Here is a 46,300-nt window from a genome sequence, read left to right as displayed (position 1 = left end):
CTCAGGGAGTATGACAAAGATATTTATAAAGAACGCAACCTTATCGAACGCATGTTTAATAAACTCAAACATTTTAGAAGAGTGGCAACACGATATGATAAACTTGCTCAATCTTTTTTATCGTTCATTTATATTGCTGCAACCGCCCTTTGGTTAAGATAAATGTCGACAGAACCTAGATCACACGACCATTTATCGTTGGGTTCAGCACTATGCCCCCTAGCTTAAAAAACGCTTGGAGTGGCATAAAAAACGGCATTCTAGACGTTGGCATCTGGATGAAACCTATTCAGGCATGTTGTTTCTCATTTAATCATCTTGTGCGTAAATTATAGCCAATTTTGATATGGCGTTGATTCCAATAAACGCAACTCGCCTCAAAGAATGTCATCAAACATGTTTTCAGATGTAAAGGTTCCTGCAATGCGCAACAAGAGTTTAGGGACTTACTGCTTTTTCCTTGTTTGCCAACTTTTTTCAAATCATGCATAAATTGTGTCGCTAACTCGGATTTAAGCATGGAGAGCCTGAGGGGCTGCCATAAGCAAGAAAAAATTGAATCTTTGTGGATGGATTGCCTCTCGCGCCCTGATTAGCCATGCGCTAATCAGGTCATGAATGAATTTTAATTGGAAAATATCAAACACAAATCCATTAAATAATGGCAGGGCTTAAGGTTTGAATTAAGGATTTAAACACTTTAGGCGTGCCAGCTACGATGTCTCCGTATTTTAAAAAATCTTCGCGGCCCCGCAAGTCGCCTATTAACCCACCGGCTTCTTGCACCAGTAAAGCACCGGCGGCAATGTCCCAGGGACGTAAATCAAATTCCCAAAAACCATCCAGGCGGCCACTGGCTACATAAGCCAAATCCAAAGCTGCCGCACCAGTGCGCCGGACCCCGGCACATTTACCAAACAAGGCTTCAAGAGTGGGAAGATAGCGTTTGGCGCGTGCTTCATTACGAAAAGAAAGCCCGGTGCCTAATAAAGATGAATTTAATTGGGTTTGTTTGGATACGCGAATACGGTGATCGTTTAAGCGTGCCCCGCGGCCGCGGCTTGCGGCAAAGCACTCATGCCGTAATGGATCATAAACTACGCCATGTTCAATGCGGTTTTTTATTTTAACCGCAATGGATACAGCGAAAAAGGGAAAGCCGTGCAAGTAATTGCTTGTACCATCCAATGGATCAATGATCCAGACTGTTTCGGCATCTTCTTTATAAACGCCGCTTTCTTCAGCGATTATCCCATGGTCAGGATAAGCTTTATGGATTGCATTGATGATCGCTTGCTCCGCTTTGATATCCACTTCTGAAAAGTATTCCTCGGCGCTTTTTGCAGTAATTTTGATGCGGTCAAGTTGCTCCATGTGGCGAACAATAATATCGCCTGCCTGACGGGCGGCGCTGATTGCAATATTTAAAAGTGGCTGCATAATTGGCTCATGTGTACAAAACTTTGAATTCTAGCATAGTTCGCGGTTTGATATAAAACGGCATTGCGATAAAATTTGCAGTAAAGCAAGCTTAATGCGTTTGATTGATGTGCTATAGTGCTTTTCTTATTTACAAATTGGTTTTCTCATGAATTTGGATTCAATTCGCATCGTCCTGATTGGCACGACTCATCCTGGTAACATTGGTGCTGCTGCACGCGCCATGAAAACCATGGGGCTTAGCAAGCTTTATTTGGTATCGCCAAAAATATTCCCTGACTTTCGGGCTCATGAAATGGCAGCCGGAGCCGATGACGTATTGCAGCAAGCCATTGTGACGGATTCTCTGGCGGATGCAATAAAAGATTGTCATTTGATATTGGGAACAAGCGCCAGACCGCGCGGTATTTCCTTACCTGGCTTAACGCCATCAACGCAAGCCGATTTGGTTTGCAGGCATGCTGCAGATGCAGAAGTTGCCATTCTTTTCGGCCGCGAACATGCCGGGTTAACCAATGAAGAACTTTTACACTGCCACTACCATATTAATATACCCAGCAATCCTGAATACAGTTCATTAAACCTTGCACAGGCAGTGCAGATTATCGCCTATGAGTTACGGATGAAATGGCTGCAAACGACACCGCTTGCAGAGAAAGAAACTGACAAACCGGCCACACATGATGAGATGGAACGCTTTTATAATCATTTGCAAGACGTTTTGGTGCAAATTGATTTTTTAAAATTATCCAATCCAAAACGTTTATTGCAGCGGCTGCGAAGATTGTTTAACCGTATTAAACTTGAACATACGGAAGTGAATATTTTGCGTGGCATCCTCACTCATGTGCAATATGCACTCAGTAAAGCGCGTCTCCCTGCGAATGCCGAGGCAAGGGATGCTCCTGAGATTTGATAACTGGAGTAAGTTTAGGTGGATAGCAAGCCCATTTATTTAGATTACATGGCAACAACGCCGATTGACCCGCGCGTTGTGGAAGAAATGCTGAAGTATATGGGGCCGGATGGGCATTTCGGTAACCCTGCGTCTAAGACTCATGTTTATGGACAAACCGCAGCCCGCGCTGTGGAGCACGCCAGGGGTATGCTCGCTGAAACGATTCAGGCTGCCCCGGAAGAAATCGTGTTTACCTCGGGTGCTACTGAGGCAAACAATTTGGGGATTATTGGAGCCGCGCGCTTCTATCAGCGCAAGGGCCGTCATCTGATCACTATGATGACCGAGCACAAAGCGGTTTTAGACAGTTTTAAACAGCTTGAGCGCGAGGGATTTGCAGTCACTTACCTGCAGCCCGAGCCCGATGGATTATTAAATCTTGTCAATCTTGAGCAAGCATTGCGCAATGATACGATTTTAGTATCCATCATGCAGGTTAATAATGAAATCGGTGTGATTCAAGACATCGCCAGTATGGGGCAATTATTGCGTGATAAAGGCATTATTTTCCACGTCGATGCAGCGCAAAGCGCAGGTAAGCTTCCCATCAATGTACGCGATTTGCATGTCAGTTTAATGTCGTTTTCAGCCCATAAAAATTATGGTCCGAAGGGTGTTGGGGCTTTGTATGTTTCTCATAAACCCCGAATTCGCCTGCACCCACTGAGCTTTGGCGGGGGGCATGAAGGGGGAATGCGTTCGGGGACATTGGCAACCCACCAAATCGTTGGCATGGGTGAGGCATTTTATTTAAGTGAAATGGCGCGTGCCACAGAGCAAGCACGAATTCTTGAGCTTCGCACCCAGTTATGGGCAGGCATCAAGCATTTACCTGGGATTCGGTTGAATGGACATCAGGAACAGCGTATTGCTGGAAATTTGAATATGACATTCAACGGTATTGACGGTGAGCAATTGCTGACCGCTCTTCATCAATTGGCAGTATCTACTGCATCGGCTTGTACTTCGGCCAGTTCGCAACCTTCTTACGTCTTGCGTGCCATCGGGCTAAGTGATAATTTAGCACGCAGTTCCATCCGGTTATCCATCGGGCGATTTACCACAACAAAAGAGGTTCAGCGCACCATTCGTATCATTTGTGAAACCATTCCAAAGCTTTTAGGGCCTCGTTGGTCTTCAACTTAATAGAAGCTTGTTGAACTTAAGTCCTGGCTTTAAGTTCTTTCATCAATCCCCAGGGATTTACGGTATAATTATCCTAGTAACAATTTTATCAGTATGAGGTTTATTGAATGAGCGTGATGCAAGTGAGTAAGAGTGAAACCCAAGTTAAACTAACCGATGCAGCTTGCAAGCATGTGCTGGCTTATTTGCAAAAGCAGGGGAGCCATGGCATACGTTTGTCAGTAAAAAAAACAGGTTGTTCAGGATTATCTTATGTCGTGGATTATGTAGAGAAAGCGGCTGCGGGTGATGTGATTATGCCTTTAAACGAGCATTACATTCTCTGCATTGAGAAAACCAGTTATCCTTATCTGAAAGGGATGGAAATAGACTATGTAAAACAAGGATTAAATTATAAATTCGTTTTTAATAATCCAAATCAAACCGGGCAATGTGGTTGTGGGGAAAGTTTTACAGTAGATTGATGTTACGGTTGCTGGCTTACCTTGCTGCAGGGAATGCTGGTATTCAACATGGCATTTACTGCATCTCATAGTGGTTGCTGAAGCAATTCGCTGTCTATCAATGCCAATGTTGTGGCGTGTGGTATGGTGAACAGGATCCTATCTTTTTATATCTATTGCACCTTTGCAAACCCGTCTTAAGCTTCAGAAATTAGTTTTGTAATGGCATGCAGGTAATCCTTCCCAGTGATTTGCTCGTGAAAAGCAAAGCTCCTGCCGCAAGCATTAGCCGCAGAAATATTTGCTCATGGTGGAAGCATGAATGCAATAAAAATTTATTTTTATGTATTGTTTTGCCTCACAATGTCTTTACATTAAACTATGATTCATAATTCTAAGATTAATTTTTTTTTATTTAATTTTATTAAATGGGTCTTCGCAGCAAGCCTCGTTACCGCCCTATTTTGCTTTAATATAAAACAAACGAATCTAATTAAGGCATTCTAATATAAAAAATAATCAAAAAATGCTGGATTTTAACTCAAAAAAGTCTTAAGCTTCCGTTAATAAATGAATATCATTAAAACAATATTTACAGTCTTTGAGGCATTTGTTATTATATAGGTCATAAATACGTGATCTAAATGCATAATTTATAAATTTAGACCAGTTTTTTATAGTTTTGGAGAGAGAACAATGAGTGCAGTAATGCAGGAAATGCAACACAGTGAAGCATTATCACAACAAGTAATTAATGCAGTTAAAGGTTATCTAAATGCAGTAAACAGCAAAGATGCCAATTTGAATTTATATCAGCTTATTGTAGAAGAAGTAGAAGCTCCTCTTTTCCGCACGGTAATGGAGTTGACCCGCTACAATCAATCTAAAGCTGCTCGCGTTTTGGGTGTAAGCCGAGGCACTTTGCGTACAAAACTTAAGCGTTATTTTGACGACGAATTTATTGGTACGCGCGATATTTAATTTTCTGGTTTTTTGCTAGACACTCTGCTACTATTACTCGCAAAGTTGGTCAGACAATCGCTCTTTGCCGCGCAAAGGGAGGAAAGTCCGGGCTCCATAGGGCAGAGTGCCAGGTAACGCCTGGGGGGCGCGAGCCTACGGAAAGTGCCACAGAAAATATACCGCCTTTGGCAGCAAAGGTAAGGGTGAAATGGTGCGGTAAGAGCGCACCGCGCAACTGGCAACAGTTGTGGCAGGGAAAACCCCACTTGGAGCAAGACCAAATAGGAATCCATATGATTTTTAAATCATAACGCATGGCCCATGCGGGATTCGGGTAGGTCGCTTGAGGCAAACGGTGACGTTTGTCCCAGATGAATGGTTGTCCTCGACAGAACCCGGCTTATCGACCGACTTTTATTAAATTTTCTTGATTCTCGTCTTTACACCTCTTACGATTACGCCATTTTGTAATAATGGATAAATTTCCTCATGATGCTTTGTATTGATGTGGGTAATTCTCATGTATATGGGGGGGTATTCGCCGGTGAAGAAATACGTTTACGATTTCGAAAAACGTCTAAAGGCAGTACCTCAGATGAATTGGGTATTTTTTTAAAAAGTGTGCTGCGCGAAAATGAATGTTCCCCTGATTCGATTAAGGAAATAGGCGTTTGTTCAGTTGTGCCACAACTGGATTATTCCTTGCGCTCTGCATGCCTCAAATATTTCTCGGTAGAACCATTTTTTCTGCAGGCAGGTGTTAAAACAGGTTTGAATATAAAATACCGCAATCCACAAGATGTGGGCGCTGATAGAATTGCCAATGCAATTGCAGCAACGCAGCGTTTTAGTGGTAAAAATATTATCATCATCGATTTTGGCACGGCCACCACATTCTGTGTGATCAATACGCAAAAAATGTATTTGGGCGGTGCTATTCTGCCTGGGGTGCGTTTGGCTGCCGATGCATTATCGATCAACACTGCAAAATTACCTTCCGTTGAAATTGTTAAAGTAGAGCAAGCTGTGGGTCGCTCCACCATAGAAAGCATTCAATCGGGCGTATTTCATGGCGCTGTTGGAGCATGTCGAGAATTGATCCAGCGTATCAAAGCAGAAGTTTTTCCGAGTGATGAAGTTCTTGTATTAGCTACTGGTGGATTTGCTTCCTTGTTTGATAAACAAGCAATCTATGATTTGTTAATACCGGATCTTGTGTTACATGGAATTCGCATCGCCGCCGAAATGAATGGCAAAGATTGATATATAAATTTTCCGCTTTTTTGTTGCCTGTTTTATTTTTTATCATATGGAATGAAATACATGCATTTTCACTCATGAGAGGAATGCATGCGTCTTTTTTTTAATAAAAAAACCATTTTTTACCTTGACGCTTGGGAAAAGGTGTTTCTATAGTGTAGTAAAGTGGTTTAAAATAGTGAAAAAGTGGAGAATTGTGGGTATTTGCCCACAAAAAGAAAATCATGTTTCGCGGGATTAATGTCATCAACATTGACGGAAAAGGCCGTCTTGCAGTACCAACCCGCTATCGCGAGGCGCTGGGGCAAGATCACGCGGCATTGGTGGTGACAATTGATCCTGAAGAAACATGTTTGCTGCTGTACCCAGCTAGAGAGTGGCAAGTGATAGAAGGAAATTTGCAGCGGTTGCCGAGTTTTAATGCAGCCGCTCGCCGTATTCAACGCTTGCTTATTGGTCATGCGACAGATGTGGAATTGGACGGCAATGGACGGGTGTTATTACCTCCTTTATTACGTGAATATGCGCGGCTTAGCAAACGCGTGGTTTTGATCGGGCAAGGTAATAAATTTGAAGTTTGGGATGACGAATTGTGGCAAACCAAACGCGAACAGTGGTTGGCAGAAGAATCATCAGGGAAGGCTGCTCTTCCCGATGAAATGAAAACTTTTTCTCTGTAATGGAAAGAAAATGGCCAAACATCAACCGGTCTTACTGCAAGAATCAATAGAAGGCTTAGCCATAAAAGCTGAAGGCATTTATGTAGATTGTACCTTCGGACGGGGCGGTCATAGCCGCGCCATTCTCGATCGCTTAAATGAAGCTGGGCGCCTGATTGCTATCGATAAAGACGCTGAAGCTATCCAGCATGCACAACAACAGTTTGCTCAAGATTCCCGCTTTCAAATTTTTCAAGGATCGTTCGCCAATCTTAAAGACATCGCACTTGCATGCGGTGTATATGGCAATATCGATGGAATTTTATTGGATTTAGGTGTTTCTTCTCCGCAATTGGATGATCCTCTGCGCGGCTTTAGTTTTATGCAGGCTGGTCCTTTGGATATGCGCATGGATCAGCAACAAGCTTTAAGCGCGGCTGAGTTTGTTAATCAAGCCAAAGCCAGTGAAATGGCTGAAATTTTTCGGGAATATGGTGAAGAGCGTTTTGCTGGACGCATTGCACGTGCTATTGTGCAATCGCGCGAAGAAGCTCCGATTCTAACAACGGAAGCTTTAGCTGAAATAGTAAAACAAGCTAACCCAAAATGGGAAAAACACAAGCATCCCGCGACGCGGGTATTCCAAGCTATTCGAATTTATATTAATCAAGAATTGACGGATTTAAAAAAATGTTTACAGCAGTGCATAGGTGCTTTGGCAATAGGGGGCAAGTTGGTTGTTATTAGTTTTCATTCTTTAGAAGATCGTATTGTGAAGCAATTTATGAAGGCAGAAGAGCAAGGGGCTACACCGCCGCCTGGCATCCCGTTAAAAGCTGTCGATATGAAAACCTGTTTTAAACGCATAGGTAAAGCCATTAAACCGCATCACGATGAAATTAAGCAAAATGTTCGTGCGCGAAGCGCTGTACTTAGGATAGGAGAAAAAATAGCATGAATGCCGCAGCCAAACTAATTCATCAAAGTAATTTTTTCAGTGGGCAAATTGCTGATATTCGTTTATCCAAGCAGCTTTATTTGCCTATATTTTTGCTGTTATCCGTATTATGCAGCGCTTTGGCAGTGGTTTATACCACAAATCTATACCGCATGACATTTAGTCAGGTGGAAGCTGCTGAACAGAAAACGCATCAATTGCAATTGCAATGGGGGCAACTTTTATTGGAACAGGCAAGCCTGGCTACTCCGGCGCGTGTAGAACAATTGGCCATTGACAAACTGGATATGACTTTGCCTGCCAATAAACAAGTTTTTATTTTGCGTGCTAAATGAAGATTTGGCGTCATCAAGCCCGGTTGTGGGTAGTTTCTTCGTTTTTCGTATTGCTGTTATTGACGCTGGTTTGGCGGATGTATGATCTTACCATCATGAACCGCCAATTCCTGCAGGGGCAGGGTCACGCCCGCAGTATCCGTTTGATTGATATCCCTGCTTACCGGGGGATGATTACAGACAGGCAGGGAATCCCCTTGGCAGTCAGCACCCCATTAAAGTCAGTTTGGGTCAACCCAAAAGAATTCGCTCCCAGCAAAGAACAATTAAATGGATTATCTAATTTATTGAGCATTTCCACAAAGCAAATACAAAAACGCGTGAAAGATGGACAAGGACGTGGTTTTATTTATTTGAAGCGGCAATTGACGCCTATGCTGGCAAAGAAAATCGAATCATTAAATATATCCGGCATTAATTTCCAGGAAGAATTCAAACGTTATTATCCACAAGCAGACAGCACAGCGCAGCTCGTTGGTTTTACCAATGTGGATGACAATGGCATTGAAGGTTTAGAGTTGGCTTATCAGCACTGGTTAATGGGGGTGGTAGGCAAAAAACGCGTTGTCAAGGATCGAATGGGACGTATTATCGAAGAGCTTGACATGGTTAAAGAACCACGCGCAGGAAATGAATTACGGCTCAGTATAGACAGCCGCATCCAATATTTTGCTTACCACGAATTGCAAGATACCTTGCTTAAGTTTGGGGCTAAATCTGGCTCTGTGGTGGTACTTGACACACAAACTGGAGAAGTGCTGGCCGTGGCAAATGCACCTTCTTTTAATCCCAATGCGCGCAAAAATTATACCCCGGATTTTTATCGTAACAAAGCGATTACAGATGTATTCGAACCTGGGTCTGTCATGAAGCCTTTTGCTATAGCGAGTGCTTTGGAAAGCGGAAATTTTACTCCTGAAACCATCATTGACACCCGTCCAAGCCGCATGATGGTGCATGGGCGTGTTATTCGAGATATTCATAACTATGGTGTTTTGGACGTCACGGGGGTTTTGCAGCGCTCAAGTAACGTAGGCGTCACCAAAATGGTTTTGACCAGCCCGCCGGAACAATTAATTGGTTTGCTGATGCGCTCTGGCATTGGCCAGCGGACAGAAAGTGGTTATCCCGGCGAGAGTGAGGGTACTTTGGTTAGGGTTGCCGATGCAAATCCATTTGTTTTAGCCACGCTGGGATTTGGATATGGAATGTCTCTATCGGCTTTGCAACTGGCAAAGAGTTATTTAATTTTTGCCAATCAGGGGCGCACCATGCCGGTTACTTTATTGCACTACGATCGGCCAGTTGATACCACGCAAGTCATTTCCGTGCAAACAGCTAATCAGGTACTGAAAATGATGGAAGCGGTTCTTGGTGTGGGTGGAACAGGCAAACAAGCTGCAGTCCCTGGGTATCGCGTAGCTGGGAAAACAGGTACTGCCCGCATTGCAGGCAAGCAAGGGTATGAAGCGCACCGGCATATTGCAAGTTTCGTCGGCATTGCCCCTGTATCCAATCCAAGGTTGATTGTAGCCGTGGTTATTCATGAACCTACTTTAATTAACTATTACGGCGGCGTTGTTGCTGCGCCATTATTCTCAAAAGTTATGGGTACTGCGCTTCGTATTCTGGATATTCAGCCTGATGAGTCGACCTTGTCGCCTATGGGTTAAGGCTAGTGCAGCGAAGTTTTTTAATCTTAGAATTTATTGCATGATCTACAGGGGTTTTATGGATAGATTTTTTGTATTGTTCATAACAATACTATTTCAAGCGCTAATTGCAGGGTTAATATTTATAGGCTTTTTGCTGGACCCGAAGTTGGGTCTATGGATAGTGGCAATTTATTTTTTTGTTATTACAACATTCCTCACTTATTTCTTTTTTTCCCGCGTTTCAATTGGCAAGTTTTCTAGTTGCTTGAGCCTGAAATAATATTTACAAGCCCTTGCTATCTAGCCGTGAGACAATCTATTGGCTAACTTTTTGTCCGTCGTGGATTTTTCTTTTTTGGTAAGGGCAACTCGGATGCAGTGATTTTAATCAGTTCAGTCAGCCATTCACTGTCCTCCCACATTTCTCCAGAAATTAATAAATAAGCTTTTGCACCTGGATAGGGAAATCCTTCAGTACAATTTTGCACAAATGCTTTGCCAGCGGCGGTTGGTTTTACAAATAATTGCTCGTCACACACTAAAGCCACCACTTTTCCGTCACAATAAACCGCATATTCTCCAAACATTTTTTTTGCGTAAACAGTTCCTGCTTTTGCAATTTGTTCCATGATAAAATCAATGGTGCTTTGCTTTGATGACATGGTAAATCCTTAAGTTTAAACTTTGGCAATTCGCAGGAATAAAATGGTTTATAGATTTTTAAGAGCTTTTTTATACCTGCTATACCAACTTTACAGCCCCCGTTACCATCGTCTTTCATTATTAAAAGAAGCGCCCAATTCTTCTCAATATATAAGAGTCACTTTATATAAGAGTTACTTTTTGAATTAAAAAAGAAAACAGCTAATATTAACAATAGTTTTAAGAAAAAAACTATGTAAATAGCTGTGGCATTGATAAATTTCTGCAGAAAATATTGTCGCGGCTAATGCATTTTTAGCCAATTGCCGCATAATGAATGATTCCGATCTCTTGTAAAACTATTATGAAAAAATTAAATGAATTATTAGCTCCCTGGGTTCCTCATATTACCGCGGATTGTGTAATTTCAGGCTTACAAAATGACAGCCGTAAGGTAAAAGCGGGCGATTTATTTTTGGCTTACCCTGGTGCTGTTACCGATGGCCGCTTGTTTATTCCTCAAGCCGTGCAAGCTGGTGCTGCTGCAGTGATTTATGATCCTGAGCTGCTGCCTGCTTCGGCTTTACCTCTTGCTGATGCCATCCCATGCCTAGCCATGGCAAAGCTAAGTTGCAAATTGCCTGACATTGCAGGGCGTTTTTATGATTATCCGGCTAATGCATTGGCAGTGACCGGTGTGACCGGTACCAATGGTAAAACCACGGTGGCTTATCTCTTGACACAAGCTTATGAGTTGTTTGGAAAGTCGGCGGCTTATATCGGCACATTGGGAGAAGGCCCGACCACAAACATCAAAGCCTTGGGTAATACCACCCCGGATGCCTTGCGTCTACAATCTTTATTTTTTGATTATAAGCAAGCTGGGATAAGACAAATTTGCATGGAAGTATCATCACATGCTTTGTGCCAGGGAAGGGTGGACGGAGTTAATTTCTCTCAAGCAATTTATACCAATTTAAGTCATGAACATCTGGATTATCACCAAACCATGGAAGCTTATGCTGCTGCCAAGGCGCAATTATTTGCCAAAAGCACGTTGCAATATGCCATTGTCAATGCCGATGATCGCTATGCAGCTCTTATGACTGCAAGACTTGCAACGAATTGTAGGAAAATTACTTATGGAATAAATACGCCCTGTGATGTGCGAGCAGTAAACTGGCAGATAAACAGATCAGGCAGTGTGATGGAAGTCCACTCCCCCTGGGGTATTCATCATCTGCAAATCAATACGCTGGGCTTATTTAATATTTATAATAACCTTGCCGTGTTTGCCAGTTTACTGAGTGCTGGTTTTCCTGCAGCAGAAACAGCGGAAATGATGAGTAAGCTGCAAGCTGCACCAGGGCGCATGGAAGTGATTGCAAAAGAGCCCTGTGTGATAGTGGATTACGCCCATACGCCGGATGCGTTGGAAAATGTATTGGCTGCACTTTCGAAATTGAAACAAGGACGTTTAATTACTGTGTTTGGCTGTGGCGGGGATCGGGATAAAGCAAAACGACCGATGATGGGAAAAATTGCCAGCCAATATGCTGATTCGTTAATTATTACCAGCGATAATCCGCGCACTGAAGATCCTATACAAATTATTGAGGAAATTAATCAGGGGGTATTACCTACCGTTAAAGTGCATAAAATTGTCGAGAGAAAGCAGGCTATTGCAGAAGCTTTAAACAACGCAAGTCATGATGACATCGTTTTGATTGCCGGGAAAGGGCATGAAGATTATCAACAAATTGGCACGAAACGTGTTAATTTCTCCGATCAAAAGGTGGTGCGTGAACTTTTGCAGAGGTAGGACATTGGAAAATTCTTCCATTCTCTTCTAACTTGTTTTAAGGAGAGTTTAATGAGAAGTTCGCCTGCCTATCCTGACATTAATGGATAGGGAAGCTCGATTGCAAAGGAGAGCTTGTATGAGCAAAAATCTTATCCTGGAATACGTAAGCATTGACGAATGTCCGAAAGCGGAAGTGCTTGCATCGATGACCGAATTGACGCTCGGTGATTTACATGCCAATGCGGTTAAGCTGCTCTATTGTTTAGTGCGTGCAGGTTTTTTTGAAATTTCTTCTGCCCATTATGAAAGGATAGTGGAAATTTATGAAACATTCATGGACACTGTGGATGCCTGCCTTGTTGAAGATAAAAAACTCAAAGCTCAGCAATTTCTCCCACCAAACATCGCAGAAATTAAGCCCCAAAATGACATTTTTAAACCGGCACAGGCGCTACTCGCTGAGTTTGATGAACTTTTAGCAAACATTAAAGTCACTAACCAAGGTGTTTTGCTGCGCTTGCTAGGAGATGAAGTAGGGGATCGGGGCGCTAATGACTATTTTATTTTAAAAATTCTGGAAAAATTACGTAAAGCTTCTGTTCCCTATGAAATTTTAATTTCAAATCATGCCTTAGGCTTTATAGAAGCTTATGAACTGGCACAACGTTTTGAATACCCTAGTTTAGGGATGGATCAGGCACGTTCTTTATATAATTTACAAAAGTTGATCGATTATAATTTAATTACCCGAAACCAGGTTGTAAATTTAATCAATTATGCCTATAAGCCGGCTCTCAAGGCTTTATCGTATTCGCTTGATCATGCAAATAATACCATTACCCTATACAGCCATGCCCCTGTTGATTTAACTATCATTAAGTTTTTAACTGAAAAATTTAATGAAAAATATCAAAAAGATTTGCGTCTTGGCATTACCTATCAGGATGAAAGCATTGAAGAACTTGCTGGAACAATAGAATGCATCAATAAAGAATATACGATGCATGCTGAGCTTAATTTCATCCATATACTATATGATCGCGAGTCAATAGGGTGTGACCCTTACGCAAAGCCAAATGCACAAAATCCTTTTGAAATGCTTACCTGGAATCGCGATTATGAACAAATTCAACGGGCTACAAAACATAAGGGTTACAATATTCATTATGTACATGGACATGATGCAACCGGCGTGACGGATGAATGTTCTTACTGGAATTTGGATAATACATTGGGTAAGACTTCAATTTCTTATGGTTACAATGCAGCGACACGAAAAATTTATAATTCTAATTTTTATGGCGAGTATACTATCCTTGTGTCTGATGAGAGAAAGTTAGAGGATGCAGCAAGTTTTTATCAGGACATTGATTCAGAAGAAGAGGTAGAAATTCTTTACGATGAATCGCAAGATAAAAAAAAATTTAATGGTGCTACAGTTGAAGAAATTTCTGCGGGAACCATTCACAATGCAGTGCAACAATTTTCCTTATTTACATTAAAAGAGTCGCCCAGCAAAGATCCATCATCTGCAGTAGCATCTGCATTAAATCTAACTTCTCTTTGATTTAAGATACGGTAACATGGAACCCCGCATGGTGGGAGTTCCATGAGCGAATGAATGAGCCGAAAGTTTACTCAGCAATAGCGATCCGATCGTCAAATACGAAGCAGGTGCCTTCCCACAAGGATTGTTCAGCAGGAATGGCATCTAAATAATTTAGAATGCCCCCATCTAACTGGTAAACTTCTGAAAAGCCTAAAGACTTAAGGTAAGCGGTCGATTTTTCACAGCGGATGCCGCCTGTGCAACACATGGCAATTTTTTTATCTTTTTTATCGAGCAAGTGTTTTTCTACAAATTGAGGGAAATCCCGGAAATTATCCGTGTGCGGATTAATTGAATTTTTAAATGTACCTAAATTTACCTCGTAATCATTACGGGTATCAATCACGAGTACTTCCGGATCAGAAATTAACTGATTCCATTCCATAGGGGAAACGTGGGTGCCTGTATCTTTACGCGGATCGATGCCTTCCACTCCCAGTGTGACAATTTCCTTGCGAAATTTTACTTTTGCTTTGGCAAACGGGATGAATTCATTATAAGTTTCTTTGAACTTTAAATCTTGCAGGCGTGGATCTTGCTGTAAATGGGCATAAAAAAACACAATATCTTCTGGTTTACCGGCAATACTGCCGTTGATCCCTTCCTCAGCCAAAATGATGCTTCCTAACAAATTATGTGAATGCATTACAGCTAACAAAGGTTCTTTCATGCCCTGAAAATCGGAAAGAGTAATAAATTTATAAAAAGATGCTATGACATATCGCTTCATTGGCCACCTGAGTTATAAGTCAATTAAAGTTAAAATCTAAAGTTTACACAGTCTAGGTATTTATTGCACCAATAATTGTTTCTTAAGCGATTCCATTTCCCTGCACTGCTTCAGATTCTTCAGCAGCAATTTCATCGGCACTGCCAGTGCTTTCTGCGGAAAGACTTATGGGGGGGGCGAAAAGTAAAAATCGCTGTTTCAAGTCATTAAATAGCAATCTACCGGGTTGTGCTTCAAGTTTGGTGGAAGACGTTGTAGCTTCCTGTGCCGCTATTTCTTTGCGAAAAATTTCTTTAAAGCCGGGGGGAATACTGGCATCCACGCTGATATTGTTTACAGCTGTTTCAACTTTTTCCGTATAATCTTGTCGTAAAGTTTCCAACTGCTGTTCCATCGCTGCAGCTTCGATGATCTTGTCACCCAGGTTGGTTCTAAAAAATGATATGAATTTTGCTAAAAAATTTAATAACCGTAACAGAAAATTATCATGAAGTTCAATAAAGGCAGTAACGTGTGTCTTTAAATCATCTAAAGCTTCTATTTTTTCTTTATTATTTAAAATCTCATTATACGTACCTTCAAATTTCTTTAATAAACCAAGGATAGAATGCGTGGAATTTTTCAAGTCGCTTAGTTCTTCTACTGTAGCCTGTATAATGATGGTTTTTTCGTATGCTTCTTCACAAAAATTTAACGGTGGTTCTATCTGGCTTTCTTCTTTAAATGGCACTTGCGGACTTTTGGGTTTTTGTGCAGCAGATGTGGTTTCTTCTCTCAGGATTTCGGGGTTTCCTGCAAGAACTGTCTCGGGTATTGCCTCAGCACGAGATGACTCTTGCGCAGAGTTAATGGCTTCTTCTTCAATTTCAGGCAAAATTGTTGCAGGTGGCAGGATTATTGCTCCCTCTGCCTTGAGTGATTCCGGCTCTATGGAAGTTGTGGCTTGCAACGGTTCAGGAATAATCAATTGGGCTGCATTGCAAAGTTCCGTTTCGAGCTGCTTGATCTCTTCTTCGGCTGCAGTGATGTAAAGATCCATCCTTTGCAGATGTTGTTCAGCTAAAGCTTTTAATTCCTTCTTACACTCACTGTCAAAGGTTTCAACGGAGTAATTTTTTTGGGTTTCCTCAGGTACAATGGCGCGATATAAAGCGGATGGTAGCGCAGAGATCCAACTCAATGTGTATTGGGTTTTATCGATGATGCTTCTATAAACATTCGGGTTTTCCAGTTCCTCTAAGCGCGTTTGCCATTGTTCTTGTATGATAGGGGGGGCATGCTCGAATAAATAGTTAAAATTTGTCCTAAATTCATTGATGAGGTCGAGTGCATACTTGCGGCCTGTCAGCTGCTCTTCATTCCGCTGCAATCCATCCAGGATTCGCTGTGGGTGCACCAGTTCATTAATTAACTTCTGCCTTCGAGCTCGGGCATGCGTTAAACGAGTGACAAGGTCATTTACCGTGGTAATTTTATTTTGTACGGCGGCAACTTTATTTGCGAATGCATCCTCCTTGCAAAGAATATTTAAAAAAACATTGATAAATAAACCATTGGGAGTAGCAGACAAATTGGATGCATCTTCTGCAGGCGTTTGCGTCATGTTATCGTCAGCCATAAACTTCTCCGATTCCCGGTCCTTAATGTACATCACCTACATTAAGTAAATATTAAATCTCACTCCCCAGGATTGACTTTATTTGCGAATCTAGATTAGTCATATCATAGGAAATAAAATCATGCCGGTATTGATGGGCTTTTCGTTGCTGTAAAAAAGCCACTTGCTTATCGCGTGCTTTTTTCAAAATACAAGTGTCAAGAAGTGGATTATACAAAGAAAGAACACAGTCTGGCCAGTTTTTGTATACGGGAATTGTTGTTATTTTTTTATGTAACCTGGATATCGACGGCACACTATAACCGTAGTGAATATGTATTTTTTCACTGATGGCACTTACTGCCGCCAGTTTGGCTTCAATACTATGGCCAGCTATGTGCGGCGTACACACGGTTGCCCTTGCCACAATGCGTGGATCAATTGCAGGTTCATTCGAATAGACATCAGTGCAATACAGCAGAGGGGTTGCAGTATTTAGCAACGCTTCCTCATCGACAATGCCCCCACGCGCGGCATTAACAAGGATAACCCCAGGTTTTAATTGAGCCAGTAACGCCTCATTGAGTAAGTTTTTACTGGGATGGGGCAGCGATTCATGCAAGTTGGCGTGTATGCATAATAAATCACAGGAAGTTAAATCGGATAAGGAACAATAGGAGTACATACTGTCTTGCGACGCTTTTAACGGGTCATAATATAAGACTTCAAAGCCAAGTGCCTGCAAACGACGGGCTACCTGGTGGCCGACTTCACCCACTCCAATTATTCCGGCACGATTCCCGGGTAATTTTTCGTGCACAAGAGCTAAAACCGTTACGACATAATCAGCAACGGCCCGGGCATTACAGCCTTTTGCATCAAATAAGGTTATCCCTTTTTGTTTAACCAGAGCTTCGTCAATATGATCAATGCCGCTGCTGGCTGTGGCGATGCATTTTAAATGGCTGTTTTTAAGTAATTGCTCATTTATGCGTAAGGTAGAGCGGCAGATTAAAACATCATAAGAGGCGAGTTTGTCTGATAATTCGCTTTGATTTTCGTAGGTGTCTAATTGGAAATTTTTAGAAAACAATGCAGGAAGATTGGGTAAGGTGGCATCAGCAATAATTTTCATAAATTAAATAAAAGCTTGATTAAAGATAAAGACCAAAAAAGGAGCGGGCTTAATATCCAACCCAGCACACCAGTCAATAACAAGGTGATGAGGATTAAAAAACCAAAGGGTTCTACCCGCAAATAAGTGCTGGCAGCAGCAGGAGGCAGCAAGCTTGCCACTACCCGGCTGCCATCAAGAGGCGGGATAGGAAGTAAATTTAGCAATGCAAGGAGCAAATTAATGATGATGCCAGCATGTGCGGTGAGTAAAAAAAATAATACTGCTGCCGAAGTTTGCGGGTTGAATAATGCTGCAGTTTTAAAAACCCCAGCCCAAATAACTGCCATCAGTATATTAGTTAAAGGCCCCGCGGCAGCTACCAAGGCCATATCCCGCCGTGGAGAGCGCAATAAATTCCAGTTGATGGGGACAGGCTTTGCCCACCCGAATACAAATTTAAATTGGGTTAGCACGCCCATGAGCAAAGGAACGAGGATGGTACCTATCAAGTCAATATGGCGAATAGGGTTTATACTCAAGCGACCCAACATTTTTGCAGTTGTGTCCCCGCAACGGTTTGCAATAAAGGCGTGGGCTGCTTCATGCAAGGTAATGGCAAGCAAGACTGGGATTGCCCAAACTGCAATGTGTTGGATGAGTGTTAAAGTAGGCATATAATCCTGGTTTGTCTGGGAAACCGCTAAAAATATTATTTGTTAACGATAACAAATTCCGCTGTTGTGTGGTTTTCTACGTCAAATTTTTTTATTTTAGAACAAGCTTTGGCTTTATACTAGAATTTAATACACAGCTCTACTATGATGCCTGCTTTTTACATTGAGATGGCATTGACAAGAAAATATCCTTACCTTTTATTGTGTCTGTTTTCGCTTCTTATATTTTTGCCCGGTATGTTCAAATTACCGGTTATCGATCGGGATGAAGCGCATTTTGCGCAGGCTACGCGACAAATGGTGCAGACCAATCAATACTTTCAGATCCGGTTTCAGGAAAAAACACGTTTTCAAAAGCCGCCTGGAATTAACTGGCTGCAGGCAGCAAGCGTATATTTTGGAAGCGATAGTAACGCTTCCAAAATTTGGCCTTACAGAATTCCTTCGCTGTTAGGGGCTTTATTCTCCATCCTGCTCACCTTCTTTTTTGCCCGGCGCTTTATCGGGGAGAAAGCTGCTTTTTTAGGCGCCGCTTTGTTGGGTTCGACTTTCTTGCTGGCCATTGAAACGCATATGGCGGTGATTGATGCTTCTTTATTGTCTTCCGTGGTGTTAATGCAGGGGGCTTTATGGATTATCTATACGGCAGGAAGTCAAGGCCAAAAAGCACCTTGGGGGTGGGCATTATTATTTTGGCTGGCGATGGCGTATGGTTTTGTATTGAAAGGAGTCACGCCGTTAGTTGGTATTTTGACTATTGCCGCACTTTGTATTTCCGAGAGAAAGAGGTCTTGGTTGCGCGGTTTACGCATTTCCTGGGGGTTGCCGTTATTCCTGCTTTTAAATCTTGCCTGGCTTTTGCAAGTTAATGCAGCAGAAAACAGCAATTATTTGCTGCAAATGTTTCGCAAGGATTTATTGCCGAAATTACAAGGGGGGCATGAGTCGCATGGGAAACCTCCTTTATTCCACCTGGCTATTCTGCCCATTACCTTTTGGCCTGCTTCCTTATTTTTATGGCAGGGAGCGGTTCATGCCTTTCAGCATAAAAGCCAGCCTGCCATCCGTTTTTTACTGGCGTGGCTTCTTCCTACCTGGATTTTCTTTGAACTCATGCCGACTAAGTTGCCGCAATATGTGCTGCCCACTTTTCCGGCTATTGCATTACTATGCGCACTGGCTATTGTTGCCTGTGTAAAAACTATACCCAGTCGTTTTTTACGCATTCTGCAAGTACTATGGCAAATCGCCTCATTTGGGTTTGCAGCAAGTCTATTGATGATAACCTACCTGTTGCTGCAGGAATTTACCTGGATAAGCATTGCCACGTGCAGTGCCGTAGCAACGATGAGTTTACTTTGTGTTCGCCTGGCCTTTAAGGGGCATTTCAAACAAGCTGCTGTTGCAGTGCTGTGCACGGCATTGGTGTGCTATCCATTAATTTTTGCGCTGTTGTTGCCGCAACTAAAACCCATATGGGTTGCGCGCAATGCGAGCGAGATGCTAAAGCCTTATGCATTAGCAGAGCAATACCCCGTCCTTGTGGTGGGCTTTGCTGAACCCAGCCTGGTTTTTTATCTGAATACAAAGCAAGTTATTTTTATCGAGGCGGCCGAGATAGAGCAGTATAAAAAAGAAGGGCAATTATTCTTGGTTGAAGAAGGGCATAGGGCAGAAATGACCAAGGATCAGAATTTCTGCTTGCTTAAGCAAAGTACTGGGTATAACTATAACAAGGGTAAATGGGTTAAACTTTTGTTATTCCGCTGGACCCCATCCGTTTGCCCAGAACAAAAAATAAATTAAGAGGTTAGTATGGCACCGTTTAACCGTTTATTAATGATTATGATGAAACCATGGATGGCCGTTTTTTATTTAGGATTTGTGTCGCTGGCATTTTTATATTTGGATAAGCCTATTGCATTATACTTCCATGAAGTTGATCTCAGGTCCAATTTAGCGATTTTGAACTGGATCACCAAAGTGGGTTTAGGAGGTTTTTACCTCGTTTCTTTGGTTTTACTGGCTTTATATTTTAGGTTTGTGGCACGGAATTACAAATGGGAAGTGCGCGTCTGGTTTTTATGGTTGTGTGTGGCATTCCCAAGCTTGATTTGCTTGGGCCTCAAAATTGCTTTAGGGCGGGCGCGTCCATCGTTATTATTTGAAGAGCAGCTTTATGGATTTTACGGGCTGCAAACGCAGTCGACTTTCTGGTCATTTCCTTCAGGCCATAGCACCACGATTATGGGTTTGGTTTTTGGTTTAAGCATTTTATTTCCACGCTACGGTTATGCATGGATAGCGGCTGGTCTTTTTGTAGCCATTTCGCGTATCTTGCTTACGCATCATTATCTAAGCGATGTACTGATAGCGGCTTACCTGGCGCTTTTGGAAGTAGGATTGTTATGGTGCTGGGTACGGCAGAAAAATTGGGCTGCATCACTGCAAGACAATGCCAATACAGCAAATTAATGATATGGTCAGGATTAGCTGGAACGCATGTGCTCATATGCTATATAATGGCTAACTTTTTAACGATTGGGTATCTAAAGGATGTCTTTCGCGTATCAATTTGATCTGTCAATAATCATTCCAACTTACAATGAAATAGATAATGTAGCTGAACTTTATCAAGAAATTGCAAGTGTATTAGCAAAGACGCCTCATGGTTTTGAAGTAATTTTTGTAGACGATGGAAGCACTGACGGTACGCAAGAAAAATTGCAAACTTTGGCCAGGCAGCATGAGCATTTGCGCTTGGTATGCCATAAGAAAAATTATGGGCAAAGTGCCGCCTTATTGACAGGTGCGAAGGCTGCGCGTAATGCCTGGTTAATTACCATGGATGGCGATGGCCAGAATGATCCTGCTGATATTCCAAACATGCTCGCAAAACTCACTGATGCGCATACCATTGTCTTGGGTAATCGTAAAAAAAGAGATGATAATAGCTTGAGAAGGCTTTCCTCGCGGATAGGGAATGGCATTCGGCGGTGGCTGTTAAATGATGAATGCCCGGATACAGGTTGCAGTTTGAAATTGTTTCCGCGCGAAGCTTTTTTGGCTTTACCGCACTTTAATCATATGCATCGGTTTTTACCGGCTTTGTTTAAGCGTGCAGGATTTAGATTGGTGAATATCCAAGTCAATCACCGGCCGCGCCGGCATGGAGTTTCAAAATATGGGGTTATGAACCGTTTATTTGTCGGGATACATGATTTGATAGGTATGCGCTGGCTGCTCAAACGCCCATGTGCTCCGGAGGTAAGTAATGAGTGCTGAATACATTTGGCTGGCTGTAGGCTTATTAGGGCAAGCTATTTTCTCAGCCCGTTTCATCGTACAATGGCTGGTAAGTGAAAAAGAAAAACGCAGCGTTATCCCCGTAGCTTTCTGGTATTTAAGCTTGTTGGGCGGGATCACTTTGTTGCTGTATTCCATCTACAAACGCGACCCTGTGTTCATTTTAGGTCAGTCCACCGGTGTGTTCATTTATACTAGGAATTTATTGCTGATCCAGCGTGAGCGCGTTGCGCGCAGTGAAAAACTGCGGCAGATTTAATACGCCACACCTTGCAGAATCATCCTGCAAGGTGTGTATTATCATGCAAATCATGCTATATTTTTTACTTTAATTTTTTCTGGAAACACGGATGCGTGTTTTAAACAAAATTATTTTGTTTTGCTTCCTTTTTATTTCTGCTTCCCTGCCTCATGCCGCCCCGCAATTTGTCTGGTACAGTAACGCGCCCAAACAAGTCAAAATCCATGTAGACGTCTTTCTTTCTTCCACCTGCCCCCATTGCCATAAGGCAGACGAATTTTTTAAGAAATTGGAAAAAGAGCGGCCATGGATAGTAGTGAACCGCTATTTCATTAATCAAGATAAATCTGCATTACAAAACTTCTACAAACACTTGCAACAACAAAATTCAACCAATTTTTCAGTTCCGGCAGTATTTTTTTGCGACTCGCGCTGGGCCGGATTTGCAGACATGAAGAGTACGGGCCAGGTTTTACTGCGTGCGTTAAATTATTGCCGCCAGCAAATTAGTCAAAGAGGCGAGCTAAGCCAGGGAACCATCAATCTCTTAAGGCAATGGGGGGCGGCTAACCAGTTTGAAATTGATGTGAATGTAAGCAAAACTCCCATTCAATTTATTATCACTTCGGCATTAATGGACGCGTTTAGTCCCTGTTCCCTATTCAGCTTTGCTGCTTTTTGGGCTTTTCTCTGGCTATGCCCAAAATCAAGCATCAGGCGCTTGGGCATTGGGCTTGTTTTTATCTTATCGCTAGGCAGTATCCATTATTTCTCCCAAGCTCATTTTGCTTATTTTTACCCGTTTTTATCTTGGTTGAGATTGCCAGTATTCTTGGCAGGAATTTTGCTGTGGATCTTTATCCTGCGTTACTGGTGGCGACATAAGTTAAAGGAAGTAAAACCCAATGTCGGCATTTATGGATTAGTGATTTTGACTGCTTTATCCGTACAAGTTTTCCAACAAACCTGTGCATTGAATATCGCCTTGATTTTTGAACAATGGTTAGCAAAACAAGTGCTGACACCTGCAAAATTTTTTGCCTATCACGTACTTTATCAAATTATTTACACATTGCCATTGCTTGTTTTTCTATTATTTTATTTATTACTGGGTCGCTATCGTCGCTTCACCCGCTACGAAAAAATATTGCAAATTTCCGCCTGTTTTATATTGGCAACCATAGGTGCGATTTTAATCATTTATCCTAAGTTGCTCGCCAGTTTTACACTTTCTGTGGGTGTGATCATTGCAGCTTTTCTTTTTGGCCGTTTATACGTGGGAAAACATGACAGACAAGGAAATGTATAAAAAATTTCTACCGATAGCTTATGAGGTAGAACAGGGAAAAATTTATGCTTGGTGCGGATGCGGGAAAAGCGAAACGCAGCCATTATGCGATTATGATCGCGAAGAATGTAAACAGCAGCAGGTAATATACCATGCAATTGTTACAGAAACTGTCTTTTTTTGCGGCTGCAAGCAAACCCAGGAACCGCCTTTATGCGATGGTTCTCATGCTGCGGCCTTGCTGGAATGTATAAAGCAGCAAACATGATGTTTTTGTTGCATGATAGACAAGAGTGGTGGGCCAAGAGCTTGATCTGGGCCTCTTGATTTGGGATCATCACTTCATTACGGCAGGTAGGTGTGATTATGGGTAAATTAACGGATATTCCGGTTGTTGTTGAAAGTGGGCAGAAATATACGACTAAACAAGGCTTCACTGCAATTAAGGATGGTGTGAAAACAGGAAGCCTGGCCCAGGAACGTTTGCCCAAACCAAGCTGGTTACGTATCGTAAATCAGATAACCCCGGCTTATACGCAGGTTAAAGAGCAAGTTAGAGAACATCGGTTGGCTACGGTCTGCGAAGAAGCCAAATGTCCGAATATAGCCGAATGCTGGTCACATGGCACAGCAACCATCATGTTGATGGGAGACGTATGCACAAGAGCATGCCGTTTCTGCTCCGTTGATACAGGTAACCCGCATGGATGGCTGGATGCGCAAGAACCAGAAAATACAGCCAGAACAGTCGAGTTGATGAATTTGGATTATGTGGTATTGACGTCGGTAAATCGCGACGATTTGCCAGACGGCGGTGCCAGTCATTATGCAGCTGCCATTCGTGCCATCAAGCTCCGTTGCCCTAAAACCAAAATAGAAGCATTGACTCCGGACTTCCAAGGTAAGCAACAAGATGTGGCTGTATTGTTAGACAGCGGAGTTGATGTGTTTGCACAAAACGTGGAAACAGTAGAACGCCTTACTCATCCGGTAAGAGATAATCGTGCGGGTTATTGGCAAACCATCCAGGTGTTGGCTTTCGCCAAACAGTATCGCCCTGATGTGTTAACCAAGACAAGTTTGATGCTTGGTTTAGGGGAAACCGATGAGGAAATAATGCAGACCATGGATGATTTACGCGCCCATCACATCGATATTTTAACCTTAGGCCAATATTTGCAACCGACGCGCAATCATTTAGCTGTTGCCCGCTATGTAACGCCTGAAACATTCGCAAAACTTCGTGAAATAGGTTTGCAAAAAGGTTTTTTTGAAGTGGCCTCCGGTCCTTTCGTGCGCTCAAGTTATCGGGCTGATCGCATCTTCAAACGCGATAATTTAGGTTTGTAACGGCTTTTGAGCAACCCATCAGGAAGGCCCCGAATACCGCATAATGCAATCAGTACGCGTTAACATGTGCTATCTTAATTAGATAGCAGTTTCATTTAAAGCCGCATGGTTATTAAAAGAATTGCATTATTTGCTGATCACTTGCAAAGGGCCACACGATGCTGAATTTATTGGCTTTATTAAAATCGGTTTTTTGGAAAGCTTCTGCAGAAATTCCCGAGAATCAGCTCAATGAAATTGGATTGTCTAAGAAAAAACTAAGCACAATAGCCGAACCTTCATCCATTCCCCTTCTTCGGGTAGAAGATAAATTGCAGCAATTGTTGGAAGAAACGACGCAATGTCACGCCGAATTGCGGCATGATTTTTCCCTTAATAATTTACAGTACTTGGATAAATTGGAAAAAATAGAAAAAAAAGTATTATTCTATGCAGAAGATAAAATTCCCGTTAAACCGCTTTCCGAGCTTTTTACTGCAAAGGAATTCCTCGAGTTTGAAAAGGAATTTCAAATAGCCGTCCATCGCCCTCGCAGCGCAAAATTTTCCCGCTATGATCCTCGTCTGCTCACTGCCAAAGAAGAACCAAATGCTTGCGCAAACCTAAGCATGCAGATGTTTAATTCCAAGAAAAGCAATTTATGAATTGAAATTCTTATGTAATTATTTTGGTTAGATAGCTTATTTTTTAGCCAGAATCACATCTATTACATGCGTGTCTTGATAAGGAAATGTAAAAATCTTGCTGAATAAACGCTTTAAACGCTGCAATAAAAAATTGCGTGGCAGCATACGAATAGTCAAACTGTTTAGAAACCACGTGCCCTCAATGCCAAATAAAGCCAATTCGTCAATATTATTTAAAACGATTGGAATATAAAGGCGCTGATGTTCAACTACTTGAAATTCATGATCAACGAATGCTTGTAGTAATTCTTCTTCGCCTGCTGCTACGGTAGTATTTTTCACAATTGCTTTATAATAATGGCCAACGATCCGGCTTAGAATAGAGCCATTGGAAATGAAATTGGCCAATTGTTGCTGGGCAAGTGGGAAAGAATCATAAGTCGTTGTAATTAAAGAAAAATGACCGTTAGCACGCGTTAAAAGCCGAGCTTGATTAAATAAAGTTTTGATAGGGATATAAGCATTGACAAAATGCGCCAGGACCACATCTTGACTGTGATGAGGCAAGAAGTGACTTGCTTCCGTAGCACTGCCTTCGATGGTCACCAAATCCAGGGTTTGCTGCGCACGTTTTAACATTTCCGAGGAAACATCAATACCCGTAAACTCGGCATGCGGCATGACTGCAGCGAGTTGTTTCAGAAATGCCCCATTCCCTACTCCCAAATCCAATACTTTAAGGTATGATTTATCTCCCAGGTGAGCATGTTTTATCTGGGCAATGGCGCATTGGTGAGATTTAGTTATGGAACCAAATCGATTGGCTATAGCGTAATGGCCGGCAATATTGTCATACATGGCCTTTAAGGTCATGCAGTTTTCCTGTTTTTACTCATTCAATCAGTATATCGCTAAATGACAGGTTTTTGCGATATCCTTTTTTAAAATGTGTTGGCTGGAAAATCCGTATTGTTCCCAACTTTAGAAGATCATGACTTGATTTGCGCCTTAACATGCCAAGAGCAGTCGCTCTTCCGTTTTAGCCAAATTAATGGCTCAAATTTGACTAAAGAATATAGGATTGATAGTATCGCCCAAACTTATACCATCCGTTTTCATGCGCACATGAGACAAATTTAAAGGAATGATTTTATATGTGTGGGATAGCAGGTATCTTAAACACAAAAAAAATAAAAATTGAAAATTTAAAACATAAACTTGCAGTGATGAATAAACTCATCGCACACCGTGGTCCAGATGACCAGGGAATATGGACAAATAAAGAAAACTCGATAGGATTAGCCCACCGCCGTCTTAGCATCATTGATTTATCTCAGCATGCACACCAACCGATGATTGCCCCTACTGGCGATGTCATTGTTTATAACGGGGAAATTTACAATCACGTTGAACTCAGGCAAGCCTTATCAGCCCATTGGACATTTACGTCTAACTCAGATACAGAAGTCATTCTGGCGGCATACAAGGTTTACGGCGTTGATTGCGTCCAGCATTTCAGGGGCATGTTTGCTTTCGCAATCTGGGATGGTGAACAGTTATTCTGTGCCCGCGATCAATTCGGCATCAAGCCTTTTTATTATACAAAACAGGATGACTCGTTTGTTTTTGCCTCGGAGAGTAAAGCCTTACTGCCTTTCTTAGGCTCAATAAAAACAGAACGTCAGGCATTTGCCGAATACATCACATTTCAATACCCAATGGGTAAGCAAACCTTGTTTCATGACGTCTTCCAATTGGAGCCGGCGCATGCCATGTTGATTACTGCAAATGGTGAAAAAATCTGGCGGTATTGGGATGTTCATTATCACATCGATTACGACCACACAGCGCGTTATTTTGCGAATCGTTTGGAAGAAATTCTTAATGAATCCATTCGACTGCACTTGCGTGCCGACGTCAATATCGGTGCTTACGTCAGCGGGGGAGTGGATTCAAGCCTCATAGGTATTTTGGCAACTCATGAGAAAAATCAAGCATTGCCATTTTTTCACGGCCGTTTTCTGGAAGATAAAGCCTATGATGAAAGCGAGTATGCACAACATGCTGCCCAACAATGTGGCACTTCTTTGCATGTGCGCGATATCACTGCACAAGAATTCGCAGCGCATTTTAGCAAGATTATTTATCATATGGATTTTCCGGTGGCAGGTCCCGGAGTATTCCCGCAATATATGGTTTCTGAGCTGGCTGCAAAACACGTCAAAGTAGTGCTTGGTGGCCAGGGCGGGGATGAAATATTTGGTGGTTATGCGCGCTATGTAATGGCTTATTTCGAACAATGCATGAAAGCCGCAATTGAAGGCAGTTATAAAAAAGGTAACTTCGTCGTCACGGCAGAATCCATTATTCCAAACCTCGAAGTTTTAAATGCTTATAAACCATTATTAAAACGGTTTTGGAGCCATGGCTTGTTTGAGCCGCTGGAGAAGCGTTATTTTTCATTAGTCGATCGCGGCCTTGACTTGGATGGTGAAGTGCACTTGACAGCGGGTGAGCGTGAGCACGTTTATCAGCAGTTTTTGGATGTATTTAATGCAGCCAAGTTTGAAAAAGCGGAATCTTATTTCGACAGCATGACCCATTTTGATTTTAAATGCTTGCTGCCGAGTTTGCTGCATGTGGAAGACCGGGTGAGCATGGCGCATGGTTTAGAAGCCAGAGTACCGTTTCTCTATACTCCTTTAATTGAGTTTATGGCCACCATCCCTGCCAATATAAAGTTTGCTGATGGTCGTATGAAGCATTTGCTGAAGCAAACTTTTTCCCATATTTTGCCTGCGAAAATCAGCAACCGCAAAGATAAGATGGGCTTTCCTGTACCTCTGAGCGAATGGATGCAGGGCGAATTGAAGGATTATGTACAAGATATTTTGCATTCAGGGTTAGCCCGGCAAAATAATTTTATTGATTATGAAAAAATCATAAAGAATTTCGGTAGCACTGGGAAATTTAGCCGAAAAATATGGGGATTTTTATGTTATGAGATTTGGCAGCAACAGTTTCATGACCAAGCTCAAACATTTCGCGCCATGTTAAATTACAATAACAATTTTGTTCATGAGGAGTGTAACGTATGAAAGTCTTAATCACAGGCGGTTCTGGTTTTGTTGGATCACACTTGGCGGATAGATTATTAGCGCGCAATGATCAGGTTTTGGTGATTGACAATTTCAGCACAGGTCGCCGTGATAATTTAAAACCTCATAAAAACCTGGAAATTATAGAAGAAAGCATTGCTAATACGGCCGCAATGCACCAAATTTTTGCTCAATTCAAGCCCGATGTCGTCATTCATGCTGCAGCTTCTTATAAAGATCCGGACAACTGGGTAGAAGATTGCCAAACGAATGTCTTGGGAACCGTTAATGTAGTTTCTGCCACTAAAAATGCAGGGTGCAAGCGCCTTGTTTATTTCCAAACCGCACTTTGCTACGGTTTAAACCCTAAAGAACAACCGATTTCCTTAACCCACCATTTTGATGCGCGCGGCAGCAGTTATGCCATTAGCAAAACTGCCGGTGAACATTATATTGAATTGTCCGGCTTGGATTTTGTTTCATTCAGATTAGCCAATGCCTACGGCCCCCGCAATATCAGCGGCCCTTTGCCGACTTTTTACCATCGTCTGACTTCAGGCAAACCTTGTTTTGTGATGGACACACGTCGTGATTTTGTTTATATCCAGGATTTGGTTGATTGCGTTGAGCGGGCCGTTGATGGCAAAGGACATGGCTATTACCATATTTCTTCTGGCAGCGATTTCTCCATTAAAGAATTGTTCGATGCGACCCTTGCCGCTTTAAACATGACTTTGGAGAAAGAAGTCGAAGTGCGCGAGCGTCATCCGGATGATGCATATACCATCTTACTGGACCCATCCCGTACCAATCACGATTTTTCCTGGGATGTTAAAACTCCGCTGGTAGAAGGGGTGAAAGCCGCCATTGAATATTATAAACAATATGGCATTGAACAAACGTTTACCCATTTGCGTGCAGTGGAAACCGAGCCAGCATAGCAAGGTTGGGTCAGCGCAATAGAATGTAGCCTGGATGCCGGAAGGTATCCGGGTTTTCGCCGGGTGCATATTCACCAGGTTATACGTAAATGATAGGAAGTAAAAATACCATGGCAGATTTTTCAGGTAAAAAAATATTGGTAGTGGGCGGTGCTGGTTTCGTTGGCAGCAATTTGACTCAGAAATTGCTTGCATGTAATGCACAAGAAATTATTGTTGTTGATAATTTATTGTCCGCTGATATCACCCGTGTCCCTGAGCATCCTCATGTACAATTTATTCATGCCTCAATTACGGAAGATAACGTTTTATATCACTTGCCAGAAGATTTGGATTATGTCTTTCACCTGGCAACCTATCACGGTAACCAAAGTTCTATTGAAGATCCACTGAAAGATCATGAAAACAATACATTAACGAGCTTAAAACTGTTTGAGCGCATAAGCAAATTCAAGTCATTAAAAAAAGTGGTTTATTCTTCTGCAGGTTGTACCGTTGCAAAAAAAACGTTTGAACATGCCGAAGCCACTGTTGAACAAGAAGATGTTTCGCTGTACCTGGATAGCCCATATCAAATGTCGAAAATATTCGGCGAATTTTATGGCAATTATTATTTTATGCGTTACGGCATGCCGTTCGTTAAAGCCCGTTTCCAAAATGTTTATGGACCTGGTGAAATCCTGGGTGCAGGCTTATGGCGCGGCAATGCGAATACTATTTGGCGAAATGTAACACCAACCTTTATTTTCAAAGCCTTGCATCAGGAAGCGCTGCCACTGGAGAATAATGGCATTGCAACCCGGGATTTTATTTATGTAGATGATATTGTAGCGGGGCTTATTGCCTGTGCGTTAAAAGGCGAGGCTGGCGGCGTTTACAACATCGCTTCAGGCGTAGAAACATCAATCCGGGATCTCGCCGTGATGATTAATGAGATAACCGGGAATCAGGCTCAGATTGATAATTTGCCTGCGAGAAATTGGGATCGCTCCGGCAAGCGGCACGGCAATACTGAAAAATCCCAACAGGAACTCGGATTTAAAGCGGAAGTTTCTTTACCCGAAGGGTTAAAAAGAACCATCGAATGGACTCAACAAAATATGGAAACCATCAAGCGTTGCATGCAAACCCATCAACGTTATGCCCCTGAAATAAAGAAATATCTTTAAGAGGGCAAGTCTGTAAGCAAATCCAAGAATTAAGGATACATTATGCAATTCATCGACTTAAAGACACAATCCAACCGGATTGAAGATCGCCTGATTGCGCGTTTTAAAGACGTATTAAATCACGGCGCTTACATCATGGGGCCTGAAATCACTGAGCTTGAAACAGCTTTGGCAAATTATGTGGGCGTAAGCCATGCATTAGCTGTAGCAAGCGGGACAGATGCCTTACTCATTGCCTTGATGGCTTTGGGTGTGGGTGCGGGCGATGAAGTGATTACCACCCCGTTTAGCTTTTTTGCCACGGCGGAAGTCATTGCACTCCTGGGTGCAAAGCCTGTGTTCGTAGATATTCATCCCGATACCTACAACATCGATGCAAGCTTAATCGAAGCAGCGATTACTGCTAAAACCAAAGCTATTATTCCAGTTAGCTTGTATGGCCAGTGCGCTGATTATGACGAAATCAATGCAATAGCAAAAAAATACAATTTACCGGTTATCGAAGATGCAGCGCAAAGCTTTGGTGCTACTTATCAAGGTAAGCAATCCTGTGGTTTAACCACCATCGGCTGCACCAGTTTCTTCCCATCCAAACCATTGGGATGTTATGGGGATGGGGGCGCTTGTTTCACCAATGATGCCGAGCTGGCACAACGGATGAATGAAATCCGCACGCATGGACAATCCAGGCGCTATCATCATACCCGCTTAGGTATCAATGGACGTTTGGATACCATTCAGGCGGCGATTTTATTAGAAAAATTAGCTATTTTCCCCGAAGAAGTCGTGTTACGGCAAGAGGTTGCAGATCGTTATCAACAATTGCTGCCCGCAGAAATCCGAAAGCCGGTCGTTAAAACTCATAATACCAGCGTGTTTGCTCAATACACCATCGAAGTATCCAATCGGGATGCCGTACAGCAAGCTTTGCAAAAACTAGGTATTCCTACGGCTGTGCACTATCCGGCGGGTTTACATGAGCAACCAATCTTTAAAGAACTTTTTCCGGGCAGACAAAGCTATCCGCACACGGAAAATGCTGCGCGCCGGGTGATGAGCATCCCCATGCATCCCTATTTAACGATAGATGACCAGCAAAAAATTTGCGGTGCTTTAAAGGAAGTATTGCGCGAAAAAGTTGGGGTATAAGCAATAAAGCGGTAAGAAGAAGCCTGATAGAAACGGATGAGGTAACATTATGTTAGATAGCTTCGTAAAAAAAATTAACAACAAAGAAGCAATTATTGGTATTGTGGGTTTAGGATATGTCGGATTACCGCTAATGCTCCGTTTTGCGGAAGTGGGTTATCGCGTAATTGGAATTGATATCGACGAGAAAAAAAATGCATTGCTGAATCAGGGTAAGTCCTACATTCAGCACATCCCATCTGCCGATGTAGCTAAGGTAAAAAATAGAATCCATGCCACGTCGGATTTTGCGGAAAGCAAAGAAGCCGATGCACTCATTTTATGCGTACCGACCCCGCTGGATAAATACCGGGAGCCTGATTTAAGCTATGTGCTGCAAACGACAGACGCTTTGTTACCGCACATCCGCGCAGGGCAATTGATTTCATTGGAGAGTACCACTTACCCTGGCACGACAGAAGAAGAATTAAAGCCGCGTATTGAAAGTACGGGGTTGATTGTTGGCCAGGATGTTTTTCTCGTGTATTCCCCTGAGCGGGAAGACCCGGGCAATGCTCATTACACCACAGCCAGCATCCCTAAAGTTTGTGGCGGGCAAACTGCCCATTGTCTCCAGGCAGGAGTTGCGCTTTACTCTGCAGTAATCGATAAAGTCGTACCTGCTTCATCCACAAAAGTGGCTGAAATGACCAAGCTGCTTGAAAACATCCATCGCTCAGTAAACATTGGTTTGGTCAATGAAATGAAAATCCTGGCCGATAAAATGGATATTGATATTTATGAAGTAATCGATGCCGCTGCCACCAAGCCGTTCGGTTTTGTTCCCTATTATCCAGGTCCTGGGATCGGCGGGCATTGTATCCCCATTGATCCTTTTTATCTCACCTGGAAAGCAAGGGAATATGGCTTGCATACCCGCTTCATTGAATTGGCTGGTGAAATTAACAGCAGCATGCCGCACTGGGTAGTGAATAAAGTTTCGGATGCGTTAAATGCACGTGAACGCGCCATTAAAAACAGCAAAATTTTGGTTCTTGGTATCGCTTATAAGCGTGATGTGGACGACATGCGTGAATCTCCATCCATTGAAATTATGGAGTTATTGCAGGCCAAAGGAGCGGAAGTTTCTTATTCTGATCCGCATGTGCCTGTTTTCCCTGCCATGCGTGCACATCATTTTGATTTGCACAGCGTTGAAATCAATGCCGAAATGCTAGCGCATCATGATTGTGTTCTTCTGGCTACCGCGCACCGGGCTTTTGATTATGAATTGATTGCTCGACATGCAAGATTAATCGTAGATACACGTGGTGCATTTAAACAATTCAAACAGAATAATATTGTGAGTGCGTAATATGAGTAAAGCTCCGTGGATTATTTCTGACAGAAAAATAAACATTGCATTGGTAGGATGTGGGCGGATTGCAAAAAATCACTTGCAAGCTATTGAACAACATAAAGATACTTTAAGCCTCACTGCAGTTTGTGATGTAGATGAATCCGCCTTGCAGGAAACCAGTAAACAGTATGGGGTCGAAGGCTATCGGCATTTGGATGATTTGTTACGCTTCACTGATGCGGATGTCATCACCTTGTGCACTCCCAGCGGTTTGCACCCTTTACAGACTGTTAAGATAGCGCAGTCTGGACGTCATGTAATAACTGAAAAACCGATGGCTACCCGCTGGCAGGATGGACTACAAATGGTAAATGCTTGTGCTGAAGCAGGTGTGAGGCTTTTTGTCGTCAAGCAAAATCGTTTGAATGCGACGCTACAGTTATTGAAGAAAGCCATCGATGGCGGCCGTTTTGGCAAAATTTATTTGGCCAACATCAATGTGTTTTGGACCAGACCGCAAGATTACTATGATCAAGGCGGCTGGCGGGGTTCGTGGGAAATGGATGGCGGTGCCTTTATGAACCAGGCAAGCCATTACATCGATTTAATTCACTGGTTATTAGGCCCTGTGCAGTCTGTCCAAGCCATGACAGCTACTTTGGCAAGAAAAATTGAAGCTGAAGATACGGGCGTAATGAACATTCGCTGGCGAAGCGGTGCCATGGGGTCAGTCAGTGTGACCATGCTCACTTATCCGAGAAATTACGAAGGGTCTATTACCATCCTGGGGGAAAAAGGGAGTGTACGCATCGGCGGCATTGCAGTGAATGAAATCCAACACTGGGAGTTTGCAGATTCTTCGCCGGATGACGAAGAAATAAGACAAGCCAGTTACCAAACCACATCGGTGTATGGTTTTGGTCATCCACTTTATTATGAAAATGTCATCAAGTCATTACAGGGCCTTGCCACACCTTTAGTAGACGGGCGCGAGGGTTTAACTTCGCTGGAAGTGCTTATTGCTGCTTATCGTTCTGCACGTGATGGCCAAACTGTACACTTGCCTTTGGAGTTGTAGCCATGTCTTATCAAGCCCATGAGACGGCAATTATTGATAAAGGTGCGCAAATTGGCACAGGTACCCGCATTTGGCATTGGGTGCACGTCAGTAAAGGCGCGTGCATTGGAGAGAATTGCAGCCTCGGTCAAAATGTCTATATAGGTAATCATGTCGCTATCGGCAATAACGTAAAAATTCAAAATAACGTATCCGTTTACGATAATGTGACGCTTGAGGATGATGTTTTTTGCGGACCAAGCATGGTGTTTACCAATGTTTATAACCCGCGCTCAGCCGTTCCACGCAAAGATGAATACCGTAACACGTTGATAAAGCGGGGCGCTACGCTGGGTGCTAATTGCACGATCGTTTGCGGTGTTACGATTGGCGAGTATGCATTTGTGGGAGCCGGGGCGGTGATTAACCGTGATGTTCCAGCTTATGCTCTCATGGTGGGAGTGCCGGCGCGGCAAATCGGCTGGATGAGCCGGTTTGGTGAGCAGCTTAAATTTGCAGAGCAAAGCGATGGCAGCCTAGCTGCGCGTTGTGAAAAGACAGGGGAACTGTATCTAAACCGGGCCGGCCAAGTCGAGCTCGTATCGCAAGCATAGGAATAAGGACAATCATGAAGTTATGTACCATCGTCGGTGCGCGTCCACAATTTATAAAAGCGGCCGCTGTATCCAGAGTCATTGCGCAAAGGCAAGATATGCAGGAGATTATCATTCATACAGGCCAGCATTATGATGCCAATATGTCGGAGCAATTTTTTGATGAACTCAGTATCCCCAAGCCCGGGTATCATTTAAATATAGGTTCCAATTCCCATGGGAAACAGACTGGGCAAATGTTAGCGGCTATTGAAGATGTTTTACAGCACGAAAAGCCTAAATGGGTATTAGTCTATGGCGATACCAATTCCACCTTGGCCGGTGCCTTGGCTGCGGTTAAACTGCATATTCCTGTGGCTCATGTGGAAGCAGGATTGCGCTCATTTAACCGCAAAATGCCGGAAGAAATCAACCGCATCACGGCCGATCATTTAAGCAGCATTTTATTTGCACCCACCGATAATGGTGTACAACAATTGTTAAGAGAAGGCATTGCCGCGGAACAAATATTCAATGTGGGCGATGTGATGTACGATGCAACGCTTTATTATAATGAATACAATTCCCAGCGCAGAACCATGGTGGAAAAGCTTCATCTTACACCTAAATCCTATTGTCTGGTGACAATCCATCGTGCGGAAAATACTGATTGTCCTGAGCGCCTGCGCAATATTTGTAAAGCATTATTGGAGCTTAGCACGCTGATAAAAGTCATCCTGCCATTGCATCCGCGTACACGCAATGCGCTTGACAAATTGCAGCTTTTAAAGAGTTTACAGGATAACCTTACTTTGATTGATCCTGTTGGTTATTTGGATATGCTGGCTTTGGAAAAGGATGCGTATTGGATCGTCACGGATTCTGGGGGCGTGCAGAAAGAAGCTTATTTTAACCGTGTGCCTTGCATTACCTTGCGTGACGAGACGGAATGGGTAGAGTTGGTGGATGCTGGCTGGAATCGTTTATGCTCGCCCGATAAACCCTTTTCTTTATTGGAATTATTAAAAACATCCACAAATGCTTCGTTACCATTGGATAAATTATATGGCAATGGCGATGCAGCGGAGCAAATCGTTAAAATTTTATGTTAAGTCATTCCATCTGCGCGGATTACGTTATCATAGGTGCCGGGATTTTGGGCTTGAGTGTGGCGCGTGAACTCGTGCAGGTTCATCCTCATGCGAACATTGTAATTGTTGAAAAAGAAAAACAAGTAGGGTTGCATGCAAGCGGTCGCAACAGTGGTGTGTTGCATGCGGGTATTTATTATAAAAATGACAGTCTAAAAGCTAAGTTTTGTTTGCAAGGCTCACGCTTGCTGGCTGCTTATTGTGACGAATACCATCTCCCCATTGCCCGCACAGGGAAACTCATCCTTCCAGGAAAAAAGGCAGATGATCCTGCATTGCAAGCGCTTTATCAGCGTGCTGTTGTTAATGGTGCGAGCGTGCATTTGCTTGATGCTGGTGAGCTTAGAAAGCTGGAGCCAGAAGTGGATGGCAATATTGCATCCGCCATATTTTCGCCGCAAACGGCAGTAGTGGATCCTACGGCTATTTTATCGCATCTTCATCAGCATTTGTCGCAAGCGGGTGTGCGTTTCCTTTTCAATGCCGGTTGTTCCGACATCCATGTTAAAGACAAGCAGTTGCGCGCAGGTAAGCAGCTTATTTCTTATGGACATTTATTCAATACAGCCGGATTGCATGCAGACATCATAGCTAAAGCATGCGGAGTGGATGAGCGCTATTCCATGATTCCCTTTAAAGGGCTTTATTATGAGTTAAAGCCCAATTCCAGTATCCGTATCAATCATTTGTTGTATCCTTTGCCGGAGATGAATATACCTTTTTTAGGCATACATTTTACCAAGAGCATTACAGGTAAAATTTATGTAGGACCTACCGCCATTCCTGCCTTGGGCAGAGAGCATTACCAAGGCTTGCGGGGGATTAAGCTTATGGAAGCGGCAAATACATTGAGTACTTTGGCAGGGCAATACTGGCACAATAGGCAGGGGTTTCGCACTTACACGCATGCGGAAATTTTTCGTTTTATTAAATCGTCTTTTGTTAAATCAGCACGCACTTTGGTACCACGGTTGCAAGCACATGACTTTATCAGAAGCGAGAAAGTCGGTATACGTGCCCAATTATTTGATCATGTAAATAAAGAATTAGTCATGGACTTTATGGTTAGGAACACTGAAAATGAAACGCATGTTTTAAATGCAGTTTCCCCAGCATTTACAAGCGCGTTCAGTTTTTCAAGGTTTATTGTCAAAGAAGCATTGCATACAAAGCCAGTTACTGACTTGGTTTGCTAGTAAGGAGTTAAGGTGAATTTAAGTGGCAAAAGAATCCTGGTTATCGGCGGGGCAGGTTTTATAGGCGGGTTTGTAGTGCGCGAGCTTTTAAAAACCAATGCCGCTGAAGTGGTGATTTATGATAATTTTGCGCGTGGCAAGCAATCGAATATAGCAGATTGTCTGAATGATCCACGTTGTTCCGTCTTTCCTTATGGCGGTGATATCCGTGAACTTGATGTTTTAGACAAAGCCGTGGCAGGAATGGATTATGTTTTTCATTTAGCCGCCATGTGGCTTTTACACTGTAAAGATTTTCCGCGCACTGCATTTGACGTCAATATTGCCGGGACGTTTAATGTACTGGAAGCTTGCGTGAAGCATAAAGTTAAAAAACTCATTTACTCTTCAAGTGCATCAGTTTATGGGGATGCTGTTGAAGTTCCCATGCAGGAATCACACCCTTTTAATAATAAAAATTTTTATGGTGCCACCAAAATATCAGGCGAGGCAATGTGTACGGCCTTTTATGATCGCTACGGTCTTGAAGTCATTGGCCTTCGCTATATGAATGTATATGGCCCAGGACAGGATCAGCACGCTGTATACTCCGGGGTTATCCCGGTCATGCTCAATAAAATTGATGCCAATGAAGCGCCTGTTGTAAATGGTGATGGCAGCCAGGCTTATGATTTCATTTACGTAGAAGACGTAGCTCGCGCTAACCTCAATGCGCTGACCGCTGATGTTACCCACGGTTTTTATAATGTAGGCACCGGCGTGCAAACTTCAATAAGAGAATTATGCAATCTCATTTTATCGTTAAAGCATGCACATTGGCAGGTAATTTATAAGCCTTATAGTGCTGATGATGCGCGTCAATTGGTAAAAAACAGAATTGGGGCGGTGGACAAGGCAAGAAATGAACTTAATTTCCAATACCGGTTTTCCCTGGAAGAGGGATTGAGAAAATTAATTTATTGGCGCCAAACCGGACAATTTGAATTTAAAAAAGAAGAACAAGCCACAGAGTTTGCTTAAAGCATGCCAAAATTGGATAGGGAACAGAATGAAGCATATACCAATTACCAAAGCAGTTTTTGATGAGCGCGAATACACCGAAATTATAAAACCACTGCAAAGTGGCTGGGTAGTGCAAGGACCTTATGTAAAACAATTCGAACAATTGTTTGCAGATTTTACAAAAAGTAACTATGCAAAAGCCGTGAGCAATTGCACTACGGCATTGCATTTAGCTTTGTTAGCTTTAGGAATTGGTAAGGGCGACAAAGTGGTTGTACCCTCATTCACCTACGTGGCTTCGGCAAATGCAGTAGAATACACGGGTGCCGAAGTCGTTTTTTGCGATATTGATTTACATACATTTAACATCGATACCGTGCAGTTAGCCGGATTATTGGCAGCAGATTGCAGCATTAAAGCCATCATGCCGGTAAATTTATTTGGTTTGTGCGCTGACTTGCAGGAAATCATGCGGCTTGCTGCAGCTTATGGCGTTAAAGTAGTAGAAGATTCAGCCTGTGGGTTCGATGCCTGGGTAGGAGGGCATCATTCAGGTACGATCGGACATGTGGGTTGCTTTTCCTTTCATCCACGCAAATCCATCACTACGGGTGAAGGTGGCATGCTCATTACCGATGATGAAGCAATCTACAAAACCGTAGCACAGCTTTGTGATCATGGTGCATCCAAGTCTGATTTGCAAAGACACCAGGAAAAAGGCGGCTCTTTATTACCGGATTTCACCATGCGCGGTTATAACTATCGCATGACGGATTTCCAAGGTGCCCTAGGGGTTTGCCAGATGCAAAAAAGCAGAGACATTATGGATGGCAGGCGAAATATTGCTCGCCAATACGATGAAGCGTTGGCAGAAATCACCGCACTTAAAACACCAATAACCCCTGCCGGATACATCCATGGTTATCAGTCTTATGTCTGTTTATTTACTTTAGGTCATAACCTTGACAATTTAACCATTGAATTAATAGATGAAATTAATTTAAAACGCAATCAAGTGATGCAGCGGCTTGAAGAACAAGGAATAGCCACACGGCAGGGCACTCATGCTGTCCATACGTTGGGTTATTATGCAGCCCGTTATAATTTGCACAAGCAGGATTTTATTCAAGCTTATGCAGCGGATAGACTGAGCATGGCTTTGCCTTTGTACGCGCAAATGACGCAAGATGAATTTACCTATGTGCTTCATCATATTCACGAGGCGATGCAGTGTGTGGAATAGCGGGCGTTATTTCTCTATCTGCCAAGAGGATAAGCGCGGATAACATCAAACTGATGTGTGATGCCATAGCCCATCGCGGCCCTGATGGTGCTGGTTATTTGCTTGGGCAAACCCGTGCCGTGAATCAAGAAGCCCAATTGACGCATGTGTTGACTGAAAAAAAGTTTGTCCATGCGTTTGACTATTTTCCTTGCATTGATGAAGTTGAGGCGGTACGCCATGTACAACAACAATCCTGGGATTTATTTTTCGGGCACAGACGCTTGGCGATCCTTGATTTATCCGCCTCAGGTTTCCAACCGATCAGTAATGCAGCGCAAACCGTATGGGCTACATACAATGGTGAAATCTATAATTATAAAGAAATCAGGCAGCAGCTCATTGCCCGTGATTATGAGTTTTTCTCCGACACCGATTCCGAAGTTTTGGTAAATGCCTACAGCGAGTGGGGTATTGAAGCCATATTGCAGTTTAATGGCATGTTTTCTTTTGCTCTATGGGATAAGCTTCGCCAAAAGGTTTTTCTCGTTCGCGACCGGTATGGCATCAAACCGCTTTACTACACAATAAATTCAGCCCGCCAAATTATTTTTGCCAGTGAAATCAAGGCAATTTTAGCATACGAGCAAGAAAAACCTTCTTTAGAGCAGGAAGGATTGGTTGAATATTTCACATTTCAGAATTTTTTTACCGATAAGACTTTTTTTAAAGGCATAAACCTCTTGCCGGCAGGCAGTTATCTGGAAGTTGATTTGCAAACGCAATCGATGGTGCAAAAAGAGTATTGGGATTTTGATTTCAGAGAACCTTTACTGGTAAAAAAAGAAGAAGATTATCTTGCCGAATTAAGTTATTTATTCGAGCAAGCAGTAAATCGGCAATTGATCAGCGATGTAGAAATTGGCTCTTACTTAAGCGGCGGCATGGACAGTGGTTCTATTACAGCGGTGGCGGCAAAACAATTGCCTTATATTAAAACGTTTACCGTTGGTTTTGATTTGAATAATGCTTCGGGCCTTGAGCTTGGTTATGATGAACGCGCCAAATCGGAATTACTGTCTTATCTATACAAAACTGAGCAGTATGAAATGGTATTAAAATCCGGGGATATGGAGCGTTGCATGCCGCGCTTTACCTGGCATTTGGAAGAACCGCGCGTCGGTCAAAGCTATCCTAATTATTATGCTTCCAAATTAGCCAGCAAATTTGTAAAAGTAGTTTTATCCGGAGCTGGCGGCGATGAATTATTCGGTGGCTACCCATGGCGTTATTACCGTGCAATAAAAAACGATAATTTCAGTGATTATATTGATAAATACTATCAGTTTTGGCAAAGGCTATTGCCGGATACGCAAATCAAACAATTATTTTCACCTATCTGGGACCAGGTTTCCCATATTTGTACCCGGGATATTTTTGAATCGGTCTTTAAGCATCATTCCGAGCAATTATATACGCCGCAAGATTACATTAACCATTCGCTCTATTTCGAAGCCAAAACTTTTTTGCATGGTTTATTAGTCGTTGAAGATAAATTATCGATGGCGCATTCTCTGGAAACCCGCGTACCCTTTTTGGACAATGACTTGGTGGATTTCGCGCAAAAAATTCCTGTGCATTTAAAATTAAACAAACTCGATGAATTGCTGCGCATGGATGAAAACACTGTAGGGAACAAACGAAAAGAATATTATCAGAAAACGAATGATGGCAAATTGATTCTTCGCAAAGCCTTGCGTAAATACATGCCTGAAGCTTATACCAGTGCGGTGAAACAAGGATTTTCAGCGCCCGATAACACGTGGTTTAAAAAAGACAGTAATGATTTCGTGCGTCGTACCCTGTTGGGTAAAGAAGCAAAATTGCAGCAATATCTGGAAAAAGGCTTGATTGAACAGCACATCAATGAGCATTTAAGCGGCAATAAAAATTGCCGCTTATTATTATGGTCTTTAATTAATTTTGAGTATTTTTTGAGAGTCTATGATGTTTAATTCTTTGACCTGGCTAAATACGCGCATAAAACATTTGCTAGCCAAGCTTATTCATGAAAAGCAGCAACAATTTGACCGGGTAGTTTCCATGGGGGACTATTTTATCGATCGCTGGGAAAAAGCAAAACTGCTCGGTTTTGGTGAAGGCACAAGCATTTACGACAGCGCCATCGTGTTGGGGAAACCCATGGTCGGCAATAACACGTGGATAGGCCCTGCGGTGATTCTTGACGCATCCGGCGGTCTTAAAATTGGCAGCAATTGTTCGATTTCGGCTGGAGTACAAATTTATTCTCATGATAGTATTCGCTGGGCATTAAGCGGTGGTAAAGAAAGGTACAGTTATGCAGAAACCAGCATTGGTGATAATTGTTACATTGGTCCTAATGCCATCATACAAAAAGGCATCAAGATTGGGGATGGCGTTTTGATCGGCGCAAATACATTGGTTAATAAAGACATACCTAGCCATAGCAAAGCATTTGGTACTCCAGTCACCATCACTCCCTTGAGTTAAGCATTGCTCTGCTTTATGTCCAGATGCCAGTAATGCTTGCGTGAGCAAATTAAACACAGGATTGTTATTATGAAAATTGAAGCGAATGTTTTGCACGATCACATGATCGGCGCCGTTGCAGACGACGTGCCGCAATGGTTTTTAAATTTGCTGGGAGTGAGTGAACCATTGCTGGCATGCCGGGAGATTAATGGCTCGCCTTGTGTGTTCAGCGATGGGATCTTGCGTATCCATGATAATTGTTCGGTTGAGCAAGAGCAGACAAAAGAATCGTTTGGATTCAAATGGTCGAAAAAGGAAACTTTTGAATCCGATACCATGTTAGCGCGTATGCGTGCTTGGTTAATTAGCCGTTACGGCGATGTCCATGAGATTTTGTCTTGCTTCCCGGATAGACCAGTACTGCTGGATGCTGGTTGCGGTGCGGGCATGTCTGCCATTGAATTGTGGGGCGAGCACTTTAACCACGTCAATTATTTGGGAATCGATGTTTCCACCGCAGTGGATGTGTGTCGGGAAAGGATGCTTGCCAGGCAGTTTGCAAATGCTGCTTTTATGCAAGCCGATATCACCAAACTGCCTTTGTCAGCGCGTTCGGTTGATATCATTTTTTCCGAAGGGGTCATGCACCATACCGATGATACCCGCAAAACATTTGTTTCACTGGCCAGCTTATTAAAGCCCAACGGTTTTTTTATGTTTTATATTTACAACAAAAAAGGCCCGATTCGTGAGTTTGTTGATGATTATATACGCGCGAAGCTGCAGCAGATGCCCCCAGAAGAAGCTTGGGAAGCCGTTAAGCCTTTGACCAAATTAGGAAAGATTTTGGGTGAGTTGGACATAACCATCCGGGTGCCGGAAGGCATTGAACTTCTTGATATTCCCGCAGGTGAAATCAACTTGCAACGCTTATTTTACTGGCATATTTTTAAGGCGTATTATCATCCTTCTCTTTCTTTGGAAGAAATGAACCATATTAATTACGATTGGTATGCGCCAAGCAATGCGCATCGTCACACTTTTGCAGAAGTGCAGGAATGGTGTCAGGACATGTCCATGGAGGTGGTGCGCCATGTCATTGAACCTGCGGGGATCACGGTCGTTGCCAGAAAAAAATCTTAATGAGGGCCTATGCTTATCAGCATTCGCCCATGCTTGTACTGAGGAAGAAGTATGCATTCCTATTTGCCGCATGAGTTTACGCTGGTTGAGTATGAGAAATTGCTGCAGCTTGCAGTGAAGAATTTTCCATTTAAAACCTACACCGAATTGAACACGCACAACCGCTTTGTTGTCTGGCGGCATGACGTGGACATGTCGTTGCAGCAAGCAGTAACTTTAGCCAGAATTGAAGCCAGGCAGCAAGTGCAAGCGACTTATTTCATTCACTTGCATAATGATTTTTATAATGCCCTGGATTTTGCCGCACAACAGTTAATCAGGGAAATCATTGCTGCCGGCCATCGTATCGGCTTACATTTTGATGCAGCTTATTACCACATAAGCAGTGCGCAACAACTGGTTTATTGGTTGAATTTTGAAAAACATATTTTGGAAAATTTGTTTGAACAGAAACTGGACGTATTTTCATTCCACAATCCGGATGAATTCACGTTAAGCTTTCGCCATGATCATTATGCCGGGATGATAAATACTTATTCAGGTTTTTTTAGAGACAACGTATCCTACTGTTCTGATTCCAATGGATATTGGCGTTATGAAAAATTACTGGATGTATTGAATGATAAAACAATAAGCCGTTTACAAGTGCTGACCCACCCGGAATGGTGGACCGAAGACGCCTTAATGCCTAGAGAAAAAGCAGTACGATACGCCGAGCAAAGCGGTAAGCGCGCCATCGTCAATTACGACAGAATTTTAAAAGCGGCCGGACGGGTCAATATCAGTTAACACATTATGAAATTTCTTAAAAAATTATTTCCAAAGCGACGCAGCGTAGTATTTTACAGACAGAGTTATTATCATTTTTACTATTTAGCGCAAGCGCTGCGCAAGCGCGGTTGGGATGCTGTGGTAGTGAATCTGGAGCCGGTGGATGGAGCCAATGCCAATTTTTATCACGGAGAAGATATAAATCTATACGACAGTAATCCGGTTATTTTCCAGCAAAATATCAACCACTTTTTTCAATATGCGCAAGCAAGGTTTCAACTGATGCATTTTGCAGGAGACGGTTATCTGTCTTTTTATCCGGAATATGCATTTATTGAGGAGCCACCTGATATTCTTGCCTGGAAAAAATTGCATAAGAAAATAGCTTATTCGATAAGCGGCTGCAACAGTGGCACGTCGCAAACCATGGTGAGCCAATGGTCTATTGCCGACAATGGTTTAAATGTCTGTGATCGCTGTGTATGGCAAGATCATACAGAAGTCTGTGCGAATGAAAAAAATTTGGATTGGGGCGCGAAAGTACATAAGTATTGTGATTTAATTTTTTCAGAAACGCTGCCTGCTTTGGATTATATGAAACCTGGTAATAAAGTGATCCGTGAACCCACCACCATGTGCCTTGATCCTGATTTTTGGTCGCCTGATTTGCACATCCCGGATGAACACCGTGTAAAAAAAGAAACAGGTGAAGTATTAATCTATCATGCAGTGGGTAACTATAATTTTCGCAATACCCAAACTAAAAACATCAAAGGGACACCGTTTGTTTTTGCAGCCGTAGAGCGTTTGCAGGAGGAAGGGTACCCAGTCCGTTTAATTTTTATTACGGATCAGCCCAATCAGGTCGTGCGTTATTACCAAGCTCAATCCGATATCATCGTGGATCAGTTGAATTATGGGCGCTATGGTGCCAATGCACGTGAAGGGATGATGCTCGGCAAACCGGTCATTTGTTATTTAAATAAATACGAATTTAGAGAAGAAGACAAACTGGCATGTCTTGCTGAATGCCCACTGGTTTCAGCCAGTGAAAAAACAATTTATGATGAGCTAAAAAATTTAGTCGTAAATGCGGCACTTAGAAAAACCATCGGTGCGCAAAGCCGGCAGTACGCACTCAAATGGCATGCTGCCGATGCTTGTGCCGAGCGCTATGAACGAATTTATGATCAATTATTTAGCTGATCACCCTTTTAACGTTATGCACACTTTTTCCAAGGTAAAGTGTACGCATGTTCGTGGTAGCGAATTATGCAATATTGATCGCTTAGTCTTGTTAGGGCAAATAATATGTTTACTCCCGAAATAGTTTCAGTAAAAGATATTCCATTTAATTACCTGGTTGCTGATCAGCAAGGCAAATTGTTGCAAGTAGGCCACAATGCTCATGATGATCCTGCCGCCGCTTTGCTTCCTTCTACAACCGTTGAACCCAATGAAGCGGGTTTTACGCATGCGTATGTAGTTTATCCCTGCAGGTTTAAGGAAATTTTAGATGCCCAAATCATTTTTTTAAAGGCATTCACCAAACAAGGCAGCAGTCATGGTGGTTTTGGCTTAATATTTAACCTGGCGAGGAAGAAACCCAGCTGGTCTCATAATTTTGTAAACCTTGAGTTTTCTCCGCAAGAAGAAAATCAAATATTTAGCGGTGAATGCCGCTCTGCTTTAACATTAAGTGGAGTAAAGCAAATGTTAGGGCATGATCTTACAAACATTGATTTTAATTTAAGAGGCTCCCGTACCGATATGTATAGAGAAAGCAGTGAGGAGCTTTTGAGTTACATTCCTGCAAGTTTAATCATTGGAGATGAGACGTATGATGTAAACATTGTTTATCATGCAGATACTCCCCACAGCGAGGGTCCAGGACGAGCAGGCGCTCGCAATCCTGTTGATCTACGTAAGGATTGGGAAAATTTCTGGAAAAAACAGGCTAAAAAAAATGTAAGTAAAGAGATTTTGCACCCTGAAATCCTGACTCAAAAAAATAAAAATATATTTTTTAAACCTGTTGCGGCTCCTGATCCTGCCAGTATGCGCTCAACCGATATTCCGGAAATCGATGTGGAAGCTTCAGCGCCTCAAGAAATACTGGCAAGCAATTGCAGAAATAAAGACAATCTTACTTTGTGAGCATTGCTTTCGAGCTGGCTACAAAGACGTGTGACTTCTCCTGAGGTGCTAGAAACCAGTGCAGGAAAGTCGCAGCAGCCAGTAAGCAGGTAATTATCGGGGTGAAAATTGCTGCGATCTACCCGGGGCTATGCTTGTGGCAGCTGGAATAAATTTTTCCACCATCTCAGGCTGGTATTCCAGCTTGTCGGTATTTGCATAAATATTAAACTTTAGAAATGATTCTAGTCTTGCTACTTGCTCTGCATCAGAAGGGGAAACTTCTGTGTAGAAAGTATAAGGAGCTCCTTCCTGACTAATCTTCAGACAAAACCTATTTTGGTTATTAACAAAAGAATGAGCTGTTAAATCTTCTATATGGGGATTGTTTATGCCTTTTAAAAAATCGTCTAAAGTGATGCTGGGGTTAATTTGCCTGTTGGTTGTATTCTCTATTACCTGTCCTTGAAGGGCCAACATATTCTGGAAATCCTTGTAAGCATAGACGGAAGCAATGGCATGCACTGTTAGGACAACCGGGCTTGAAAGGATAGTCATGGCAATCCCAAAAATAAAACGGGCCAAAATGAGAGGGGCATTGATGATGATGGCGGCAGCAAGCGGGATACTGCCCAACCAGTGTTTGCTGGCCAGTTCATAAGAATATTCGAAGAAACGTAATCCTAGAAGTGCTGTGCCAAAGGTTAAATAGTCAAAGACCCCTACATTTTTCCTGGTTACCGGCTGCTCAAAAAAGCTGGGGGTTGGATTATAGGAATAGTGTGGTGTTTCTACGATGGAGCCAGCCCAAAAATTGAATGTGTCATTAAATTTGGTTCGCACAGAACTTTTAATAGTTGCTGCATGCGGTGATGACTCTGAATTCTCAATCATGCTGTTAAGAGGAGAAAAAAAACCCATGTCAGTAAGACTCCGTCAAATAAAAGACAATATGGTATCATATTGAACAAAAAAGGGCAAGAAATCAATGCTGGCTTACGTCTTTGCAGCGTTGTTT

Annotated in this window: 45 protein-coding genes, 1 other RNA gene and 1 pseudogene; 39 read left to right on the top strand and 8 right to left on the bottom strand. The window is 42.6% G+C overall.

Annotated elements, in window-relative coordinates; genetic code table 11:
* Window positions 1-162, top strand: a 162-nt coding sequence (locus ELY11_RS03050) for a transposase (RefSeq protein WP_148110504.1), incomplete at its 5' end; no start/stop codon positions are given.
* A 10-nt stretch (window positions 163-172) separates the two neighbouring features.
* Window positions 173-289: pseudogene (locus ELY11_RS12560) on the top strand (IS6 family transposase); the annotation flags it as partial.
* A 365-nt stretch (window positions 290-654) separates the two neighbouring features.
* Here the strand turns inward: ELY11_RS12560 and ELY11_RS03040 are convergent.
* Window positions 655-1,440: an inositol monophosphatase family protein gene (locus ELY11_RS03040; protein WP_126953050.1), complete on the bottom strand. Its 786-nt coding sequence runs from the start codon at window positions 1,438-1,440 to the stop codon at window positions 655-657.
* Window positions 1,441-1,588: 148 nt separating this feature from the next.
* Between ELY11_RS03040 and ELY11_RS03035 the strand changes: the two genes are divergently transcribed.
* From ELY11_RS03035 to ELY11_RS02990, 10 genes are all read left to right on the top strand, one after another.
* Window positions 1,589-2,356, top strand: coding sequence for an RNA methyltransferase (locus ELY11_RS03035; protein ID WP_126953051.1), 768 nt, complete (start codon window positions 1,589-1,591; stop codon window positions 2,354-2,356).
* 18 nt (window positions 2,357-2,374) lie between these two features.
* Window positions 2,375-3,544 (top strand): IscS subfamily cysteine desulfurase, encoded by a 1,170-nt coding sequence (locus ELY11_RS03030; RefSeq protein WP_126953052.1) that lies wholly within the window; start codon window positions 2,375-2,377, stop codon window positions 3,542-3,544.
* Window positions 3,545-3,651: 107 nt separating this feature from the next.
* On the top strand, window positions 3,652-4,008 hold the full coding sequence (locus ELY11_RS03025; protein WP_126953053.1) for a HesB/IscA family protein: 357 nt from the start codon (window positions 3,652-3,654) through the stop codon (window positions 4,006-4,008).
* A 675-nt stretch (window positions 4,009-4,683) separates the two neighbouring features.
* The gene (locus tag ELY11_RS03020; protein ID WP_126953054.1) at window positions 4,684-4,968 is read left to right on the top strand and encodes a helix-turn-helix domain-containing protein; all 285 of its coding nucleotides are present in this window, start codon (window positions 4,684-4,686) and stop codon (window positions 4,966-4,968) included.
* A 41-nt stretch (window positions 4,969-5,009) separates the two neighbouring features.
* Window positions 5,010-5,369: RNase P RNA component class A (rnpB, locus tag ELY11_RS03015), an RNA gene on the top strand.
* A gap of 70 nt (window positions 5,370-5,439) precedes the next feature.
* On the top strand, window positions 5,440-6,213 hold the full coding sequence (locus ELY11_RS03010) for a type III pantothenate kinase (RefSeq protein ID WP_127032500.1): 774 nt from the start codon (window positions 5,440-5,442) through the stop codon (window positions 6,211-6,213).
* A 221-nt stretch (window positions 6,214-6,434) separates the two neighbouring features.
* Window positions 6,435-6,890, top strand: coding sequence for a division/cell wall cluster transcriptional repressor MraZ (gene mraZ / locus ELY11_RS03005; RefSeq protein ID WP_126953056.1), 456 nt, complete (start codon window positions 6,435-6,437; stop codon window positions 6,888-6,890).
* A 10-nt stretch (window positions 6,891-6,900) separates the two neighbouring features.
* Window positions 6,901-7,827, top strand: a complete 927-nt coding sequence (rsmH, locus tag ELY11_RS03000; protein WP_126953057.1) for a 16S rRNA (cytosine(1402)-N(4))-methyltransferase RsmH — start codon at window positions 6,901-6,903, stop codon at window positions 7,825-7,827.
* A complete protein-coding gene (ftsL, locus tag ELY11_RS02995) occupies window positions 7,824-8,162 on the top strand; it encodes a cell division protein FtsL (protein WP_126953058.1) in 339 nt (112 codons plus the stop codon). Before rsmH ends, ftsL begins: the two co-directional genes overlap by 4 nt.
* Entirely contained in the window at window positions 8,159-9,835 is a 1,677-nt protein-coding gene (locus ELY11_RS02990) for a peptidoglycan D,D-transpeptidase FtsI family protein (RefSeq protein ID WP_126953059.1), read from the top strand. The genes ftsL and ELY11_RS02990 overlap by 4 nt, the downstream gene beginning before the upstream one ends.
* A gap of 305 nt (window positions 9,836-10,140) precedes the next feature.
* On the opposite strand, the gene ELY11_RS02980 is transcribed toward ELY11_RS02990, so the two are convergent.
* Window positions 10,141-10,446 (bottom strand): TfoX/Sxy family protein, encoded by a 306-nt coding sequence (locus ELY11_RS02980; protein ID WP_233579598.1) that lies wholly within the window; start codon window positions 10,444-10,446, stop codon window positions 10,141-10,143.
* 377 nt (window positions 10,447-10,823) lie between these two features.
* Here ELY11_RS02980 and ELY11_RS02975 point away from each other — a divergent pair, with 377 nt between their 5' ends.
* Together ELY11_RS02975 and wip are read left to right on the top strand one after the other, a co-directional pair.
* On the top strand, window positions 10,824-12,281 hold the full coding sequence (locus tag ELY11_RS02975; protein WP_126953062.1) for a UDP-N-acetylmuramoyl-L-alanyl-D-glutamate--2,6-diaminopimelate ligase: 1,458 nt from the start codon (window positions 10,824-10,826) through the stop codon (window positions 12,279-12,281).
* A gap of 118 nt (window positions 12,282-12,399) precedes the next feature.
* Window positions 12,400-13,830 (top strand): Dot/Icm T4SS effector Wip, encoded by a 1,431-nt coding sequence (wip, locus tag ELY11_RS02970; RefSeq protein ID WP_127032499.1) that lies wholly within the window; start codon window positions 12,400-12,402, stop codon window positions 13,828-13,830.
* Between the two features lie 67 nt (window positions 13,831-13,897).
* Here wip and trhO read toward each other — a convergent pair whose 3' ends face one another.
* The 4 genes from trhO to ELY11_RS02950 all read right to left on the bottom strand — a co-directional run bounded on the left by trhO (window position 13,898) and on the right by ELY11_RS02950 (window position 17,990).
* Window positions 13,898-14,602 carry an oxygen-dependent tRNA uridine(34) hydroxylase TrhO gene (gene trhO, locus ELY11_RS02965; protein WP_127032498.1) on the bottom strand — a complete coding sequence of 235 codons (705 nt, stop codon included), beginning with the start codon at window positions 14,600-14,602 and terminating at the stop codon, window positions 13,898-13,900.
* A gap of 82 nt (window positions 14,603-14,684) precedes the next feature.
* Window positions 14,685-16,220, bottom strand: a complete 1,536-nt coding sequence (locus tag ELY11_RS02960) for a hypothetical protein (protein WP_127032497.1) — start codon at window positions 16,218-16,220, stop codon at window positions 14,685-14,687.
* A gap of 52 nt (window positions 16,221-16,272) precedes the next feature.
* Window positions 16,273-17,334, bottom strand: coding sequence for a 4-phosphoerythronate dehydrogenase (locus ELY11_RS02955; protein WP_126953066.1), 1,062 nt, complete (start codon window positions 17,332-17,334; stop codon window positions 16,273-16,275).
* Entirely contained in the window at window positions 17,331-17,990 is a 660-nt protein-coding gene (locus ELY11_RS02950) for a site-2 protease family protein (RefSeq protein WP_126953067.1), read from the bottom strand. The genes ELY11_RS02955 and ELY11_RS02950 overlap by 4 nt, the downstream gene beginning before the upstream one ends.
* Window positions 17,991-18,134: 144 nt before the next feature.
* Here ELY11_RS02950 and ELY11_RS02945 point away from each other — a divergent pair, with 144 nt between their 5' ends.
* The 8 genes from ELY11_RS02945 (at window position 18,135) to ELY11_RS02910 (ending at window position 24,819) form a co-directional block, all read left to right on the top strand.
* Entirely contained in the window at window positions 18,135-19,796 is a 1,662-nt protein-coding gene (locus ELY11_RS02945; protein ID WP_127032496.1) for an ArnT family glycosyltransferase, read from the top strand.
* Window positions 19,797-19,805: 9 nt separating this feature from the next.
* Window positions 19,806-20,465, top strand: coding sequence for a phosphatase PAP2 family protein (locus ELY11_RS02940; RefSeq protein ID WP_126953069.1), 660 nt, complete (start codon window positions 19,806-19,808; stop codon window positions 20,463-20,465).
* Window positions 20,466-20,546: 81 nt separating this feature from the next.
* Window positions 20,547-21,275 carry a glycosyltransferase family 2 protein gene (locus ELY11_RS02935; RefSeq protein WP_126953070.1) on the top strand — a complete coding sequence of 243 codons (729 nt, stop codon included), beginning with the start codon at window positions 20,547-20,549 and terminating at the stop codon, window positions 21,273-21,275.
* A complete protein-coding gene (locus ELY11_RS02930) occupies window positions 21,265-21,555 on the top strand; it encodes a lipid-A-disaccharide synthase N-terminal domain-containing protein (RefSeq protein WP_126953071.1) in 291 nt (96 codons plus the stop codon). Before ELY11_RS02935 ends, ELY11_RS02930 begins: the two co-directional genes overlap by 11 nt.
* Before the next feature lie 91 nt (window positions 21,556-21,646).
* Complete coding sequence (locus ELY11_RS02925; RefSeq protein ID WP_126953072.1) at window positions 21,647-22,846, top strand: thioredoxin domain-containing protein; 1,200 nt, start codon at window positions 21,647-21,649, stop codon at window positions 22,844-22,846.
* The gene (locus tag ELY11_RS02920; protein WP_126953073.1) at window positions 22,824-23,093 is read left to right on the top strand and encodes a CDGSH iron-sulfur domain-containing protein; all 270 of its coding nucleotides are present in this window, start codon (window positions 22,824-22,826) and stop codon (window positions 23,091-23,093) included. The genes ELY11_RS02925 and ELY11_RS02920 overlap by 23 nt, the downstream gene beginning before the upstream one ends.
* A 98-nt stretch (window positions 23,094-23,191) precedes the next feature.
* Window positions 23,192-24,175, top strand: coding sequence for a lipoyl synthase (gene lipA / locus ELY11_RS02915; RefSeq protein WP_126953074.1), 984 nt, complete (start codon window positions 23,192-23,194; stop codon window positions 24,173-24,175).
* Window positions 24,176-24,333: 158 nt separating this feature from the next.
* Window positions 24,334-24,819 (top strand): hypothetical protein, encoded by a 486-nt coding sequence (locus ELY11_RS02910; protein WP_127032495.1) that lies wholly within the window; start codon window positions 24,334-24,336, stop codon window positions 24,817-24,819.
* Window positions 24,820-24,855: 36 nt separating this feature from the next.
* Here ELY11_RS02910 and ELY11_RS02905 read toward each other — a convergent pair whose 3' ends face one another.
* The gene (locus tag ELY11_RS02905) at window positions 24,856-25,674 is read right to left on the bottom strand and encodes a class I SAM-dependent methyltransferase (protein WP_126953076.1); all 819 of its coding nucleotides are present in this window, start codon (window positions 25,672-25,674) and stop codon (window positions 24,856-24,858) included.
* A gap of 281 nt (window positions 25,675-25,955) precedes the next feature.
* Between ELY11_RS02905 and asnB (ELY11_RS02900) the strand changes: the two genes are divergently transcribed.
* The 17 genes from asnB (ELY11_RS02900) to ELY11_RS02820 all read left to right on the top strand — a co-directional run bounded on the left by asnB (ELY11_RS02900) (window position 25,956) and on the right by ELY11_RS02820 (window position 45,303).
* On the top strand, window positions 25,956-27,899 hold the full coding sequence (asnB, locus tag ELY11_RS02900) for an asparagine synthase (glutamine-hydrolyzing) (RefSeq protein ID WP_126953077.1): 1,944 nt from the start codon (window positions 25,956-25,958) through the stop codon (window positions 27,897-27,899).
* Entirely contained in the window at window positions 27,896-28,840 is a 945-nt protein-coding gene (locus tag ELY11_RS02895; RefSeq protein WP_127032494.1) for an NAD-dependent epimerase/dehydratase family protein, read from the top strand. The genes asnB (ELY11_RS02900) and ELY11_RS02895 overlap by 4 nt, the downstream gene beginning before the upstream one ends.
* Window positions 28,841-28,929: 89 nt before the next feature.
* On the top strand, window positions 28,930-30,009 hold the full coding sequence (locus ELY11_RS02890) for an NAD-dependent epimerase/dehydratase family protein (RefSeq protein WP_199737572.1): 1,080 nt from the start codon (window positions 28,930-28,932) through the stop codon (window positions 30,007-30,009).
* Between the two features lie 42 nt (window positions 30,010-30,051).
* Complete coding sequence (locus ELY11_RS02885; RefSeq protein WP_126953079.1) at window positions 30,052-31,158, top strand: DegT/DnrJ/EryC1/StrS family aminotransferase; 1,107 nt, start codon at window positions 30,052-30,054, stop codon at window positions 31,156-31,158.
* Between the two features lie 49 nt (window positions 31,159-31,207).
* On the top strand, window positions 31,208-32,512 hold the full coding sequence (locus ELY11_RS02880) for a nucleotide sugar dehydrogenase (RefSeq protein WP_126953080.1): 1,305 nt from the start codon (window positions 31,208-31,210) through the stop codon (window positions 32,510-32,512).
* A gap of 1 nt (window position 32,513) precedes the next feature.
* The gene (locus ELY11_RS02875) at window positions 32,514-33,575 is read left to right on the top strand and encodes a Gfo/Idh/MocA family protein (protein WP_127032493.1); all 1,062 of its coding nucleotides are present in this window, start codon (window positions 32,514-32,516) and stop codon (window positions 33,573-33,575) included.
* Window positions 33,576-33,577: 2 nt separating this feature from the next.
* Window positions 33,578-34,168, top strand: coding sequence for an acyltransferase (locus ELY11_RS02870; RefSeq protein ID WP_126953082.1), 591 nt, complete (start codon window positions 33,578-33,580; stop codon window positions 34,166-34,168).
* 14 nt (window positions 34,169-34,182) lie between these two features.
* Window positions 34,183-35,259 carry a non-hydrolyzing UDP-N-acetylglucosamine 2-epimerase gene (wecB, locus tag ELY11_RS02865; protein WP_126953083.1) on the top strand — a complete coding sequence of 359 codons (1,077 nt, stop codon included), beginning with the start codon at window positions 34,183-34,185 and terminating at the stop codon, window positions 35,257-35,259.
* On the top strand, window positions 35,253-36,494 hold the full coding sequence (gene lhgO / locus ELY11_RS02860) for an L-2-hydroxyglutarate oxidase (protein ID WP_126953084.1): 1,242 nt from the start codon (window positions 35,253-35,255) through the stop codon (window positions 36,492-36,494). The genes wecB and lhgO overlap by 7 nt, the downstream gene beginning before the upstream one ends.
* 12 nt (window positions 36,495-36,506) lie before the next feature.
* Window positions 36,507-37,514 carry an NAD-dependent epimerase/dehydratase family protein gene (locus ELY11_RS02855; RefSeq protein WP_126953085.1) on the top strand — a complete coding sequence of 336 codons (1,008 nt, stop codon included), beginning with the start codon at window positions 36,507-36,509 and terminating at the stop codon, window positions 37,512-37,514.
* A 28-nt stretch (window positions 37,515-37,542) separates the two neighbouring features.
* A complete protein-coding gene (locus ELY11_RS02850) occupies window positions 37,543-38,739 on the top strand; it encodes a DegT/DnrJ/EryC1/StrS family aminotransferase (protein WP_126953086.1) in 1,197 nt (398 codons plus the stop codon).
* Window positions 38,727-40,733 (top strand): asparagine synthase (glutamine-hydrolyzing), encoded by a 2,007-nt coding sequence (gene asnB / locus ELY11_RS02845; protein ID WP_127032492.1) that lies wholly within the window; start codon window positions 38,727-38,729, stop codon window positions 40,731-40,733. The genes ELY11_RS02850 and asnB (ELY11_RS02845) overlap by 13 nt, the downstream gene beginning before the upstream one ends.
* A complete protein-coding gene (locus ELY11_RS02840) occupies window positions 40,723-41,250 on the top strand; it encodes an acyltransferase (RefSeq protein ID WP_126953088.1) in 528 nt (175 codons plus the stop codon). The genes asnB (ELY11_RS02845) and ELY11_RS02840 overlap by 11 nt, the downstream gene beginning before the upstream one ends.
* 69 nt (window positions 41,251-41,319) lie before the next feature.
* On the top strand, window positions 41,320-42,375 hold the full coding sequence (locus tag ELY11_RS02835) for a class I SAM-dependent methyltransferase (RefSeq protein ID WP_233579596.1): 1,056 nt from the start codon (window positions 41,320-41,322) through the stop codon (window positions 42,373-42,375).
* A 51-nt stretch (window positions 42,376-42,426) separates the two neighbouring features.
* Complete coding sequence (locus ELY11_RS02830) at window positions 42,427-43,164, top strand: polysaccharide deacetylase family protein (protein ID WP_126953089.1); 738 nt, start codon at window positions 42,427-42,429, stop codon at window positions 43,162-43,164.
* Between the two features lie 6 nt (window positions 43,165-43,170).
* Complete coding sequence (locus tag ELY11_RS02825; protein ID WP_127032491.1) at window positions 43,171-44,352, top strand: glycosyltransferase; 1,182 nt, start codon at window positions 43,171-43,173, stop codon at window positions 44,350-44,352.
* A gap of 105 nt (window positions 44,353-44,457) precedes the next feature.
* Window positions 44,458-45,303 (top strand): hypothetical protein, encoded by an 846-nt coding sequence (locus ELY11_RS02820; RefSeq protein ID WP_126953091.1) that lies wholly within the window; start codon window positions 44,458-44,460, stop codon window positions 45,301-45,303.
* A gap of 93 nt (window positions 45,304-45,396) precedes the next feature.
* On the opposite strand, the gene ELY11_RS02815 is transcribed toward ELY11_RS02820, so the two are convergent.
* Window positions 45,397-46,203, bottom strand: a complete 807-nt coding sequence (locus tag ELY11_RS02815; RefSeq protein ID WP_127032490.1) for a hypothetical protein — start codon at window positions 46,201-46,203, stop codon at window positions 45,397-45,399.
* Between the last annotated feature and the right edge of the window lie 97 nt (window positions 46,204-46,300).

Origin of the sequence: Legionella septentrionalis (assembly GCF_003989745.1) — a bacterium.
GTDB classification, from domain to species: Bacteria; Pseudomonadota; Gammaproteobacteria; order Legionellales; family Legionellaceae; genus Legionella_A; species Legionella_A septentrionalis.
Note: the sequence above shows the minus strand (reverse complement) of the source record. Positions and strands in the feature narration are given on the sequence as shown.

Coding starts and splice junctions, on each gene's coding strand:
- rsmH (WP_126953057.1), top strand. CDS start 6,901: ATGGCCAAACATCAACCGGTCTTACTGCAAGAATCAATAGAAGGCTTA.
- ELY11_RS02850 (WP_126953086.1), top strand. CDS start 37,543: ATGAAGCATATACCAATTACCAAAGCAGTTTTTGATGAGCGCGAATAC.
- ELY11_RS02905 (WP_126953076.1), bottom strand. CDS start 25,674: ATGACCTTAAAGGCCATGTATGACAATATTGCCGGCCATTACGCTATA.
- ELY11_RS02945 (WP_127032496.1), top strand. CDS start 18,135: ATGATGCCTGCTTTTTACATTGAGATGGCATTGACAAGAAAATATCCT.
- ELY11_RS02820 (WP_126953091.1), top strand. CDS start 44,458: ATGTTTACTCCCGAAATAGTTTCAGTAAAAGATATTCCATTTAATTAC.
- ELY11_RS02875 (WP_127032493.1), top strand. CDS start 32,514: ATGAGTAAAGCTCCGTGGATTATTTCTGACAGAAAAATAAACATTGCA.
- ELY11_RS02825 (WP_127032491.1), top strand. CDS start 43,171: ATGAAATTTCTTAAAAAATTATTTCCAAAGCGACGCAGCGTAGTATTT.
- ELY11_RS02870 (WP_126953082.1), top strand. CDS start 33,578: ATGTCTTATCAAGCCCATGAGACGGCAATTATTGATAAAGGTGCGCAA.
- ELY11_RS03010 (WP_127032500.1), top strand. CDS start 5,440: ATGATGCTTTGTATTGATGTGGGTAATTCTCATGTATATGGGGGGGTA.
- ELY11_RS02840 (WP_126953088.1), top strand. CDS start 40,723: ATGATGTTTAATTCTTTGACCTGGCTAAATACGCGCATAAAACATTTG.
- lhgO (WP_126953084.1), top strand. CDS start 35,253: ATGTTAAGTCATTCCATCTGCGCGGATTACGTTATCATAGGTGCCGGG.
- ELY11_RS02910 (WP_127032495.1), top strand. CDS start 24,334: ATGCTGAATTTATTGGCTTTATTAAAATCGGTTTTTTGGAAAGCTTCT.
- ELY11_RS02980 (WP_233579598.1), bottom strand. CDS start 10,446: ATGGAACAAATTGCAAAAGCAGGAACTGTTTACGCAAAAAAAATGTTT.
- ELY11_RS02955 (WP_126953066.1), bottom strand. CDS start 17,334: ATGAAAATTATTGCTGATGCCACCTTACCCAATCTTCCTGCATTGTTT.
- ELY11_RS02920 (WP_126953073.1), top strand. CDS start 22,824: ATGACAGACAAGGAAATGTATAAAAAATTTCTACCGATAGCTTATGAG.
- ELY11_RS02950 (WP_126953067.1), bottom strand. CDS start 17,990: ATGCCTACTTTAACACTCATCCAACACATTGCAGTTTGGGCAATCCCA.
- wecB (WP_126953083.1), top strand. CDS start 34,183: ATGAAGTTATGTACCATCGTCGGTGCGCGTCCACAATTTATAAAAGCG.
- ELY11_RS02815 (WP_127032490.1), bottom strand. CDS start 46,203: ATGGGTTTTTTTTCTCCTCTTAACAGCATGATTGAGAATTCAGAGTCA.
- ELY11_RS02830 (WP_126953089.1), top strand. CDS start 42,427: ATGCATTCCTATTTGCCGCATGAGTTTACGCTGGTTGAGTATGAGAAA.
- ELY11_RS02930 (WP_126953071.1), top strand. CDS start 21,265: ATGAGTGCTGAATACATTTGGCTGGCTGTAGGCTTATTAGGGCAAGCT.
- ELY11_RS03040 (WP_126953050.1), bottom strand. CDS start 1,440: ATGCAGCCACTTTTAAATATTGCAATCAGCGCCGCCCGTCAGGCAGGC.
- ELY11_RS02890 (WP_199737572.1), top strand. CDS start 28,930: ATGATAGGAAGTAAAAATACCATGGCAGATTTTTCAGGTAAAAAAATA.
- ELY11_RS02960 (WP_127032497.1), bottom strand. CDS start 16,220: ATGGCTGACGATAACATGACGCAAACGCCTGCAGAAGATGCATCCAAT.
- ELY11_RS03035 (WP_126953051.1), top strand. CDS start 1,589: ATGAATTTGGATTCAATTCGCATCGTCCTGATTGGCACGACTCATCCT.
- wip (WP_127032499.1), top strand. CDS start 12,400: ATGAGCAAAAATCTTATCCTGGAATACGTAAGCATTGACGAATGTCCG.
- ELY11_RS02880 (WP_126953080.1), top strand. CDS start 31,208: ATGTTAGATAGCTTCGTAAAAAAAATTAACAACAAAGAAGCAATTATT.
- ELY11_RS02925 (WP_126953072.1), top strand. CDS start 21,647: ATGCGTGTTTTAAACAAAATTATTTTGTTTTGCTTCCTTTTTATTTCT.
- trhO (WP_127032498.1), bottom strand. CDS start 14,602: ATGAAGCGATATGTCATAGCATCTTTTTATAAATTTATTACTCTTTCC.
- ELY11_RS02975 (WP_126953062.1), top strand. CDS start 10,824: ATGAAAAAATTAAATGAATTATTAGCTCCCTGGGTTCCTCATATTACC.
- ftsL (WP_126953058.1), top strand. CDS start 7,824: ATGAATGCCGCAGCCAAACTAATTCATCAAAGTAATTTTTTCAGTGGG.
- ELY11_RS03025 (WP_126953053.1), top strand. CDS start 3,652: ATGAGCGTGATGCAAGTGAGTAAGAGTGAAACCCAAGTTAAACTAACC.
- ELY11_RS03020 (WP_126953054.1), top strand. CDS start 4,684: ATGAGTGCAGTAATGCAGGAAATGCAACACAGTGAAGCATTATCACAA.
- ELY11_RS02835 (WP_233579596.1), top strand. CDS start 41,320: ATGAAAATTGAAGCGAATGTTTTGCACGATCACATGATCGGCGCCGTT.
- ELY11_RS02940 (WP_126953069.1), top strand. CDS start 19,806: ATGGCACCGTTTAACCGTTTATTAATGATTATGATGAAACCATGGATG.
- ELY11_RS02935 (WP_126953070.1), top strand. CDS start 20,547: ATGTCTTTCGCGTATCAATTTGATCTGTCAATAATCATTCCAACTTAC.
- ELY11_RS02990 (WP_126953059.1), top strand. CDS start 8,159: ATGAAGATTTGGCGTCATCAAGCCCGGTTGTGGGTAGTTTCTTCGTTT.
- ELY11_RS02885 (WP_126953079.1), top strand. CDS start 30,052: ATGCAATTCATCGACTTAAAGACACAATCCAACCGGATTGAAGATCGC.
- lipA (WP_126953074.1), top strand. CDS start 23,192: ATGGGTAAATTAACGGATATTCCGGTTGTTGTTGAAAGTGGGCAGAAA.
- ELY11_RS02895 (WP_127032494.1), top strand. CDS start 27,896: ATGAAAGTCTTAATCACAGGCGGTTCTGGTTTTGTTGGATCACACTTG.
- mraZ (WP_126953056.1), top strand. CDS start 6,435: ATGTTTCGCGGGATTAATGTCATCAACATTGACGGAAAAGGCCGTCTT.
- asnB (WP_126953077.1), top strand. CDS start 25,956: ATGTGTGGGATAGCAGGTATCTTAAACACAAAAAAAATAAAAATTGAA.